The organism is Pseudomonas sp. NPDC087697 (assembly GCF_044743155.1).
In the GTDB taxonomy this organism is placed as follows: Bacteria; Pseudomonadota; Gammaproteobacteria; order Pseudomonadales; family Pseudomonadaceae; genus Aquipseudomonas.
This window is the reverse complement of the sequence record NZ_JBIUVW010000041.1, coordinates 1-57,159: the sequence shown is the minus strand read 5'-3', so window position 1 is coordinate 57,159 and position 57,159 is coordinate 1. Positions and strand designations below refer to the sequence as shown.

At 59.1% G+C, this 57,159-nt stretch carries 51 protein-coding genes (1 of these 51 only partly in view); 26 read left to right on the top strand and 25 right to left on the bottom strand.

Annotation, left to right across the window (positions count from 1 at the left end):
* Positions 1 to 560: the 3' end of a hypothetical protein gene (locus ACIPIN_RS23100; protein WP_401122572.1), read on the top strand. Its footprint begins 1,270 nt before the window's first position; the window shows 560 of its 1,830 coding nt (coding positions 1,271–1,830); its start codon lies off the left edge, out of view; it ends in the stop codon at positions 558 to 560.
* Positions 561 to 564: 4 nt separating this feature from the next.
* Here ACIPIN_RS23100 and ACIPIN_RS23095 read toward each other — a convergent pair whose 3' ends face one another.
* Together ACIPIN_RS23095 and ACIPIN_RS23090 are read right to left on the bottom strand one after the other, a co-directional pair.
* Positions 565 to 906, bottom strand: a complete 342-nt coding sequence (locus ACIPIN_RS23095; protein ID WP_401122569.1) for a hypothetical protein — start codon at positions 904 to 906, stop codon at positions 565 to 567.
* 267 nt (positions 907 to 1,173) lie between these two features.
* On the bottom strand, positions 1,174 to 3,624 hold the full coding sequence (locus ACIPIN_RS23090) for a Lon protease family protein (RefSeq protein WP_401122566.1): 2,451 nt from the start codon (positions 3,622 to 3,624) through the stop codon (positions 1,174 to 1,176).
* A 278-nt stretch (positions 3,625 to 3,902) separates the two neighbouring features.
* On the opposite strand from ACIPIN_RS23090, the gene ACIPIN_RS23085 reads away from it, so the two are divergent.
* The 4 genes from ACIPIN_RS23085 (at position 3,903) to ACIPIN_RS23070 (ending at position 7,331) form a co-directional block, all read left to right on the top strand.
* Positions 3,903 to 4,391, top strand: a complete 489-nt coding sequence (locus ACIPIN_RS23085) for a DUF3015 domain-containing protein (protein ID WP_401122563.1) — start codon at positions 3,903 to 3,905, stop codon at positions 4,389 to 4,391.
* An 89-nt stretch (positions 4,392 to 4,480) separates the two neighbouring features.
* On the top strand, positions 4,481 to 6,334 hold the full coding sequence (locus ACIPIN_RS23080; RefSeq protein WP_401122561.1) for a DUF4105 domain-containing protein: 1,854 nt from the start codon (positions 4,481 to 4,483) through the stop codon (positions 6,332 to 6,334).
* Positions 6,335 to 6,404: 70 nt separating this feature from the next.
* On the top strand, positions 6,405 to 6,710 hold the full coding sequence (locus ACIPIN_RS23075; RefSeq protein ID WP_401122558.1) for a chorismate mutase: 306 nt from the start codon (positions 6,405 to 6,407) through the stop codon (positions 6,708 to 6,710).
* Between the two features lie 117 nt (positions 6,711 to 6,827).
* Complete coding sequence (locus ACIPIN_RS23070) at positions 6,828 to 7,331, top strand: GreA/GreB family elongation factor (protein ID WP_401122555.1); 504 nt, start codon at positions 6,828 to 6,830, stop codon at positions 7,329 to 7,331.
* 66 nt (positions 7,332 to 7,397) lie between these two features.
* Here ACIPIN_RS23070 and ettA read toward each other — a convergent pair whose 3' ends face one another.
* Positions 7,398 to 9,062, bottom strand: a complete 1,665-nt coding sequence (gene ettA / locus ACIPIN_RS23065) for an energy-dependent translational throttle protein EttA (RefSeq protein ID WP_401122553.1) — start codon at positions 9,060 to 9,062, stop codon at positions 7,398 to 7,400.
* A 285-nt stretch (positions 9,063 to 9,347) separates the two neighbouring features.
* On the opposite strand from ettA, the gene ACIPIN_RS23060 reads away from it, so the two are divergent.
* The 5 genes from ACIPIN_RS23060 (at position 9,348) to ACIPIN_RS23040 (ending at position 17,788) form a co-directional block, all read left to right on the top strand.
* On the top strand, positions 9,348 to 13,196 hold the full coding sequence (locus tag ACIPIN_RS23060) for an EAL domain-containing protein (RefSeq protein WP_401122550.1): 3,849 nt from the start codon (positions 9,348 to 9,350) through the stop codon (positions 13,194 to 13,196).
* Between the two features lie 221 nt (positions 13,197 to 13,417).
* Positions 13,418 to 14,671, top strand: coding sequence for a serine hydroxymethyltransferase (glyA, locus tag ACIPIN_RS23055; RefSeq protein ID WP_401122547.1), 1,254 nt, complete (start codon positions 13,418 to 13,420; stop codon positions 14,669 to 14,671).
* A 257-nt stretch (positions 14,672 to 14,928) separates the two neighbouring features.
* Positions 14,929 to 16,242 (top strand): C4-dicarboxylate transporter DctA, encoded by a 1,314-nt coding sequence (locus ACIPIN_RS23050; protein ID WP_401122544.1) that lies wholly within the window; start codon positions 14,929 to 14,931, stop codon positions 16,240 to 16,242.
* 67 nt (positions 16,243 to 16,309) lie between these two features.
* Positions 16,310 to 17,014: a FadR/GntR family transcriptional regulator gene (locus ACIPIN_RS23045; RefSeq protein ID WP_401122541.1), complete on the top strand. Its 705-nt coding sequence runs from the start codon at positions 16,310 to 16,312 to the stop codon at positions 17,012 to 17,014.
* 45 nt (positions 17,015 to 17,059) lie between these two features.
* Positions 17,060 to 17,788: a GntR family transcriptional regulator gene (locus ACIPIN_RS23040; RefSeq protein ID WP_401122538.1), complete on the top strand. Its 729-nt coding sequence runs from the start codon at positions 17,060 to 17,062 to the stop codon at positions 17,786 to 17,788.
* A gap of 130 nt (positions 17,789 to 17,918) precedes the next feature.
* Here the strand turns inward: ACIPIN_RS23040 and yjiA are convergent, their stop codons facing one another.
* From yjiA to ACIPIN_RS23025, 3 genes are all read right to left on the bottom strand, one after another.
* A complete protein-coding gene (yjiA, locus tag ACIPIN_RS23035) occupies positions 17,919 to 18,890 on the bottom strand; it encodes a GTPase (protein ID WP_401122535.1) in 972 nt (323 codons plus the stop codon).
* Positions 18,891 to 19,075: 185 nt separating this feature from the next.
* Complete coding sequence (locus ACIPIN_RS23030) at positions 19,076 to 19,273, bottom strand: YbdD/YjiX family protein (RefSeq protein ID WP_010448516.1); 198 nt, start codon at positions 19,271 to 19,273, stop codon at positions 19,076 to 19,078.
* A 15-nt stretch (positions 19,274 to 19,288) separates the two neighbouring features.
* A complete protein-coding gene (locus ACIPIN_RS23025) occupies positions 19,289 to 21,355 on the bottom strand; it encodes a carbon starvation CstA family protein (protein WP_401122532.1) in 2,067 nt (688 codons plus the stop codon).
* A 159-nt stretch (positions 21,356 to 21,514) separates the two neighbouring features.
* On the opposite strand from ACIPIN_RS23025, the gene ACIPIN_RS23020 reads away from it, so the two are divergent.
* On the top strand, positions 21,515 to 21,883 hold the full coding sequence (locus ACIPIN_RS23020) for a PilZ domain-containing protein (RefSeq protein WP_401122529.1): 369 nt from the start codon (positions 21,515 to 21,517) through the stop codon (positions 21,881 to 21,883).
* Positions 21,884 to 21,893: 10 nt separating this feature from the next.
* Here the strand turns inward: ACIPIN_RS23020 and radA are convergent, their stop codons facing one another.
* From radA to katB, 3 genes are all read right to left on the bottom strand, one after another.
* Positions 21,894 to 23,261, bottom strand: coding sequence for a DNA repair protein RadA (gene radA / locus ACIPIN_RS23015; protein ID WP_095166434.1), 1,368 nt, complete (start codon positions 23,259 to 23,261; stop codon positions 21,894 to 21,896).
* A 45-nt stretch (positions 23,262 to 23,306) separates the two neighbouring features.
* Complete coding sequence (locus ACIPIN_RS23010; RefSeq protein ID WP_401122525.1) at positions 23,307 to 23,861, bottom strand: ankyrin repeat domain-containing protein; 555 nt, start codon at positions 23,859 to 23,861, stop codon at positions 23,307 to 23,309.
* 63 nt (positions 23,862 to 23,924) lie between these two features.
* Entirely contained in the window at positions 23,925 to 25,466 is a 1,542-nt protein-coding gene (gene katB / locus ACIPIN_RS23005) for a catalase KatB (protein WP_401122522.1), read from the bottom strand.
* Positions 25,467 to 25,749: 283 nt separating this feature from the next.
* On the opposite strand from katB, the gene mscL reads away from it, so the two are divergent.
* Positions 25,750 to 26,163, top strand: coding sequence for a large-conductance mechanosensitive channel protein MscL (gene mscL / locus ACIPIN_RS23000; protein ID WP_401122519.1), 414 nt, complete (start codon positions 25,750 to 25,752; stop codon positions 26,161 to 26,163).
* A 49-nt stretch (positions 26,164 to 26,212) separates the two neighbouring features.
* Here mscL and ACIPIN_RS22995 read toward each other — a convergent pair whose 3' ends face one another.
* Entirely contained in the window at positions 26,213 to 26,989 is a 777-nt protein-coding gene (locus tag ACIPIN_RS22995; RefSeq protein ID WP_401122516.1) for a ferredoxin--NADP reductase, read from the bottom strand.
* Positions 26,990 to 27,322: 333 nt separating this feature from the next.
* Between ACIPIN_RS22995 and ACIPIN_RS22990 the strand changes: the two genes are divergently transcribed.
* Both ACIPIN_RS22990 and ACIPIN_RS22985 read left to right on the top strand, forming a co-directional pair.
* Positions 27,323 to 28,039 (top strand): autoinducer binding domain-containing protein, encoded by a 717-nt coding sequence (locus ACIPIN_RS22990; protein ID WP_401122513.1) that lies wholly within the window; start codon positions 27,323 to 27,325, stop codon positions 28,037 to 28,039.
* A gap of 197 nt (positions 28,040 to 28,236) precedes the next feature.
* Complete coding sequence (locus ACIPIN_RS22985) at positions 28,237 to 29,361, top strand: methyltransferase (RefSeq protein WP_401122510.1); 1,125 nt, start codon at positions 28,237 to 28,239, stop codon at positions 29,359 to 29,361.
* 84 nt (positions 29,362 to 29,445) lie between these two features.
* Here ACIPIN_RS22985 and ACIPIN_RS22980 read toward each other — a convergent pair whose 3' ends face one another.
* From ACIPIN_RS22980 to ACIPIN_RS22970, 3 genes are all read right to left on the bottom strand, one after another.
* A complete protein-coding gene (locus tag ACIPIN_RS22980; RefSeq protein WP_123583190.1) occupies positions 29,446 to 29,613 on the bottom strand; it encodes a DUF2474 domain-containing protein in 168 nt (55 codons plus the stop codon).
* A gap of 68 nt (positions 29,614 to 29,681) precedes the next feature.
* Positions 29,682 to 30,689, bottom strand: a complete 1,008-nt coding sequence (gene cydB, locus ACIPIN_RS22975) for a cytochrome d ubiquinol oxidase subunit II (protein WP_123423562.1) — start codon at positions 30,687 to 30,689, stop codon at positions 29,682 to 29,684.
* Between the two features lie 3 nt (positions 30,690 to 30,692).
* Complete coding sequence (locus ACIPIN_RS22970) at positions 30,693 to 32,126, bottom strand: cytochrome ubiquinol oxidase subunit I (RefSeq protein WP_401122507.1); 1,434 nt, start codon at positions 32,124 to 32,126, stop codon at positions 30,693 to 30,695.
* Between the two features lie 397 nt (positions 32,127 to 32,523).
* Between ACIPIN_RS22970 and ACIPIN_RS22965 the strand changes: the two genes are divergently transcribed.
* The 3 genes from ACIPIN_RS22965 to ACIPIN_RS22955 all read left to right on the top strand — a co-directional run bounded on the left by ACIPIN_RS22965 (position 32,524) and on the right by ACIPIN_RS22955 (position 34,440).
* A complete protein-coding gene (locus tag ACIPIN_RS22965) occupies positions 32,524 to 33,798 on the top strand; it encodes an MFS transporter (RefSeq protein WP_401122504.1) in 1,275 nt (424 codons plus the stop codon).
* 61 nt (positions 33,799 to 33,859) lie between these two features.
* Positions 33,860 to 34,138, top strand: a complete 279-nt coding sequence (locus tag ACIPIN_RS22960) for a type II toxin-antitoxin system RelE/ParE family toxin (RefSeq protein ID WP_401122501.1) — start codon at positions 33,860 to 33,862, stop codon at positions 34,136 to 34,138.
* A gap of 14 nt (positions 34,139 to 34,152) precedes the next feature.
* On the top strand, positions 34,153 to 34,440 hold the full coding sequence (locus ACIPIN_RS22955; RefSeq protein WP_401122498.1) for a HigA family addiction module antitoxin: 288 nt from the start codon (positions 34,153 to 34,155) through the stop codon (positions 34,438 to 34,440).
* Between the two features lie 6 nt (positions 34,441 to 34,446).
* Here ACIPIN_RS22955 and ACIPIN_RS22950 read toward each other — a convergent pair whose 3' ends face one another.
* Both ACIPIN_RS22950 and ACIPIN_RS22945 read right to left on the bottom strand, forming a co-directional pair.
* Positions 34,447 to 34,998: a DJ-1 family glyoxalase III gene (locus ACIPIN_RS22950; protein ID WP_401122495.1), complete on the bottom strand. Its 552-nt coding sequence runs from the start codon at positions 34,996 to 34,998 to the stop codon at positions 34,447 to 34,449.
* Between the two features lie 81 nt (positions 34,999 to 35,079).
* Positions 35,080 to 35,538 carry a DUF4879 domain-containing protein gene (locus tag ACIPIN_RS22945; RefSeq protein ID WP_401122589.1) on the bottom strand — a complete coding sequence of 153 codons (459 nt, stop codon included), beginning with the start codon at positions 35,536 to 35,538 and terminating at the stop codon, positions 35,080 to 35,082.
* Between the two features lie 216 nt (positions 35,539 to 35,754).
* Between ACIPIN_RS22945 and ACIPIN_RS22940 the strand changes: the two genes are divergently transcribed.
* Positions 35,755 to 37,050: an NCS2 family permease gene (locus ACIPIN_RS22940; protein ID WP_401122492.1), complete on the top strand. Its 1,296-nt coding sequence runs from the start codon at positions 35,755 to 35,757 to the stop codon at positions 37,048 to 37,050.
* The gene (gene trmA, locus ACIPIN_RS22935; protein ID WP_401122489.1) at positions 37,047 to 38,126 is read left to right on the top strand and encodes a tRNA (uridine(54)-C5)-methyltransferase TrmA; all 1,080 of its coding nucleotides are present in this window, start codon (positions 37,047 to 37,049) and stop codon (positions 38,124 to 38,126) included. The genes ACIPIN_RS22940 and trmA overlap by 4 nt, the downstream gene beginning before the upstream one ends.
* A gap of 61 nt (positions 38,127 to 38,187) precedes the next feature.
* On the opposite strand, the gene ACIPIN_RS22930 is transcribed toward trmA, so the two are convergent.
* On the bottom strand, positions 38,188 to 38,391 hold the full coding sequence (locus ACIPIN_RS22930) for a 4-oxalocrotonate tautomerase family protein (protein WP_401122486.1): 204 nt from the start codon (positions 38,389 to 38,391) through the stop codon (positions 38,188 to 38,190).
* Between the two features lie 297 nt (positions 38,392 to 38,688).
* On the opposite strand from ACIPIN_RS22930, the gene aroQ reads away from it, so the two are divergent.
* On the top strand, positions 38,689 to 39,129 hold the full coding sequence (gene aroQ / locus ACIPIN_RS22925) for a type II 3-dehydroquinate dehydratase (RefSeq protein ID WP_401122484.1): 441 nt from the start codon (positions 38,689 to 38,691) through the stop codon (positions 39,127 to 39,129).
* A gap of 5 nt (positions 39,130 to 39,134) precedes the next feature.
* Positions 39,135 to 39,989 (top strand): shikimate dehydrogenase, encoded by an 855-nt coding sequence (locus ACIPIN_RS22920; RefSeq protein WP_401122481.1) that lies wholly within the window; start codon positions 39,135 to 39,137, stop codon positions 39,987 to 39,989.
* A 105-nt stretch (positions 39,990 to 40,094) separates the two neighbouring features.
* On the opposite strand, the gene ACIPIN_RS22915 is transcribed toward ACIPIN_RS22920, so the two are convergent.
* Positions 40,095 to 40,772 (bottom strand): TetR/AcrR family transcriptional regulator, encoded by a 678-nt coding sequence (locus ACIPIN_RS22915; RefSeq protein WP_401122479.1) that lies wholly within the window; start codon positions 40,770 to 40,772, stop codon positions 40,095 to 40,097.
* Positions 40,773 to 40,873: 101 nt separating this feature from the next.
* Complete coding sequence (gene quiC, locus ACIPIN_RS22910) at positions 40,874 to 42,778, bottom strand: 3-dehydroshikimate dehydratase QuiC (protein WP_401122476.1); 1,905 nt, start codon at positions 42,776 to 42,778, stop codon at positions 40,874 to 40,876.
* A gap of 639 nt (positions 42,779 to 43,417) precedes the next feature.
* Here quiC and ACIPIN_RS22905 point away from each other — a divergent pair.
* Together ACIPIN_RS22905 and ACIPIN_RS22900 are read left to right on the top strand one after the other, a co-directional pair.
* Positions 43,418 to 44,731: an MFS transporter gene (locus ACIPIN_RS22905; protein WP_401122473.1), complete on the top strand. Its 1,314-nt coding sequence runs from the start codon at positions 43,418 to 43,420 to the stop codon at positions 44,729 to 44,731.
* 97 nt (positions 44,732 to 44,828) lie between these two features.
* The gene (locus tag ACIPIN_RS22900) at positions 44,829 to 46,451 is read left to right on the top strand and encodes a methyl-accepting chemotaxis protein (RefSeq protein ID WP_401122470.1); all 1,623 of its coding nucleotides are present in this window, start codon (positions 44,829 to 44,831) and stop codon (positions 46,449 to 46,451) included.
* Between the two features lie 6 nt (positions 46,452 to 46,457).
* Here the strand turns inward: ACIPIN_RS22900 and ACIPIN_RS22895 are convergent, their stop codons facing one another.
* Together ACIPIN_RS22895 and ACIPIN_RS22890 are read right to left on the bottom strand one after the other, a co-directional pair.
* Positions 46,458 to 47,357, bottom strand: a complete 900-nt coding sequence (locus ACIPIN_RS22895; RefSeq protein ID WP_401122586.1) for a DMT family transporter — start codon at positions 47,355 to 47,357, stop codon at positions 46,458 to 46,460.
* Between the two features lie 254 nt (positions 47,358 to 47,611).
* Positions 47,612 to 48,388: an IclR family transcriptional regulator gene (locus ACIPIN_RS22890; RefSeq protein WP_401122467.1), complete on the bottom strand. Its 777-nt coding sequence runs from the start codon at positions 48,386 to 48,388 to the stop codon at positions 47,612 to 47,614.
* A gap of 333 nt (positions 48,389 to 48,721) precedes the next feature.
* Between ACIPIN_RS22890 and ACIPIN_RS22885 the strand changes: the two genes are divergently transcribed.
* Positions 48,722 to 49,687 (top strand): alpha/beta hydrolase, encoded by a 966-nt coding sequence (locus ACIPIN_RS22885; protein WP_401122464.1) that lies wholly within the window; start codon positions 48,722 to 48,724, stop codon positions 49,685 to 49,687.
* 81 nt (positions 49,688 to 49,768) lie between these two features.
* On the opposite strand, the gene ACIPIN_RS22880 is transcribed toward ACIPIN_RS22885, so the two are convergent.
* From ACIPIN_RS22880 to ACIPIN_RS22870, 3 genes are all read right to left on the bottom strand, one after another.
* Positions 49,769 to 50,362, bottom strand: a complete 594-nt coding sequence (locus ACIPIN_RS22880; protein WP_401122461.1) for an HAD family hydrolase — start codon at positions 50,360 to 50,362, stop codon at positions 49,769 to 49,771.
* The gene (gene tesB, locus ACIPIN_RS22875; protein WP_401122458.1) at positions 50,359 to 51,228 is read right to left on the bottom strand and encodes an acyl-CoA thioesterase II; all 870 of its coding nucleotides are present in this window, start codon (positions 51,226 to 51,228) and stop codon (positions 50,359 to 50,361) included. The genes ACIPIN_RS22880 and tesB overlap by 4 nt, the downstream gene beginning before the upstream one ends.
* Before the next feature lie 106 nt (positions 51,229 to 51,334).
* The gene (locus ACIPIN_RS22870) at positions 51,335 to 51,904 is read right to left on the bottom strand and encodes a GNAT family N-acetyltransferase (RefSeq protein WP_401122455.1); all 570 of its coding nucleotides are present in this window, start codon (positions 51,902 to 51,904) and stop codon (positions 51,335 to 51,337) included.
* A gap of 101 nt (positions 51,905 to 52,005) precedes the next feature.
* Here ACIPIN_RS22870 and ACIPIN_RS22865 point away from each other — a divergent pair, with 101 nt between their 5' ends.
* A complete protein-coding gene (locus ACIPIN_RS22865; RefSeq protein ID WP_401122452.1) occupies positions 52,006 to 52,926 on the top strand; it encodes a histone deacetylase in 921 nt (306 codons plus the stop codon).
* A 281-nt stretch (positions 52,927 to 53,207) separates the two neighbouring features.
* Positions 53,208 to 54,455: a TIGR03862 family flavoprotein gene (locus ACIPIN_RS22860; protein WP_401122449.1), complete on the top strand. Its 1,248-nt coding sequence runs from the start codon at positions 53,208 to 53,210 to the stop codon at positions 54,453 to 54,455.
* A 93-nt stretch (positions 54,456 to 54,548) separates the two neighbouring features.
* Here the strand turns inward: ACIPIN_RS22860 and ACIPIN_RS22855 are convergent, their stop codons facing one another.
* Both ACIPIN_RS22855 and yedA read right to left on the bottom strand, forming a co-directional pair.
* Positions 54,549 to 55,883, bottom strand: a complete 1,335-nt coding sequence (locus tag ACIPIN_RS22855) for a DEAD/DEAH box helicase (RefSeq protein WP_401122446.1) — start codon at positions 55,881 to 55,883, stop codon at positions 54,549 to 54,551.
* A 51-nt stretch (positions 55,884 to 55,934) separates the two neighbouring features.
* Positions 55,935 to 56,861 (bottom strand): drug/metabolite exporter YedA, encoded by a 927-nt coding sequence (yedA, locus tag ACIPIN_RS22850; RefSeq protein ID WP_401122444.1) that lies wholly within the window; start codon positions 56,859 to 56,861, stop codon positions 55,935 to 55,937.
* Between the last annotated feature and the right edge of the window lie 298 nt (positions 56,862 to 57,159).

Here is a 57,159-nt window from a genome sequence, read left to right as displayed (position 1 = left end):
GCATCGAATTCAATCACCCGAAAAGCTTTAACGACGAACTGCTCGGTTCCTCATTCAGCCCCGGTGACACCCCCGTGACCTTCTTCACCCAGGACAATAAGGGCAAACGCGGCGAGCCCATCGAGTTGCCGGCCGAGGCCTTCGAAATCGACCCGCTGCACGCCACTATCACGTACGACCTGACCTTGTTCCCCGAGACACCGGCGTATGCCGTCGGCTCGATGCCGCTGTTTCTGGCCAATATTGCAAAAAACACCTTCGACACCCAGAAGCTGCCCAAAGGCCTGGAGCTCAAGGGAAATGCCTTGGTAGTTGACCAGAAAATGTTCCCCGCCCAGGACTGGCGCTTCTTCGCCAAGGACGCGAGCGGTAACTACTTGAAGGAGATTCTTGCTGTCAGCCATGACGCCAGCACAGATGGCCCAGCGGTGTTTGAGGTGCATTATTTCTACGGCCAGCCGACCAGCCTGGAGACCTACCAGCGCACCGACCTCAATACCGTCGAATATGGATTCGAGGTCAAACTCGACAAGGCCGAAAACCCGAACCCTGTCGAATAGCTCGCTAATGCTCGGGGTTGAACTCGAAACCGCCCAGGTTGCGGCAGCGCCCACCGTTGATTTCCCGCAGTTGGGCTTGCAGGTGCAAACACCAGATTTGCGGGTCATCGGCCAACTCGTAGCCGTGCAGGGTCAGGCTTTCAACGATGGTTTCAAGTATCGATTCGGCCACGAAAGGACCATGAAACGGGCCCTGGGCTTTGATGGCGGAAGGTTGCTCGCCGGCCATTCCAGCGGCAAACAACAAGGTCCACATACCGGTGTCCCCCGCGAGCGGGCGAATACTGCATTCGATACGGGTAACCAGACCCAAGCATTGGCGGGTGAGGCAGAGGTTGCGCGGCATGGCGGCGACCCTCGGTATATCCGGTATTCAGCCTCCACGGGAAGGCTGTCTCTATCCAGTGATGACTGTCGATGTCCTTGACCTGAGCATAGAAGAAAAGTCGAGTCAGCAAGTTGACGGGGGGCTAGAAGGCGCCGAATGGTCGTTGCAGGATTTTTGACGTCACCCGGGCGGCAATGAGGTTGGCCTTAACGGGAGGATACCGTTGAAAAGATCGCAGCCTGCGGCAGCTCCTACAGGAGTGCGCAGGTTGCGATCATTTACCCATCAGGCGGGCTTGGCCGCAGCCAATGCTTCCAGGGCCTGCGCCTGGGCCTGCTCCTTCTCGGCCTCTTTCAGGTCATCCTCGCTGATCATTTCCGCGATCACCCGCAAACGCTCCACCACGCGCGCGTTGACGCTGCCCTCAGGGAACTGACCCTCTTCGTCCGGCTCGCCGGCAGGCTCGCCCACCAGCAGGCTCAATGCCTCATCAGCCTGACGCACCGCGTAGACATGGAACTGCCCGGCACGCACGGCCGCCAGCACCCGCTCATCGAGCATCAACGTGGCGACGTTGGCCTGAGGAATGATCGCGCCCTGCTCACCGGTCAAACCGCGCGCCTCGCAGAGACGGAAGAAGCCCTCGATCTTCTCGTTGACCCCACCCACCGCCTGCACTTCACCGAACTGGTTGATCGAGCCGGTAATCGCGAAGCACTGCTTGAGCGGGGTTTTCGACAACGCCGAAATCAACGTGCATGCCTCGCCCAACGATGCACTGTCGCCATCGACGTAACCGTAGGACTGCTCCAGCGCGATACTCGCCGAGATCGCCAACGGGAACTCCTGGGCGTAACGGCTGCCCAGATACCCGGTGAGGATCATCACGCCCTTGGAGTGGATCGGCTGCCCGAGGTTGACCTCACGCTCGATGTCGACGATGCCGCTGCCGCCGGGGTAGACCGTGGCAGAGATTCGCGCCGGTATACCGAAGGCCGAGTCACCGACCTCCAGTACCGTCAGCCCGTTGCATTTGCCGACCGCCGCGCCCGCGGTGTCGATCAGGATGATCCCCGCCAGCATGTCATCGAGAATCCGCGCCGACACGCGCCCGGTACGAGTGGCCTTGGCCTTGAGCGCACGCTCGATGTGCCCGGCATCGGTCATGTCATCGCCAGCCAGATCGCGAATGAAGTCCGCCTCGCTGACCAACTGGAACAGATCGCCAATGCGCGCCGACAAACGGCCCTGGTGCTCGGCCAGCCGCGCACTGTAAGTCGCAAGACGCGCCACCGCATCAGCGGTCAGTGGTGCCATGCCTTCTTCCGAGGTCCGGGTTTTAAGCAACTGAGCGAACTGTTCAAGGCTTTCGTCGACCATCGGGATGTCTTCATCGAAGTCCACCAGCACCCGGAACATTTCCTGGAAGTCCGGATCGAGGTCTTGCAGCGTGTAATACAGCTGGCGTGCGCCGATGATGATGACTTTGACTTGCAACGGAATATGTTGCGGTGTCAGGGTCACCGTCGCCAGTCGGCCCAGTTCGCCCAGCGGCGATTCCATTTTCAGTTTGCGTGACTGCAAGGCCCGCTTCAGCGCATCCCAGACAAAGGGTTCGCTAAGCATTTTTTCGGCTTCCAGAATCAGAAAACCACCGTTGGCGCGGTGCAGCGCACCCGGACGCAACTGCCGATAAGTGGTGTAGAGCGCGCCCTGATCGGTGCTGTATTCGATACGGCCGAACAGGTTGTCGTAAGTCGGATGCGGTTCGAACACCACTGGCGCACCGCCGCTGAACGGATGACCGACCACCAGGCTCGGGCCATATTGTTCTTCGAGCAATTTACGGGCGACCGCGTCGGTCTTGCTGTCATCGACCAGTTGCTCGACCACCGTCTTGAGCAGATACACCTGCATCGCTTGCAGGTAACCGCACACCGCAGCATTTTCTGCGTACTTTTCCGACAGCGGCGAAAGCAATGGCTGCAAGGCCAGGGTGATGGTTTCTTCGTTGAGATGACGCAGTTGGTTGCTCGACTCGCGCTTCCACTGTGGCAGGCTGGCCAACTCTTCGTTCAGGCGCTCTTCGAGCCATGAGATATCAGTGTGAAAACGCTCGCGGTCGGCTTCCGGCAACTGGGCGAATTCAGCCTCGTCCAGCGCCTTGCCTTCGCTCATCGGAGTGAAGGCGATGTTGGTGCTGTCGCGGTACAGCGCGACTTCTTTCTCCAGCGCCAGGCGCTCGATCACGTCCAGTGCGCGGTCGTAGCGCTGGTTGAAGGCACGGTCGATGGCGCTTTTCTTTTGCTGGTAGGACGGGTGTTCGAAGACTGCTGGAAACGTCGCCAGCAGGTTGTCGATCAGGCCATTGATGTCGGCGATGAACGCACCGGCTGTCCCGGACGGCAACTCCAGTGCGCGAGGTTCGCGCGGCTCATCGAAGTTGTTGACGTAGACCCAGTCCGCCGGGGTCTGCAGGCGTTTGCCTTCGGCTTTCAGGTAGCGTTTGACGAACGAAAACCGGCCAGTGCCGGGCTCCCCCATGACAAACACGTTGTAACCGGGGCGTGGCATGGCCACACCGAACTGCAAGGCTTCAACCGCACGTTCCTGGCCGAGCACACCGCGAAAAGGCTCCAGATCATTGGTGGTAGAGAAGCTGAACTGTTCAGCGGAAAACGGACGGGTCAGCGCTTCGGGCGCTAGACGCAAGCTGGCAGCAACAGGATCAGGCATCGGGCTTCCTTACATCAGGCGGGGCAGTTGAAGGCATTCTGGCGCTGCCCGTACCTGACTGGCAAGGCGCGCCTTGGGTAAAAGCATAGTCAAAGGGCAAACCCCAGGCGGACCGGGTGTGAATCAATGGTATTCGGGAATGTTTTGCAAAAAATCACGGAACCCCGGGATCGTGCCTAAACTCCAAACTGCGCGGCTGGACTAATAACCGGCCCAATGGCGTCAGAGCGGCGCCAGAACCCCTGTCTATTGGTACGCACATAAAAGAGAACACAACTATGAAACGGATTCTTCTTGGTACTCTCTTCACCGTCGCATCCCTCAACGCCATGGCGCAGGCGCCAGGCGGTCCGGATTGCGGTTGGGGCAACATGCTGTTCAAAGACCAGCGTGGCACCCCGGCGCACATCCTGGCATCCACCACCAACGGCACCTCTGGCAACGCCACCTTCGGCATGACGTCCGGCACCAACGGTTGTGCAACCAACTCCGCGCTGACCTATGGCGGCAAGTCCTGGATTGCCATGAACGGCATGATGAACGAACTTTCCGAAGACATGGCCAAAGGTCAAGGCGAAGCGCTGACTACCTATGCCGTGGTACTGGGCGTCGCACCGCAAGACCGTGCGTATTTCGCCACCGTCACCCACGAGCACTTCCAGCAGATTTTCAGCAAGGCTGACGTGACCGCTGAAGACGTACACACCAATACCCTGGCCGTGCTCAAAGGCGATGCTCGTCTGGCCAAATATGCGACCCCGGCTTAAGCTCGGCCCTACCCGCTCCGCTATCGGAGCGGGTTTTATTTTTAGGACCTAGCCCTCTTTGGGTCTTTTTTTGAATTAAGTAGCCCACCATGCTCAAACGCCTTGCCTGTCTGGCGCTGCTTGTCTGCGCCCCGCTGTCCGCCGCGCCTCGTATCGACAACCAACGTTTGCAGCAACTGGCCAACGACCCGTTCTGGATTTCCCTGGGCCATTACGAAAGCGCAAAACTCGGCGGCTGGCGCAGCTATGTCAGCGACAAGAAGTTCTTCCTGGCGGCCAATGGCGCCGAGCATCCCGACGCGGAGCTGGCGGCCACCGTACAAGCGCTCTACGTCCCGGCCAGCCAAGGCCAGCAGCATGCACAATGCGTTTACCCGGCTCGCACCCGCTGGCTGAAAGCGCAACTGAACCTGAACGATTTGCCGACGGTGGACTGCAGCGAATTCAAACAATGGTTCAAGGACGTGTCGCCTCACAGCGCGGTGATGATCTTTCCGGCGGCTTACCTGAACAGTCCGTCGTCAATGTTCGGCCACACCTTATTGCGCATCGATCAGGCTGACGTGCAAAGCGACCACACCGCCCTGCTCAGCTACGCGATCAATTTCGGCGCCTACATCGAAGGTTCGGACAACAGCATTCTGTATGCCTGGAAAGGCCTGATGGGCGGCTATCCGGGATTGTTCGCGCTGGTGCCCTATCAGGAAAAACTCTCGGAATACCGCAGCCTGGAAAACCGCGATCTGTGGGAATACCGGCTGAACCTGACGCAGGCAGAAACCGAGCGCATGGTCGAGCATATCTGGGAGCTCAAGCAGATTCAGTTCGATTACTTCTTCTTCGATGAGAACTGCTCATACCGCTTGCTGGAATTGCTGCAAGTGGCCCGGCCGAGCCTCAGGCTCACCGAACAATTCCCGCTGACCGCGATTCCCACCGACACCGTCAAAGCGGTGAAAGACGCAGGACTGGTGGAAAAAATCGATTACCGCCCATCCCGCGAACGTGAGCTGCTGAGCCGTGCAAAACTGCTCAACGACGATGAGCAACAATGGGTGCTGAAAGTCAGCGCCGATCAGCAGCAATTGCAGGAGCCGACCTTCAAGGCCCTGTCACGGGATCGTCAGGCGCTGATTATCGACGCGGCCTATCGTCTTGAACGCTACCGCGCCAACGGTCAGGAGCGCGACCCACAGCGCGCACAACGCAGTTTCGAACTGCTGCGGGCGATCAATCAGAACCCGGCGCCGGAGCTACAGATCCCTCAACCCGGCCTGCCGGAAAACGGTCACGAGTCGCGCACCTGGCAGGCAGGCAGGGGCACCCGTGGCGACAAGGCCTTTGGTGAATATGGCCTGCGCATGGCCTATCACGACCTCAACGACAACGCTGAAAGCTTCCCCCTCGGCGCGCAGATCGAAATCCTTCAGATGAAGCTGCGCCAGTACGAAGGCAATCACTGGCAGTTGCAGCAACTGGACCTGGCGACCATCCGCTCGCTGACCCCGCGCAATGAACTGCTGCAACCCTGGTCATGGCAAGTGACCGGCGGCCTGGAACGAGTGCCGGGCAAGCATGACGGCGAAACCCTGGTCAGCCACGTCAACGGTGGCGCCGGCGGCACCTGGCAACTGGGCGACGACGTGCTCGGCTTCGCCCTCGGCACGGTCCGCCTCGAACACAACAACGACTTTGCCGGTTTCATCGCCCCTGCCGCCGGGTTCAACGGCGGTGTACTGTGGAGGAACCCGCTGGGCAATCTGAGCCTGGAAACCAAAGGTGATTACTTCACCAACGGCGAAGTGCGACGCAGCCTGAGCCTGAACCAGCAGTGGGAATTGTCACGCAACCTCGGCCTACGCCTGAGCGCCCAGCGAGAGTTCAGCCATATCGCCTCGCCCGAGAATGAAGTCATGCTGGAGCTGAAGTGGTATCACTACTGACCCCCATCCCTTACAGGAACGTGAATACCCTGGCGCTGACGATTATATTTATAGAAGGAGCTAAAACTACATGGATGCCAACTGCTGTTCCCTGGAAGAAGTGCGCGACAACATTGACCGGCTGGATCGGCAAATCGTCAACCTGCTGGCCGAGCGCGGCGCCTATGTGTCGCAGGCTGCTCGCTTCAAGAAAGACAGCGACGCGGTGAAAGCACCGCAGCGTGTTGAACAGGTCATCGCCAAAGTCCGGGCGTTGTCTGAACAGGTCGGTGCCAACCCACGGGTCACCGAGCAGGTATATCGAGCCATGATCGCCGCGTTCATCGAACAGGAACTGGCTGAACATGCTCACCTTGCAACCACGGCAAAGGAATAATCACTACCCTTGCACGGATGCAGCACGGGCTTATCGCTCGCAGCAGGTCGTTTTCGGACAGCCACTGAACCCCAAAGCCTGCGACGATGACCTAAACCCCATTCAGGGAGAACCGCCATGAGCCGCGCTTTCGTCAATGAAGATAACGCCGCCGCGCAAGCCGACCAGCCGGTAGAACGCCAGGTCAGCACGCAGCCCAACTACGTCACGCCCGAAGGCCTCGCCCTGCTGCAGGCCAAAGTCGCCGAGCTGCAAACCCTGCACGGTGAACAATCGGCTCGCGAGGAGGCTGATCCACAGTGGCTGGCCGATCTGGAGCGCGATTTGCGTTACTTCACTCAACGCCTGCAAAGCGCACAAGTGGTCACGCCCGCGACCTCAACCAAAAAGGTTCAAATTGGCAGCTGGGTGACCTACGCCGATGAACTGGGTACCGAGCGTCGTGTGCAACTGGTCGGCGAAGATCAGGCCGCTGCCGCCAAAGGCCTGATCAACTGGAGCTCACCGCTGGGACGGGCGCTGCTCGGTGCACAACTGAACGACGAAGTGCTCTGGCAGCGACCGGCCGGTGATCAACTGATCGAAATCATCCGCATCGAACCGGGTAAAACCACACCCTGATACTGGGAACGATCACGCAAAAAAAAACGGAGCCCGAAGGCTCCGTTCTTTATGCAACCAGCCTGATCAGGCCAGCTTCTTGTGACGCACCCGGTGTGGCTGGGAAGCGGCATCGCCGAGACGCTTTTTGCGGTCGGCTTCGTACTCGGTGTAGTTACCTTCGAAGAACACTGCTTGCGAGTCGTCTTCGTACGCCAGGATGTGAGTCGCGACGCGGTCAAGGAACCACCGATCGTGGGAGATCACAATGGCGGCGCCCGGGAAGTCCAACAAGGCTTCTTCCAGGGAACGCAGGGTTTCAACGTCGAGGTCGTTGGACGGTTCGTCGAGCAGCAGGACGTTGCCGCCCTCTTTCAGGGTCAAGGCCAGGTGCAAGCGACCACGCTCACCACCGGACAGGTCCTTGACGAACTTCTGCTGATCGCCGCCCTTGAAGTTGAAACGGCCGACATAAGTGCGTGACGGGATCTCGTAGTTGCCGATGCGGATCTGATCGGAACCGTCGGAGATCTGCTGGAACACAGTCTTGCTGCCGTCCAGGTCTTCGCGGCTCTGGTCAACGCAGGCCAGTTGCACGGTTTCGCCGACTTCGATGCTGCCCGAATCCGGTTGTTCCTTGCCCATCAGCATGCGGAACAGGGTGGATTTACCCGCACCGTTCCCGCCAATCACGCCAACAATGGCGCCTTTCGGCATGGAGAACGACAGGTTGTCGATCAGTACGCGATCGCCATAGCCCTTGGAGACGTTCTTGAATTCGATGACCTTGTCGCCCAGGCGTGGACCGGCCGGGATGTAGATCTCGTTGGTTTCGCTGCGCTTCTGGAATTCCTGCGATTGCATTTCTTCGAAGCGTTGCAGACGAGCCTTGGATTTCGACTGACGAGCCTTGGCGCCTTGGCGCACCCACTCCAGTTCTTCCTTCATGGCTTTTTCGTGAGCCGACTGCTGCTTGGATTCGGCAGCCAGACGATCGGACTTGGCTTCCAGCCAACCCGAATAGTTGCCCTCGTACGGAATACCGGCGCCACGGTCGAGTTCCAGAATCCAGCCAGCGACGTTGTCCAGGAAGTAACGGTCGTGCGTGATCGCAACCACGGTACCCGGGAAGTCGTGGAGGAAATGCTCCAGCCAGGCCACGGAGTCGGCGTCCAGGTGGTTGGTGGGTTCGTCGAGCAGCAGCATGTCCGGGGCGGACAGCAGCAGACGGCACAGGGCCACACGACGTTTTTCACCACCGGACAGGTGTTCGATTTTCGCATCCCAGGCCGGCAGACGCAGCGCATCGGCGGCGACTTCCAGTTGGCGATCCAGGTTGTGACCGTCGCCCGCTTGCAGGATGGCTTCGAGTTTGGCCTGTTCAGCGGCCAGTTTGTCGAAGTCGGCATCCGGGTCAGCGTACTCGGCATAAACCTGATCCAGACGTGCCTGCGCGTCCTTGATCACGCTGACCGCTTCCTCGACCACGTCACGCACGGTCTTGGTCGGATCCAGCAGCGGCTCTTGCGGCAGGTAGCCGATGTTCAGTTCCGGCATCGGACGGGCTTCACCGTCGAACTCGGTGTCGACGCCAGCCATGATTTTCAGCAGAGTGGACTTACCCGAACCGTTGAGGCCGAGTACGCCGATCTTGGCGCCAGGGAAGAAGGACAGAGAAATGTTTTTCAGGATTTCCCGCTTCGGCGGAACAACTTTGCCCAGCCGATGCATGGTGAAGACGTATTGAGCCATGGAGAACCTAGGGTCAGTGACTGATGAATATAAGCACGGGCGAAGCCCGGGCCAGGCCATACGCGCCGCCAGCGATTGATCGTTATCAATACGTGCGCGCGAAAAAAGCCTGAGTCTAAGAGCTGGAACGCTCCCGCGTAACCGGCAAAGCTACCTTAATGATGAAAGGCAGTCCAGCCGAGAGGGGCTGGCACTTTGCCACAACTCAAGGCATGCTAGCCGCCCTCCGGGCGTCCGGCTTATAGTGCACGTCGCGCCAATCCAGCCAAACCGCAGGATCACAGTTTGTCCAATGTCACTCCGCCTTCGTCCGTGAGCGCACTGTCCCCTGCGACCGGATCGCCCCTGCGCGGCACCTTGAAAGGTGCGTTGGCGACGCTTGCCCTGCTGTTGCTCGGGTTGCTGTTCTGGCAGTTGTTTGATCAGTTGAGCGAAACCCAGAAAAACCAGCGTCAATACACCATCGACTACACCGCTGATCTGGCCGCGCAAGTCAGCCTGAACATGGCGCTCAATGCTCAGATCGCGCTGAATCTGCTACCGATCGTCGAACAACCGCAAACCGCTGATCAGCAACAGGCGTTGCTGCGCAAATTGCAGCAGTCGTTGCCTGATGTGCTCAGCCTGGCACTGCTCAGCCCCTCGGGGAAAATCCTCAGTGATAGCGCCAGTGACAGCCAGGATGCCGACTACCTCAGCGATCTGGTCCGGCGCAGTCGCGCCCAGGCGCATTACTTCAGCAACGCCAACGACGGTTCGGTGGTGCATCTATTGCTGCACCAGGCCAGCGGCAGTACTCGCGGCTACTGGGTCTTGCGCCTGCGACCGACATTTTTCTCTTCACTGACCAAACAGAGTGACGTGGGAATCCGTCCGCTGTGGGTGGTGGAAAACCGCATCAATCAACAGATCATCAGCCGCGACGACGGGTTGCCATCGAGCAAACCTGGGGGGGTAAACGCCGATGACCTGGCCAACAGCGTGCTGGTGGTTCCACTCAGTAGCAGCGACTGGCAGTTACGCGGATTGTTTGACCGGCAACGGGTGATCGAGCAACTGTTGCCGGCGCTTATCGGTAAATGCCTGCTGGGCTTGGCCTTCTCGCTGCTACCGTTCATCGCATTGTTGAATATGCGTCGACGCCAGCGTCAACTGCACGACGGGCGCCGGCGTTATCGGGATATCTTCGATGGCACCGGTGTTGCGCTCTGCGTACTTGACCTCTCCGGGCTCAAAGCCTGCTTCGACAAGGCGCAACTGCAAACCAGCGAACAATTGCGGCTGTGGCTGGAGAACGCCGAACAACGCCAGCAGTTGCTGCAAGAGTTGCGCATCACTGAAGTCAACCAGGTCGCCTTGCACCTGCTCAACGTCCAGTCCAGCGAGCAAGCCTGGAAGCTGTTGATCGAAGGCGGGCCACTGAATGGCAATGCCATCGGCAATCAGTTGCTCGACGCCGTGCTCAATCAGCAGAAACAGCTGGAACTGGAAATCAAGCTCAAGGACACGCAGGGCCGTGACCAACATCTGTGGCTGGTGCTGCGCTTGCCGGAAGAACAGCATGACGTCAAAGAGGTGATCCTCAGCATCACCGACATCACCAGCCGCAAAATTGTCGAGCTGTCGCTGCTGGAGCGTGAAGGTTTCTGGTCCGATGTCGTGCGCACCGTCCCGGATCACCTCTACGTGCAGGACGTGATCAGCCAGCGGATGATTTTCAGTAACCATCACCTGGGGCAGACCCTGGGTTACAGCAAAACCGAACTGCACCAGATGGGCGAGTACTTCTGGGAGATTCTGCTGCACCCCGAAGACGCCGATCACTACCACCGCCTGCGTCAGGAGCAGCGCCAGGCTGGTTATACCCAACTGATGCAGTGCCAGTTGCGCTTTCGCCACCGCGACGGCAAATGGCGGCGTTTCGAAATCCGCGAGCAGGCGCTGGCACGGGACAAACACGACCAGGTCACGCGCATCATTGGCGTGGCCAAAGACATCACCGATCAGATCGAAGCCAGCGAGTCCTTGCGCGACAGTGAACAGCGCTACCGGATGCTCGCCGAAAGCATCAGCGACGTGATTTTCTCCACTGACAGCAAACTCTCGCTCAATTACGTCAGCCCCTCGGTACACGCCGTGCTTGGCTATGACGCTGACTGGATCTTCCAGAACGGCTGGCAATCAACCATCGCCAACCCGCAACAATTGACCGGCATCTACAGCCTGATGGACCGGGTCAGCAAAGCTCTGGATAAACCCGAGCAACTGGCGCAACTGCGCAGTCAGGTGCAAACCCAGTTGTTCCTGTTCGACTGCTTGCGGGCCGACGGACGCAAGATCCCGATCGAACTGCGCCTGGTATTGGTCTGGGATGAACATGGCGCTTTCGAAGGCGTGCTCGGGGTCGGTCGCGATATCAGCCAGCAGCGCCGCGCCGAGAAAGACCTGCGCATGGCGGCCACGGTTTTCGAGCATTCGACGTCCGCAATTCTGATCACCGACCCGGCCGGCTACATTGTGCAGGCCAACGAAGCGTTCAGCCGCGTCAGCGGTTATGAAGTGGCGCAGGTCCTTGACCAGTTGCCGAACATGCTGACCGTCGATGATCAGCAGGAAGCTCACCTTCGCTATGTGCTCAAGCAACTGCATCAGCACAGCACCTGGGAAGGTGAAGTCTGGCTCAAGCGCCGCAACGGTGAACACTACCCTGCGTGGGTCGGCATTACGGCAGTACTCGATGACGAAGGCGATCTCGCCAGCTACGTGTGTTTCTTCAGTGATATCAGCGAGCGCAAGGCCAGTGAACAACGGATTCACCGCCTCGCCTACTACGATGCCCTGACACATCTGCCCAACCGCACCTTGTTCCAGGACCGGTTGCACACCGCGCTGCAATCGGCGGAGCGGCAAAAGTCATGGGTCGTGCTGATGTTCCTCGACCTCGACCGCTTCAAACCGATCAACGACTCCCTCGGCCACGCAGCCGGCGACCGCATGCTCAAGGAAATGGCCACCCGCCTGCTCGGTTGCGTCAATGATGACGACACAGTGGCGCGCATGGGCGGCGACGAGTTCACCTTGCTCCTGCAACCGCGTGCCAACCGTGAGATCGCGCTGAACCGGGCGATTCATGTGGCCGAGCAAATCCTTGCCAGCCTGGTGAAACCGTTTGTCCTCGAAGGCCGCGAGTTCTTTGTCACCGCCAGTATCGGCATCGCCTTGAGTCCACAGGACGGCAACGAGCTGAGCCAGCTGATGAAGAACGCCGACACTGCGATGTACCACGCCAAGGAGCGCGGCAAGAACAACTTCCAGTTCTATCAGGCAGACATGAACGCCAGCGCCCTGGAGCGTCTGGAACTGGAAAGCGACCTGCGCCACGCCCTTGAGCAAAATGAATTCGTTCTCTACTACCAGCCGCAATTCAGCGGCGACGGCAAACGCCTGACCGGCGCTGAAGCCCTGCTGCGCTGGCGTCATCCGCGTCGCGGACTGGTGCCGCCGGGAGACTTCATTCCGGTGCTCGAAGAACTCGGGTTGGTGGTGGATGTTGGCGACTGGGTGATCAGCGAGGCTTGCCGTCAGCTCAAAGCCTGGCACCAGGCCAAGGTCCGGGTGCCGAAAGTCTCGGTGAACATCTCCGCCCGGCAGTTCTCCGACGGCCAGCTTGGCACGCGCATCGCCACCATCCTCAAGGACACTGGCCTGCCGCCGGCCTGCCTGGAGCTGGAGCTGACCGAAAGTATCCTGATGCGTGAAGTCAGCGAAGCCATGCAGATTCTCGCCGGGCTGAAAAACCTCGGCCTGAGCATCGCAGTCGACGACTTCGGCACCGGTTACTCATCACTCAACTACCTCAAGCAGTTCCCGATCGACGTGCTGAAAATCGACCGGACTTTCGTCGACGGCCTGCCGTCCGGTGAACAGGACGCGCAGATTGCCCGAGCGATCATCGCCATGGCCCACAGCCTCAACCTGGCGGTCATCGCCGAGGGCGTGGAAACCCACGAACAGCTCGAGTTCCTGCGTGAACACGGCTGCGACGAGGTGCAGGGTTATCTGTTTGGGCGCCCGATGCCGGCCAATCGCTTCGAAGCGCAATTCAGCAATGATGCGTTGTTCATGTTCGACTGAGATTTGCGGTGCGGCGTATGACGCCATCGCGAGCAAGCTCGCTCCCACATTCGGAATGCGTTCCCCTGTGGGAGCGAGCTTGCTCGCGATGAGGCCTGAACTAACACCACCAATCCCGTCATGAAGGCCACTTGTCTGCGACATGATGTCCTTTCATATGCCATCTAAAACCCATTGGGTTAGAATGCTCCCCTTTTCTGCCCCGATCCTTGAGGACCGCCATGTTCAGCCGTGATTTGACTATTGCCAAGTACGACGCCGACCTTTTTGCCGCCATGGAGCAAGAAGCTCAGCGCCAGGAAGAACACATCGAGCTGATCGCTTCGGAAAACTACACCAGCCCAGCGGTGATGGAAGCTCAAGGCTCGGTTCTGACCAACAAGTACGCCGAAGGCTACCCAGGCAAGCGCTACTACGGCGGTTGCGAGTACGTCGACGTGGTTGAGCAGCTTGCCATCGACCGTGCCAAGGAGCTGTTCGGCGCCGATTACGCCAACGTTCAGCCACACGCCGGTTCGCAAGCCAACAGCGCCGTTTACCTGGCCTTGCTGCAAGCTGGCGACACCATCCTGGGCATGAGTCTGGCTCACGGTGGTCACCTGACCCACGGCGCCAGCGTTTCCTCCTCCGGCAAGCTGTACAACGCCGTTCAGTACGGTATCGACAGCAACGGCCTGATCGACTACGACGAAGTCGAGCGCCTGGCTGTAGAACACAAGCCAAAAATGATCGTGGCCGGTTTCTCTGCCTACTCGCAGATTCTGGACTTCCCGCGCTTCCGTGAAATCGCTGACAAGGTCGGCGCCTACCTGTTCGTCGACATGGCTCACGTAGCCGGTCTGGTCGCTGCTGGCGTCTACCCGAACCCGATTCCATTCGCTGACGTGGTCACCACCACCACCCACAAGACCCTGCGCGGTCCACGTGGCGGCCTGATCCTGGCTCGCGCCAACGCCGACATCGAGAAGAAGCTGAACTCCGCGGTATTCCCGGGCGCCCAGGGCGGCCCGCTGGAACACGTGATCGCCGCTAAAGCGATCTGCTTCAAGGAAGCACTGCAGCCCGAGTTCAAGACCTACCAGCAACAAGTGGTCAAGAACGCCCAGGCCATGGCCGGTGTGTTCATCGAGCGCGGTTTTGACGTGGTGTCCGGTGGTACTGAAAACCACCTGTTCCTGCTGTCGCTGATCAAGCAGGAAATCTCCGGTAAAGACGCTGACGCGGCTCTGGGCAAAGCGTTCATCACCGTGAACAAGAACTCGGTACCGAACGATCCACGCTCCCCGTTCGTCACCTCTGGTCTGCGTTTCGGTACTCCGGCTGTGACCACTCGTGGCTTCAAAGAAGCTGAGTGCAAAGAGCTGGCCGGCTGGATCTGCGACATCCTGGCAGACCTTTCCAACGAAGCGGTGATCGACGCCGTTCGTGAGAAGGTCAAGGCCATCTGCAAAAAGCTGCCGGTATACGGCGCTTAATCAGCCCGCTAAACCGCAGCAAAAGGAAACCGGCCAGTGATGGCCGGTTTTTTTTCGCCTGCAAAAACGCTCAAGCTCGGGCCTTGCCGTCCAACTGGTAAGACCGGTAAAGCCAATTCGTCATTTTCTGCTTGCGATTATCTGAAAACAGCGCCTAGACTGCGCCTGCACTGGACATACCGGTAAGACCACAATAATTAAGTCCTGAGTCTGATGCCGTGCGCACAGCAACCAGGACACTCACCAGGACTCCTCCCATGCTCAGATGGTGCTCGCGCTCAATCTTCCTTCAAGTTGTCCTTGGACTGGTGCTTGGCATCGTCTGCGGACTGACCCTTCCCGAATACTCCGCCCAGCTAAAACCTCTCGGCGACGGCTTCATCAAACTGATCAAAATGCTCATCGGCCTGATCGTGTTCTGCGTGGTTGTCAGCGGCATCTCCGGCGCCGGCGATCTGAAGAAGGTCGGGCGCATCGGCCTCAAGTCGGTGATCTACTTCGAAGTGCTGACCACCATCGCCCTGGTGATCGGTCTGGTGTTCGCGTTCAGCACCGGCATCGGCAGCGGTGCGAACATTCATCTGGAGCAGCTTTCCGCCGCCGACATGGGCGACATCGCCCAGCGCGGCAAACAGATGCACACCACCACGCAGTTCCTGATGGACCTGATACCGACCTCGGTGATTGGCGCATTTGCCGACAACAACATCCTGCAAGTGCTGCTGTTCTCGGTGTTGTTCGGCAGTGCACTGAATCTGGTGGGTGAAGCGGCGTCAGGCATCTCGCGGCTGATCAATGAACTCAGCCATGTGATCTTCCGCATCATGGGCATGATCGTGCGTCTGGCACCGATTGGTGTGTTCGGCGCGATTGCCTTCACCACCAGCAAATATGGCCTGGATTCGCTGCAACATCTGGGCAGCCTGATCGGTCTGTTCTACCTGACGTGTGCGGTGTTCGTGTCAGTGATCCTGGGCTTGGTGATGCGTCTATCCGGCCTGCGGATGCTGCCGTTTCTCAAGTACCTGCGCGAAGAATTGCTGATCGTTCTGGGCACCGCCTCCTCCGACGCTGTACTCCCGCAGATCATGCGCAAGCTGGAGCATCTGGGTATCGGCAGCTCGACGGTTGGCCTGGTGATTCCCACTGGATACTCGTTCAACCTCGACGGCTTTTCGATCTACCTGACCCTGGCCATCGTGTTCATCGCCAATGCCACCGGTACACCGCTGGCCATGACTGATTTACTGACGATCCTGCTGGTCTCGCTGATCACCTCCAAAGGTGCTCACGGTATTCCCGGCTCGGCACTGGTGATTCTGGCGGCGACCCTGACTGCGATCCCGGCGATTCCTGTGGTGGGCCTGGTGCTGGTCTTGGCGGTGGACTGGTTCATGGGCATCGGCCGGGCACTGACCAACCTGATCGGTAACTGCGTCGCCACTGTGGCCATCGCTCGCTGGGAAAAAGACATCGATGTTCAGCGTGCCAACAAAGTATTGGCCGGCGAACAGGGTTACACCTTCCAGACACGTAAAACCGTGCCACCGGCCCATCAGCAAGAATTTTGACCGAACCTTGTGCCTGTCACTGGCAGGCCCAACAATCAACGCTTTACCGTCTCTCATGGAGCGAACAGTGATCACCTCGTCGACAGTTGTAAATTCAGTGGTTGAAAAGCTCCGCGCTGCGTTGGCGCGCGGGCAGTGGCGCTCTGGCGATATGTTGCCGGGGCAACGCGAACTGGCTGAACAACTGGGCATCAGCCGGCCGAGCCTGCGTGAAGCGGTGATCGTGCTGGAGACCCACGGCCTGGTGCGTTCCATGCCCGGCAAAGGCGTGGTGGTGCTGGACGCCAACCTCAATGAGGCGCCAACCAGCGACAGTGGCGTGGCCGGCGCCAGTCTCGAGGATGTGCTGCAACTGCGTTACACCCTTGAACCGTTCATTGTCGGGTTGGTTGCCCAGTCCATCAGCAGCAAGGAAATCGGCCAACTGCGCCTGACGCTGATGGACATGCGCGAAGCCCTTGAAGCGAATGACAGCGAAGCCGGAATGAACGCGTACATCGCATTCCACGAAGAGCTGTTCACCCTGACCTCGAACCCGATCTTCCAGAACGTCGTGCAGCAAACCAGCAATGCGCTCAAACAGAGCGCCGAGGTGCTGCGTAACTCACCGGAACATTTGGCCGAGCGCCTGGAAGAAAACGAAGCCGTGGTACGCGCGATCCGCAACAAGAACAGCGCCCTGGCCAGCGCCGAAATGCGCAGGCACATCCTTCAGGAAGGGAAACGCATGGGCATTGAATTGAATATCCCGGACGACAATCTGGGCAAATAGCTGTTGTAGCAAAAACCCTATCGGCAACCGGACTGGAGACAGGCCATGAGTTCCTACGCCTTGAAGAATCCCGTTTTCTCGATTTCTGCCGCCCTGCCCTTGCGCCGCCAGAGCGAAAAAAAGCGTTGCGTCGACGATATCTATCCGCAGATTTTCGAGGCTATTCTCGAACAGCGCATTGCCCCGGCCAGCCGCTTCACCGAAGAAAGCCTTGGCCAGGCATTCGGTGTCAGCCGCAGTATCATCCGGCAGGTACTGGCGAGATTGTCTCATCAACAGGTGGTCATCCTGCGGCCCAATCATCGCCCGCAAGTCGCGGCCCCCGATGCCGAACAAACCCGCCAGATACTCCACGCCCGAAGGCTGACAGAAACCACCCTGGTGCGACTGGCCTGCCAACAGCCGACTTCACGGGACTTGCCGCAGTTACGCGAACTGATCGACCGAGAACGCCGCTGCATCGAACAAAACCAACGTGGGCCGGCCATTCGCCTGTCAGGGGAGTTCCACCTGCAACTGGCGCAAGTCGCAGGTAACGCGCCGCTGGCCCAGTTTCTCGGAAGCCTGGTGCCGCTGACTTCGCTGGCTATCGCCCGTTATGAAGAACAGTCGTGCAGTCATTGTGCGTGGCAGGAGCATGCGGCGATTGTCGAGGCGGTGGAGCGAGGAGATGCCAAGACGGCCGAAGGGTTGATGACCCGGCATCTGGATCATCTGGAGGAGAAACTGCTGAATCCGGAATCGGGATCGAATCGAAATTGTGTTGCCGGTTAGATCGCCTTCGCGAGCAAGCCCGCTCCCACATTTGACCTGTGTTGCCCACCAAATGTGGCTCGACGCAAATCCAATGTGGGAGCGGGCTTGCTCGCGAAAGCGGTCTTAAACACGCTGAATATGCCCGACCCTACTCAGCCGCCACCCGCGCAAACCCTGCGCGGATTTTCTCTTCCGGCAGATCATCGGCGATAAACACGATCACGCTCTCTCGCGCTTCGTCCTCGGCCCACTCGGTGTCCCAGTCGAAGCCGTACAACTTCAGCACACCCTGAAACACCATGCGCCGAGGTTCATCGACAATGTTCAGCACACCTTTGTAGCGCAACAGTTGCTTGCCATGGTCTTCCAGCAGCTCGTTCATAAACTCGCTGAGTTTGTCGATATCCAGCGCTTTGTCGGTACGCAGCACCAGGCTGGAGATGCGGTCAATGGAAGGCGCCTTGCTCACCGGGCGCAGGCTTACACCGCCGCCGAGGTCGGCGTTGAGGTTGAAACCACGCACGTCGAGCAACTCGGCCAGATCGATCTTGCCATGTTCGACCACGCGGATCGGCGCGCGACGATTGATCCGGGTCAGACGTTCGCTCAGCGCGGTGAAGGTCGCCTCGTCAACCAGATCGCGTTTGCTCACCAGCAAGCGGTCGGCAAAACCGATCTGCGCCTGAGCGATGGTCTGGGTCAGGTGCTGCTCGGCGTGAGCCGCATCGACCAAGGTGATGATGCCGTCGAGGATGTAGCGCTCGCGCAGCTCTTCATCGATGAAGAAGGTCTGCGCCACCGGTGCCGGATCGGCCAGGCCGGTGCATTCGATCACCAGGCGGTCGAAGGCGATTTCGCCGCTGTCCAGGCGTTCCAGCAACAGATACAGGGCCTTGGTCAGGTCGGTGTGAATGGTGCAGCAGACGCAGCCGTTGGACAGCGTCATGACTTGCACCGGCTCATCGCCCAATAGCTGGGTATCGATGCCGGCGTCGCTGAATTCGTTTTCGATCACGGCGATTTTCAGGCCGTGCTCGGCTTTGAGCAGGTGGCGCAGCAACGTGGTTTTGCCGGCGCCGAGAAAGCCACTGAGGACCGTTACCGGGATGGGTGTGGGCAAAGGCGATCTCCTTCGATTGCACAAATAAAAAAGTGGAAGCGGACCTGTGGGAGCGGGCTTGCTCGCGAAAGCGGTTCAACATTCAACATTCAACATTGCAGCTGACTGTCAGACCGCCTTCGCGAGCAAGCCCGCTCCCACATAGGCCTGCTTCCACCTCACATCACATGACCCGAATCAACGGGTCAACAGCACTTCGGCCCACCCTTGCCACCATAACGAGCCTCTTGGCGTTCCCGGAAGAACGCCTCATAGCTCATCACCGGTTTGTCCGGGTGTTTGGTTTGCATATGCTCGACGTAGGTGTCGTAGTCGGGCATGCCGACCATCAGGCGCGCGGCCTGACCGAGGTATTTACCGAGGCGACTCAGGTCATTGAACATGCTTGCAATCCTCGATTACGCATCCGGAATAGCCTGGAATGGCGATTCTTTATCCGTGCGTTCTTTACTGCCCCAGGCCGAAATACCGACCTTGATCGCATAGAACAGAATGCTGAAGACCACGAACAGGAACAGCGCCGTCAGCGTTGCGTTGGTGTAGGCGTTGTAGATCACGTGCTGCATCTGCGTGATGTCCTTGGCCGGAGCGAGGATCTGACCGTTGGCCAACGCATCGCTGTATTTCTTGGCCAGCGACAGGAATCCGATTGCCGGGTTGGCGTCGAACAGCTTGATGAAGCCTGCGGTGGTGGTGCAGATCAGCAGCCAGGCTGCTGGCAGCAAGGTCACCCAGATGTAGCGTTGGCGTTTCATTTTGATCAGCACAACGGTGCCGAGCATCAGCGCGATACCGGCCAGCATCTGGTTGGAGATACCGAACAGCGGCCACAAGGTGTTGATGCCACCCAGCGGGTCGATCACGCCTTGGTACAGCAGGTAACCCCACATCGCCACGCAACCGGCGGTCGCGATCAGGTTGGCAGTCCAGGATTCCGTGCGCTTGAGCGCCGGGACAAAGGAGCCGAGCAAATCCTGCAACATGAAACGCCCGGCACGCGTACCGGCGTCGACTGCGGTCAGGATGAACAGCGCTTCGAACAGGATCGCGAAGTGGTACCAGAACGCCATGGTGTTCTCACCCGGCAGAACGCTGTGCAGGATCTGCGCGATACCGACCGCCAGGGTCGGCGCGCCGCCGGCACGGGCCAGGACGGTGGTCTCACCAATATCCCTGGCCACTGCTTGCAGGGCTTCCGGAGTAATCGCAAAGCCCCAGCTGCTGACGGTTTGCGCGACTTGCATCACATCACCGCCGACGATTGCCGCCGGGCTGTTCATGGCAAAGTACACACCTGGTTCGATCACCGAAGCGGCAACCATCGCCATGATGGCCACGAAAGACTCCATCAGCATGCCGCCGTAACCGATGTAACGGGCATGGCCTTCACTGGCCAGCAGCTTGGGCGTAGTCCCCGAAGCAATCAGCGCGTGGAAACCCGAGACCGCACCACAGGCAATGGTGATGAACAGGAACGGGAACAGCCCGCCTTTCCACACCGGGCCGGTGCCATCGATGAACTGGGTGAGTGCCGGCATTTTCAGCTCGGGCATGGTGATCAGGATGCCAATCGCCAGGGCGATGATGGTACCGATCTTGAGGAAGGTCGACAGGTAGTCACGTGGCGCCAGGATCAGCCAGACCGGCAGCACTGCCGCGACGAAACCGTAACCGATCAGCATCCAGGTGATCTGGATCCCGGTGAAGCTGAAGGCCTTGGCCCAGACCGGATCAGCAGCAATCTGCCCACCAAGCCAGATCGAACCGAGCAGCAGCAGCACGCCGACGAGAGAGATTTCACCGATGCGGCCCGGGCGGATGTAGCGCATGTACACGCCCATGAACATCGCGATCGGGATCGTCGCCATCACCGTGAAAATGCCCCACGGGCTGTCGGCCAGCGCCTTGACCACGATCAGCGCCAGCACCGCAAGGATGATGATCATGATCAGGAAGCAGCCAAACAGCGCGATGGTCCCGGGGATGTGGCCCATTTCTTCACGGACCATGTCGCCCAGGGAACGGCCATTGCGACGGGTCGACATGAACAGGACCATGAAGTCCTGAACGGCACCGGCCAACACCACGCCGGCAATCAGCCAGAGCGTACCGGGCAAATAGCCCATCTGCGCCGCCAACACTGGACCGACTAACGGCCCCGCACCCGCAATGGCGGCGAAGTGGTGACCGAAAAGAATGTGTTTGTTGGTCGGGACGTAATCCAGACCGTCATTATTGAGGACTGCCGGGGTGGCTCGCAGTGGATCGAGCTGCATCACATTGTTAGTGATGAACAGACTGTAGTAACGGTACGCAACCAGATAAATGGCGATTGCCGCGACCACAATCCACAAGGCGTTGATCGCCTCGCCACGGCGCAAGGCCACTACGCCCAGGGCACACGCGCCTACGATTGCCAGCAACAGCCAGGGTATGTGGCGTAGCAGGCTATTATTATTTTTCATTTTTTTATTCCAGCCAGAGTGGACAAAAAAGACAGCCACCCCGAGTTTAGCGCTACTGGCGCCAAAGACCATACCCTGACATAGGTCTAGAACCCTGCCTTGAGTGGCAGCCTGTGCAGAAGCAGGTCTATAGTCAGCGAACTTTCCGAGGATTGCGCCATGAGCGACCACCCTGCCAATCGCCGCCGCTTCAAACGTATTGCCTTCGATGCCAGAACCGAGCTCAGCCAGGGCGGGCATCGCTGGCCGGTGAAACTGATCGACCTGTCACTCAAGGGGGTGCTGATCGAACGCCCCGAGCCTTGGCTCGGCGATAAGGAGAAGCTCTTTTCGGTCGACATTCACTTGAGTGAGGAAACCGAAATCCGCATGGACGTACAACTGACTCATGAAGAGCACGGTCAGCTTGGCTTCGTCTGTCGTTATATCAGCCTGGAGTCCGTCAGCAGACTCAGGCGACTGATCGAGCTCAACCTGGGCGATGAGGCCGAACTTGAACGGGAGCTGGGCGCGCTGATCAACATTTGACCGTTTGTGTTTATTCAAATAGCGCGTCGAGCGCCTGTTCCAGTCGGGTCACCGCGATGATCCGCAAACCGGCAGGCGCTTCCTTCGGCGCATTGCCCTTGGGCACGATGGCGCGTTTGAAGCCGTGCTTGGCGGCTTCCTTCAAGCGTTCCTGACCGCTCGGCACCGGCCGTACTTCACCGGACAAGCCAACCTCACCGAACACCAGCAGATCGTGGGGTAATGGCCGATTGCGCAGACTGGACATCACGGCCGCCATCAACGCCAGATCGGACGCCGTTTCCAGCACTTTGACCCCGCCGACCACGTTGAGGAACACGTCCTGGTCGTGAGTGGGTATACCGCCGTGGCGGTGCAGCACCGCCAGCAGCATGGCCAGGCGATTCTGATCCAGGCCGAGGGTGACACGGCGTGGGTTGGCCAGATGACTGTCGTCTACCAGTGCCTGAACTTCCACCAGCATCGGTCGCGTGCCTTCCCACGTCGCCATCACCACGCTGCCCGGTACTTCTTCCTGCGCGCGGGTGAGGAAAATCGCCGAAGGGTTGGAGACTTCCTTCAGGCCCTTGTCGGTCATACCGAACACGCCCAACTCATTGACGGCACCAAAACGGTTTTTCACTGCCCGCAACAGACGCAAGCGTCCATCCGACTCACCTTCGAAATACAGCACCGTGTCGACCATGTGCTCCAGCACTCTTGGCCCTGCCAATGCACCTTCTTTAGTCACGTGACCCACAAGGAAAATCGCCGTGCCGCTTTGTTTCGCGTAACGCACCAGCAACGCCGCGCTTTCGCGAACCTGGGACACGCCCCCCGGCGCCGATTGCAGTTGTTCGGTGAAAATCGTCTGGATCGAGTCGATCACCATGACCTTGGGCTTTTCCACCCGGGCCGTGGCAATGATGGTTTCGATGCAGGTTTCGGTCATGACCCGCAGTTGATCTTGTGGCAAACCCAGCCGACGGGCACGCATGGCCACTTGCTGCTGGGATTCTTCGCCGGTGACATAGAGCGCCGGCATGCGGGTCGCGAGGTTGCACAGGGTTTGCAGAAGGATGGTCGACTTGCCGATACCCGGGTCACCGCCGATCAGCACCACCGAGCCATCGACCAGACCGCCACCGAGCACGCGGTCCAGCTCACCGGACGCGGTGGAGAACCGTGGAATCTCTTCGACGCTGACTTCGGCCAGAGTCTTGATCTGCGCCTGCTGCCCGGCCCAGCCAGTGCGACCGCTGGGGGCTGCGGCACCGCCACTTTCCACCATGGTTTCGGTCAGGGTGTTCCAGGCCCCGCATTCGCCGCATTGGCCGGCCCACTTGGGGAAGGTCGAGCCGCACTCGGTGCAGCCGTACATGCGCTTTGCCTTGGCCATCTGAACTCCCGGAAAAAACCGCGATGATAGCTCAGCTGGACACGATCAGCGCGGCGCCGCGGTACGGATTTCGCCTGTGGCCAGACGCGCGGCGCTGTTGCCCAATGGATCCTCGGCATTGAGGTCGGCGCCCTTGGCTGCCAACGCGTCGAGCAACTCGACCCGATTGAACAGGCCCGCATACATCGCCGCTGTCTGGCCTACGCCATTACGTTGGTCCGGGCTGCAATCGGTCGCCAACAGACGTCGGGCGATTTGCACTTCGCCCTTGAAAATCGCCCCCATCAGCGCCGTGTTGCCACGCAGGTCCTGGGCACAGGCATTGGCCCCGGCGCCGAGCAAGCGCTCTACTGCCGCCGCCTGACCGTGGTAAGCCGCCAGAATCAACGCGGTGTAACCCTTGCTGTCTCGAACATCGAGGGAATAGCCTGCCTCGATGAAGGTGTCGAGCATCGGCACGTCGCCGCGACGAGCAGCGTCGAAGTAGTAATCCTGCAGTTGCGCCTTGAGCGCAGCAGGGTCCTTGGTGAGCTCGGCACCCGGCTCTGCGTAAACGCTGAACGCCAGGCTGGCCAGAAACAGGCAAAGATACATTCGCATGGCACAGCTCCTGGGTTCTCGCACAGCACTGAGTCGTGCGAGAACCGGTTGAGGCAATTACGATCAGTCGGCCAGTTTGTCCGCGAGCGCCTTGACGCGACTCAGATCCCCCTTGGCGACCGTGGTCACGCCGGTGCCGTATTCCGGGTCAGCCTTATAAAGGAAGGACAGAATGATGTGCTTGCTTTCGTCATCCGTGGTGGCCAGCGAGCCACCAAAGCTTTCGATCAGGTCGCTACGCTCCTTCTTGCCGAACGAACGATACAGATCGCCGGCCTGCTTGAAGTTTTGCTCGTGCTGTATCTTCGCCTGCTGGGTCGTACCCGACAGCGCCGACTGACTGTAGCGTGCTACTTGAGGTTCCTCACGCGACTCCAGACGACTCGGCTGATAGTTCACGCCGCCGCTGCTGTGACCGGCGTTCATCGCACCGTCCTGGTTACCGTTGTTCACCGTTACTTTTGGCGCATTGATCGGTAACTGCAAAGCATTGGCGCCCAGGCGATACAGTTGCGTATCGGCATAAGAGAACACTCGACCTTGTAACAAACGATCTTCGGAAGGTTCGATTCCCGGAACTAGATTGGCCGGCGCCATGGCAACTTGCTCGGTTTCCTGAAAGATATTCGCAGGATTACGATTGAGCACCATTTGTCCAACTTTCCGCTCAGGGATACCCGGCCAGATCTTGGTAGCGTCCAATGGATCGAAGTCAAACTTGTACAAGTCTTGCGGCTTTAGAACCTGAATGTACAAGTCCCACTTTGGAAAATCGCCTTTGTTAATATGAGCGACCAGATCATTGGTCATATGACTGTAGTTTTGACCCTGAACTTTGGTAACGGCTTTTGGGTCGAGATTATTAATGCCCTGCAAACTTTTCCAATGAAATTTTACATAACTGACTTCGCCTTTGGCATTCACCAGTTTATAGGCGTGAACGCCATTACCGTCCATTTCCCGGTAACTCGCCGGCGTACCGGAGTTGGAATACAACTCGGTCAGGGTGCGAGTGGCTTCCGGGACATGGGAAAAGAAGTCGAACCGGCGAGAGTCATCATCCAGATTCGTGCGCGGATCCGGCTTGAAGGCGTGGACCATGTCCGGGAACTTGATTGCATCGCGGATGAAAAAAGTCGGGAAATTATTGCCGACCAGGTCCCAATTACCGTCTGCAGTGTAGAACTTGGTGGCAAAGCCTCGTGGGTCGCGCAGGGTTTCCGGGGAGTGGTTGCCGTGCACCACCGCTGAAAAACGCACAAACACTGGCGTCGTCTGGCCAGCGGCAAAGACTTTGGCCTTGGTCAAGTCGCTGAGGTCATCGGTCACGGTGAAACTGCCGTGGGCACCCGTACCGCGGGCGTGTACGACACGCTCCGGGATGCGTTCGCGGTCGAAGCGCTGGAGTTTCTGGATCAGTTGCACGTCCTGCAACAGCACCGGGCCTGTGGCCCCCGCGGTCTGCGAGTTCTGGTTATCGCCCACGGCGGCGCCGTTATCGCGGGTCAAGGTCGTCGCGTGAACGGAGAACGACAGCAGGCTGGCGGTCAAGACGCCGAGTGTACGGCGATGGGGAAAAGCCTCTCGGACAATGGCGGTGGTCATGTCAATTCCTCTGATTTTGTGTAGCGCATCCAGGTGCGCTGAACAGAGGCTAGTGACCAGGCAGTCAAAACATAAATAGAAAGAACACAACGTGTCGATTGAGAGTTTCTTTTGGTCTATCAGTGGTTTGGCGCGTATTCGCGCGCGCCTGATGGCACTTTGTAAACTATTTGCCAGTAAGCGGGTCGATAGCAGCGAGCTCTGTAAGGAGTTGTGTCGAGCAAGACCCAACTTGCTGATTTACACTGCGTTCACCAACCTCATCTGTAACAAGGAATAACCTATGGGCGTGCTAAGTGAGTTCAAGGCCTTCGCGGTCAAAGGTAATGTGGTCGACATGGCCGTCGGTATTATCATCGGCGCCGCGTTCGGCAAGATCGTTTCGTCGTTTGTCGGTGACGTTGTCATGCCGCCAATCGGCCTGCTGATCGGTGGGGTGGACTTCGCGGACCTGGCGGTCACGCTGAAAGCGGCGCAGGGCACTGTCCCGGCCGTGATGCTGGCCTACGGCAAATTCATCCAAAGCATTATCGACTTCCTGATCGTCGCGTTCGCGATCTTCATGGGCGTGAAAGCCATCAACCGCCTGAAGCGTGAAGAGGCTGTGGCGCCAAGCCTGCCGCCGGTTCCGACCAAGGAAGAAGAGCTGCTGAGCGAGATTCGCGACCTGCTCAGAGCGCAGAACAACAAGCCCTGAAAGCTGTACTGCGATAAAAAACGGCGCCTTGATCAGGCGCCGTTTTTCATTACCAGTAGTTCTCGACGGCGACTTGGCCAGGTCGACGACTCAGGCTCAGTTGCATGTCGCGCTCTTTCAGCAGATTGCGCGTGTCATCGATCATCTGCGGGTTGCCGCAGAGCATTACCCGCGAATGTTCGGCTGTCATGGTGACGCCAGCCACCTGCTCCAGCTCGCCATTTTTGAGCAATTGGGTGATGCGCCCACTCAGCGCTTGTGGATGCTGCTCACGGGTAACCGTGGCGATGAATTGCAGTTTATGGTGGTGCTCCGCCAGATAGTCACGCGCTGCCAACTCGGCAATCAGCGCCTGATAAGCCAGCTCCCGCGCTTCGCGCACGCTATACACCAGAATGATTCGCTCGAATTTCTCCCAGACTTCGAAGTCCTGCAGGATCGACAGAAACGGCGCGATACCAGTCCCTGTGGACAACAACCAGAGATCACGCCCATCGACAAAGCGATCAAGGGTCAAAAAGCCGAAGGCCTGACGGTCGACCATCAAGGTATCACCCACCTCCAGACGACTCAGCTCGCTGGTAAATTCGCCACCCGGTACAACGATGGAAAAGAACTCAAGAAACTCGTCATGGGGTGAGGAGACCATGGAATAGGCACGCCATACCGTGCTGCCATCGGGCTTGGTAACCCCTAACCGCGCAAATTGCCCGGCCCGAAAACGAAAGCCCGAATCTCGCGTGGTGCGTAGCGTGAACAGGTTAGGCGTCAACGGCTGGACATCAAGCAGGGTTTGGCGGGTGAACTTCTCTGCGCTGGCGGTCATAGGGCGCTCCATAGGTCTGGTTGCTCCAGTGTCCCGCAAAGCCGCGCGAAGAAACACCGCCGGTTTGTAGTGGCATTAATGAATAGACCTTTTATTAACTAAAGAGTTAAACGCTGGAACCGCTGCCGAATATAAAAATAATTTAACACTATAAATAACAGTCGAACCCTCGTGTTCTTTACAGATACTGCCATTCTAAGAACCGGCTATTCACTTAACGGGCCGTTCAAGAACAAAAAGATCCCTTCATGCGAGTGAGATTTATCCTACAATCGTGACGCGTAAGATTGGATCCAATCAGCATCCACCAAGCAACATGAAGGAGAGGGTTCTATGGATATCTGGAAGGAGGCCCAGCTCAAACAGCTGATTTATGAGTCAAGCATTGAAAATGCTTACAAAATCGCACTCAATTTCTTTAACAACCTTGGTTATGAATACTGCGCATTTTCGATGATTTCTCATGCGACAAACCATTGTTTTAATGACGTAAATCATAATAATTACGCACTTGGCTGGAACACGCACTATGAACAAGAAAACTACTGTACGATAGATCCAATAGTAGCTCATTGCAATCACTCAATGCTGCCCATCCTCTGGGACAGAGATACCTTCGCCAAGGTGCCCGAGCTCTGGCGCACGCTCGCGGAGCAAGGCTTACAGTACGGTTGGTCACAGCCGGTACATGACCTTAACCACCACAACAGCAGCATGCTCAGCGTCGCCCGAAGCCATTGCCGGATCAGCGCTTATGAACTCTATGAAAACCTCGGTTACGCGACGTTCATCAGCCATAAGCTGCACGCACTCGCCACGCAAAAGCTGACCAGCAAGACTCCGGGGGGCGTGAGCGCGATTCATTTATCGCCTCGAGAAACGGAGGTGCTGAAGTGGTCTGCGGAAGGCAAGACCGCCTTGGACATCGGGATCATCCTCAATCTCAGCCCGCGTACGGTGAATTTCCACATTGGGAGCGCGATCAGGAAACTGGGCGTCACCAACAAGATATCTGCCGTGGTGCATGCTGCAAAGAGTCATTTGATCTAAACCTCAACCACCGCAGCGTGTCAGCGCTGAGCACGACGGAAAACCTGCAAGTAATCCGACGGAAAAAAACGTACCATTTACATCCCTCTGAGTGATGACGCGAGAGACATCGCGACGAAGTTCCCTCAGACGGTCCCGCCAGCATTCAATACGTGCGAAACCGCGGGGCACCCGTTGATTATCCAGAGTCCCGCCTCATGCCCCTGCTCGAAAGCCCCTTCGCCCAACTCGACCTGATTCGCCAACCTGAACAGCAAAACGAACCACTGCAAGCTTTCGATGCGGCCGACGAGTACCTGCTCAACCATCTGGCCGAACAGCAGCCCAACGCCGATACCCGTGTGCTGGTGCTCAATGACAGTTTTGGTGCATTGGCGGCGAGCCTTGTCGGCAAGGTTCAGGTCACCAGTAGCGGTGATTCGTTTCTCGCAGCCCAGGCATTGGAAAAGAACCTGATACGTAACGGGCTTCCCTTTGATGCCGTGTCGGTGCTTCCCGCCAGTGCGCCACTGGTCGGACCGTTCGATCGGGTATTGATCCGGGTTCCCAAAACCCTGGCGTTGCTGGAAGAGCAGTTGATCCGCCTGCGGGATCAACTGGCACCCGATGCGCAGGTGGTTGCTGCGGCCATGGTCAAACACCTGCCGCGGGCAGCGGGGGATCTGCTGGAGCGCTACATCGGCCCGGTGCAAGCTTCGCTTGCGGTCAAGAAAGCCCGCTTGCTGATTGCCACACTCGACGCCAGACAACCTGCACAGTCGCCCTACCCGACTCGTTACAAACTCGACGAACCGGCGATCGAGCTTCTCAACCACGCCAACGTGTTCTGTCGCGAAGGTCTGGACATCGGCACCCGGGCATTCCTCCCTCACCTGCCGAAAAACCTCGGTAACGCGCGGGTCGCCGACCTGGGTTGCGGCAACGGTGTGTTGGCAATCGCCAGCGCCCTGCAAAACCCTCAAGCCCACTACACGCTGGTGGACGAGTCGTTCATGGCCGTGCAGTCCGCTACCGAAAACTGGCAGGCCGCCCTCGGTGAGCGCGAAGTCATCGTGCGCGCGGGCGATGGTCTGGCCGGGCAGGAACCGCAGTCGCTGGACGTGGTGCTGTGCAATCCACCCTTCCATCAACAACAAGTGGTCGGTGACTTCCTCGCCTGGCGGATGTTCCAGCAGGCTCGCGAAGCGCTGGTGGTGGGGGGCGCGCTGTACATCGTCGGTAACCGTCACCTGGGTTATCACAGCAAACTGGCGCGCCTGTTCCGGGGTGTCGAGCAGGTCGCGGCAACGCCCAAATTCGTGATCCTCAAGGCCCGTAAATAACGGCCAGCGCCCAGGCAAAAAAAACCCTCCAGCGGAGGGTTATAAATCCGTGCCGCAAGGCACGGGATGGGATGTTCGGGTCGTTCAGTGAGTGGTCAGGCCAGCAGCATTCATGAACATGCGCATCAGGCTGGCCACAACAAACAACGCCAGTACGCTGCCGGTCCAGATCATTGCCAGCCAACCGAGCCGCTGCCAGAGCGGTTTCTTTTCAGCCTGCTCGATTTCCTGCAAAGAATGTTTATCAGCCATTGCCCGGGTCCTCGGTCTGGGTTTGATGGCGCCTGTCTGGACGCCATCGCGAGCAAGCTCTACGCCTGCTAGTGGTAACCGTCTTCGTGGGTCACCTTGCCGCGGAACACGTAGTAGCTCCAGAAGGTGTAGCCCAGAATGAACGGGATGATGAACAAGGTGCCGACCAACATGAAGCCCTGGCTTTGCGGCGGTGCGGCGGCGTCCCAGATCGAGATCGACGGCGGCACGATGTTCGGCCACAGGCTGATACCCAGACCGCTGTAGCCGAGGAAGATCAGCACCAGGGTCAACAGGAACGGTGTGTAGTGAGCGTTACGGGCCACAGCGCGCAGTAAACCGTACATCGTCACCAGCACCAGGATTGGCACCGGCAGGAACCAGAACAGGTTTGGCAGGGTGAACCAGCGCGCAGCAATCTCGGCATGCGCCAGCGGGGTCCAGATGCTGACGATACCGGTCACCGCCAACACCACAAACGCCAGTGGTCGCGCCAGATTGTGCATCTGCTCCTGCAACTTGCCTTCGGTTTTCATGATCAGCCAAGTGCAGCCGAGCAACGCATAAGCGACGATCAGCGCCACGCCACAGAACAGCGAGAACGGTGTCAGCCAGTCCAGCGTGCCGCCCGCGAACTGCCGATTGACCACCGGTATACCGTCGATGAACGCCCCCAGTGCCACGCCCTGAAAGAACGTCGCCGTCAGCGAGCCGCCGATGAAGCACTTGTCCCAGATGTGCCGTTTGTCGTCCTTGGCCTTGAAGCGGAACTCGAACGCCACACCACGGAAGATCAACCCGATCAGCATCAGGATCAGCGGCAGGTACAACGCCGACAGCACCACCGAATACGCCAGCGGGAAGGCGCCAAACAACGCCGCGCCACCCAATACCAGCCAGGTTTCATTACCGTCCCAGACCGGCGCGACGGTGTTCATCATCACGTCGCGGTCACGGTCTCCCTTGATAAAGGGAAAGAGAATGCCAATTCCCAGGTCAAAGCCATCCATGACCACGTACATCATGATGCCGAAGATGATGATCACGGCCCAGATCAGCGGAAGATCAATACCCATGACTCAATTCCCCTTGTTCAGGCTGTGGCTGTGATCACCGTTATCGTCGGCCGCGGAAAGCGGACGGGCCGGCGTGCGTTGTTGACCAGGGCCACCGTGGCTCGTTTCAGCACCTTCGTTGATTTTCGGACCTTTGCGCACCAGTCGCATCATGTAGCCCAGTCCAACACCAAACAGCGAGAAATAGACCACGACGAACAGCGCCAGCGTAATGCTCATCTGCAAGAAACTGTGCATGGATGAAGCGTCGGCAGTGCGCATCAGCCCGTACACCACCCATGGCTGACGACCGATTTCAGTGGTGAACCAACCGGCGAGAATCGCGATCAGGCCCGATGGCCCCATCCACAAGGCCAGGTAGAGGAACGCACGGTTCGAATACAGCCTGTCACGCTTGCGCAGCCACAGACTCCACAAGCCGGTGAAGATCATCAGGAAGCCCAACCCGACCATGATCCGGAATGACCAGAACACTATGGTCGAATTCGGCCGGTCTTCAGGCGCGAACTCCTTGAGCGCCGGGACCTGTTTATCCAGCGAGTGAGTCAGGATCAGGCTGCCCAGGTACGGAATCTCTACCGCGAACTTGGTCTTCTCGGCTTTCATGTCCGGCCAGCCGAACAGGATCAGCGGGGTCGGTTCATTGCCGACGTTTTCCCAGTGACCTTCGATCGCGGCGATTTTTGCCGGCTGATGCTCGAGCGTGTTAAGGCCGTGGAAGTCACCAATCACCGCCTGAATGGGCGCGACGATCAAGGCCATCCACATCGCCATCGACAGCATGGTGCGGATCGCCGGGTTATCACGGCCCCGCAACAGATGCCAGGCGGCTGACGAACCAACGAAGAATGCCGTGGCCACAAAGGCTGCCGTGGCCATGTGCATCAAGCGGTACGGGAACGACGGGTTGAAAATCACCGCGATCCAGTCCACCGGGATGACTTGGCCGTTAACGATTTCGTAGCCCTGCGGGGTTTGCATCCAGCTGTTGGAGGCGAGAATCCAGAACGTCGAGATCAACGTACCGATGGCCACCATGACCGTGGCGAAAAAGTGCAGCTTGCGCCCGACCTTGTTCCAGCCAAACAGCATGACGCCGAGGAAACCGGCTTCGAGGAAGAACGCCGTGAGCACTTCATAGGTCAGCAGCGGTCCGGTGACGGAGCCGGCGAAGTCAGAGAAACGGCTCCAGTTGGTGCCGAATTGATAGGCCATGACCAATCCAGACACCACGCCCATGCCGAAGTTGACGGCAAAGATCTTCGACCAGAAGTGGTACAGATCACGGTAAGTGTCGTTGTGGGTCTTCAGCCACAAGCCTTCGAGCACCGCCAGGTAACTCGCCAGGCCGATGGTGATCGCCGGGAACAGGATGTGAAATGAGATGGTGAACGCGAACTGAATTCGGGCGAGATCAAGTGCCTCCAAACCGAACATAAGTCTTCCTCTGTCAGGTAATACGGCTGCTGGCTGGAAGCCTGCACCCACCGCCCCCACGGTTATGGAGTGTGGCGAATTCAAATTCGTTGTTTTTTTACAACCATCGCAACGCAGGGAGTCTGGCCATCTGGCCGTCAGAGCAAATCCACCAAGGGTTTTGATCTGGATCAAGTAACGATGAAAGAGTAGTCCCATTTTCAGCGCCCGACTGTGTGGTCTTTTGCCGCGTGACAGGTTGCCTCACCGCTGTGTTCAGGGTCGCGGTATTTGCTGTGGCGAAGGTACGACGCGGGCTCCAGGATAGGTGTCTAGCTAACTGAATTCCCCGCACATGCAACTTCAGGTTACAACTTGGTGATAATCTCGATTTTCCCCCGCCCAGACCTGCCTGCCGATGCCAACCCAAGCTCCGTTGTTATTGCGCCATCACCGCCCGTTCATTGCGTTCTGGTTGGCACGAGTATTCACAGCCAGTGGTTTCCAGATGCTCACCGTGGCGATCGGCTGGAACCTCTACCAACTGACCGGTAATGTGCTGGACCTGGGGCTGGTCGGGCTGGTGGAGTTCGCGCCACGAGTGTTGTTCATGCTCCACACCGGGCATGTGGCGGACCGCTATGACCGGCGCAAGGTCGCGGCCATCTGCCAGTCGTTGCAGGCGATGATCGCCCTCGCCCTGGCCATCGGCAGTGCTACCGACCATGTCACCCGCGAGATGATCTTCATCCTCGCGTTCCTGCTCGGCGGCGCCCGGTCGTTCGAAATGCCGACCACTCAGGCGCTGCTGCCGACCATCGTCCCCAGCGCACTGTTTCCGCGTGCAGTGGCGGCGTCCCAGTCGGCTCAGCAATCGGCGACCATTGTCGCGCCTGCGCTAGGCGGTTTGCTGTATGCCTTCGGCAGCGTCTGGGTGTATGGCCCGACGGTGATTCTGTACCTCATCGCCTGCATCCTGATGCTCAACCTGCCCGCACGGCAAACCCCACTGAACAAGGGCAAGGCGACCCTGGATTCGTTGCTTGCCGGGATTCGCTTCATTCGCAGTCGCCCGGACATCCTTGGCGCAATCTCACTGGACTTGTTCGCGGTATTGCTCGGTGGCGCCACGGCGCTGCTGCCGGTATTTGCCAAGGACATCCTGTTGACCGGCCCCTGGGGGCTGGGTCTGCTGCGCTCGGCGCCAGCGGTCGGTGCCTTGCTGATGTCACTATGGCTGGCACGATTTGCTGTGGAACGTAATGTCGGACGGGTCATGTTCACGGCCGTCGGGGTATTCGGCGTCGCGACCATCGCCTTCGGCCTGTCGACCTCGTTCTGGTTCTCGCTGGCGGTGCTGGTGGTGCTCGGCGCGGCAGACATGATCAGCATGGTGATCCGCGCGTCCTTCGTGCAACTGGAAACTCCGGACGAAATGCGCGGACGGGTCAGCGCGGTGAACGGTTTGTTCATCGGCGCCTCGAACCAATTAGGCGAGTTCGAATCCGGCCTCACCGCCCATTGGTTCGGCACCGTACCGGCGGTGGTCATGGGCGGGATCGGTACGCTGCTGGTCACCGGGACGTGGATCAAACTGTTCCCGACCCTGGCCCAACGCGATCGCATGCATGTACCGGTGGATGAGCCGAAAGCCTGCACTGAAAGCTTGCCAGGTAAACAAAGCAGCATTTAGGCGACGTAGGGCGGTACATAGTTAGTGCATAAGGTGTAATGTATCGCCTTACACTGACGCCATGATCAAATCCTTTCAGCACAAAGGCCTTCGTGGCTTCTATGAAACCGGTTCGACTCGCGGGATCCGCGCCGATCATGCGAAACGCCTGGCTCGTATGCTGCCATTCATGGATCGCGCCATGAGTCCGAGCGACCTGGATCTTCCCGGTTGGCGATTGCACCCGCTCAAGGGTGATCTTCAGACCTACTGGTCACTGAGCGTTTCCGGGAACTGGCGGCTGATTTTTCGCTTTATCGGTTCGGACATCGAACTGGTCGATTATCTGGACTATCACTGAACAGGAGGCAGGACATGCCCATGCACAACCCGCCACACCCTGGCGAAACACTTCTGCTGGATGTGTTGCCGGAGCTTGGCATCAGCGTCACCGAGCTGGCCAGGCGGCTGGGCTACGCCCGCCCACATTTTTCGCGAGTGCTGCATGGTCATGCTCCCATCAGTCCGGACCTCGCGGTACGGCTGGAGCGCGCCGGTATCGGCAAGGCGAGAACCTGGCTAGGCGTTCAGACTGACTACGATCTCTGGCAAGCCGAGCACCGCGAACAACCGCCCATCGAGCGTTTCGCCACTCATGCGTGAAAGCCGCTACACCAGCAACTCCCCCGCCACTGCAGCCCTGACGGCCTTGCCACACAATCGTTCAACCAGCATCAACGCAAACGCCAGGGCAGCGCTCGAACCTTGGGCGGTGATGCAGTTGCCGTCGACGACCACGGGTTGATCGACGAATGTGCAGCCGAGCAAATGATGGCTGGCGGCGGGAAGACAGGTCATGCGTCGCTGACGCAATACGCCAAAGTCTTGCAGCGCCAGCGCCGGTGACTCGGCGATAGCGGCAAACAGGCGCCCGGCGGCGGATTGATCCTTGACCAGCTGTAACAAGGGTTGATGAGCTGCCAGGCGCTGAGCGCCCACGGCACCGCCGGGCAAAACGACCAGATCGAACGGTTGTGCCAGCACATCGACCAACATCGCATCGGCGGTCAGACGGGTGCCACGGGCGCAGGTGAGCATGCGCCGCGATTCGATGCTCGCCACCACCACTTCGACTTTCGCACGGCGTAACACGTCGATCAGTGTCACGCCTTGCAGGTCGTCGATACCTTCGGCAAGGGTAATCAGGGCTCTAAAGGTCATGGTCTGCGTCCACAGGGTGATCTTTAAAGCGTAGTCAGCTTTGCTGACAGATGTTCGAGCGGTGCTGTTACCCAATGAAAGCTACTTGATGTACAGCTGCGTCGACATCGTATTGCCGGGAGCATTGATCGAGGTATTGCTGAAGGTGAACGTCCCTTCCTGCTTACCCGCCAGATCAAAGATGTAGAGATTGCCGACGATCTTGCTGGCCATGCCGGAGCACTCTGCCAGATTGCCGTTGCCGTACGCGCAGACAGGGGTCCGCACACCATTGACTTCAAAGCCGTCCAGCGTTGCATTCGGCAGGCGGCCGTAGCCGATCTCCAGCACATAGATCTTGATGTTGGGGCCTGAGTGATCGCACTGCGTCTTCTCCTGCCCTTCAGCAATATTTTCAATGCCGCAGGAGGTCGACTGGACCTTGAGGACCTTGACCTCACTCAGCGGCGGTGCGGACGCCGCCATTGCGGTTTGTGCGCCGACCAACAAGGTGCCAAACAGGCCAAATACCAGAATCATCCTGCTCTTTATAGAAGACATAGCCACTCCTGAAACCAGCGCGCAGTATGCCCCCACTCCCCCGGACGGTAAAACATCGCCGACGATCAACGCCATTAGGCAGCCATAGCCGCACGCTGCTGGTATGATGCGCGGCTTTTTCCGACCGACAGAAAATACTCAGGCGCCTGGCACGGCCTGTGCTTTGCTGTTGAAGTCGATACATTCACGGCGCCGGGCGCGCCACGGGGAGCAGACATGCTGGAAAGGCTGTTTCAACTCAAGGCACACAACACTAACGTGCGTACCGAGATTCTTGCCGGTATCACGACCTTTTTGGCCATGGCCTACATTCTGTTCGTCAACCCGAGCATCCTCGGCGAGACCGGCATGGACAAGGGCGCGGTGTTTGTCGCAACGTGCCTGGCTGCGGCCATCGGCTCGACGACCATGGGCCTGATCGCCAACTACCCGATCGCGCTGGCACCGGGCATGGGTCTGAACGCCTTCTTTACCTACACCGTGGTTCTGCACATGGGCCACACCTGGCAAGTGGCGCTGGGTGCGGTGTTCATCTCGGCGGTCATGTTTTTCCTGTTGTCGATCTTTCGCATCCGCGAATGGATCATCAACAGCATCCCGCTGGCGTTGCGCTCGGCGATTGCCGCCGGTATCGGCCTGTTCCTGGCGCTGATCGCCCTGCACAACGCCGGTATCGTGGTCAGCAACCCGGCGACCATGGTTGGCCTCGGCGACCTGAAACAACCGGCACCGATCCTCGCGACTCTGGGTTTTGCACTGATCGTTGCCCTTGAAGCCCTGAAAGTGCGCGGTGCGGTACTGATCGGCATCCTGGCCGTGACCATCGTTTCCATCGCCTTGGGCTTCACACCGTTCGGCGGCGTGATGGCGATGCCACCTTCGCTGGCGCCGACCTTCCTGCAACTGGACATCAAGGGCGCGTTGGACATCGGTCTGGTCAGCGTGATTTTCGCTTTCCTGTTCGTCGATCTGTTCGACAACTCCGGCACCCTGATCGGCGTCGCCAAGCGCGCCGGCCTGATGGGCAAGGACGGCCACATGCCAAAAATGGGTCGTGCGCTGATCGCCGACAGCACCGCGGCCATGGCCGGTTCCCTGCTGGGCACCTCGACGACTACCAGTTACATCGAGTCGGCAGCGGGCGTCAGCGCCGGCGGCCGTACCGGTCTGACGGCGGTAGTCGTGGCGGTCCTGTTCCTGCTGGCGCTGTTCTTCGCACCGCTGGCCAGCAGCGTACCGGCGTTCGCCACCGCACCCGCCCTGCTGTTCGTCGCGGTACTGATGACCTCGGGACTGGCGGAAATAGACTGGGACGACATCACCGTCGCCGCGCCTGTGGTGGTTACCGCGCTGGCCATGCCGTTCACTTACTCCATCGCCAACGGTATCGCGTTCGGTTTCATTTCCTGGACCGCGATCAAGTTGCTGTCCGGCCGTGGCCGTGAACTGAACTCGGCGTTGGTGATTCTGTCGATTCTGTTCGTGATCAAGTTGGGTTGGTTCAACGCATGACTTTCGATTCCCAGGCTTACACTGCTCAGCTCGAAGAAAAGGCCACGCGCTTGCGTGACCTGCTGGCGCCGTTCGATGCACCTGAACCTGCGGTGTTCGACTCGCCATTGAAGAACTTTCGCCTGCGCGCCGAATTCCGCCTGTGGCGCGAAGCCGGCGAGCGTCACTACGCGATGTTCTCCCAGGAAGACAAACGCACGCCGATCCTGATCGAAGAATTCCCGATTGCAAGCCTGCGCATCAACCAGTTGATGCCGCAGCTCAAAGCCGCCTGGCAAGCCAGCGCCGCCCTGAGCCACAAGCTGTTTCAGGTGGAGTTCCTGACCACCCTGGCCGGCGATGCGATGATCACCTTGTGTTATCACCGCCCGCTGGACGAGCACTGGCACACGGCGGCTTCGAAACTGGCCGCTGACCTGAATGTCAGCGTGATCGGTCGTTCCAAGGGCAAACGCGAAGTGATTGGCCATGATTACGTGGTCGAAAAACTGCAAGTCGGCGGTCGCACCTTCAGCTATCGCCAACCGGAAGGCGCGTTCACCCAGCCAAACGGCACGGTGAATCAGAAGATGCTCAACTGGGCTTACGACGCCCTGGGCGATCGTTCCGACGATTTGCTGGAGTTGTATTGCGGTAACGGCAACTTCACCCTGCCGCTGGCGACCCGCGTGCGTAAAGTGCTGGCCACCGAAATCAGCAAGACCTCGGTGAATGCGGCGCTGAGCAACCTCAGTGAAAACGCTGTGGATAACGTCACCTTGGTACGTCTGTCTGCCGAAGAGCTGACCGAAGCGCTGAATGAAGTTCGCCCGTTCCGCCGTTTGTACGGCATCGACCTGAAGAGCTACGAGTTCGGTAGCGTGTTCGTCGACCCACCGCGCGCCGGCATGGACCCGGACACGTGCGAGCTGACCCGACGCTTCGAGAACATTCTGTACGTCTCGTGCAACCCGGAAACGCTGGCAGCCAACATCGCCCAATTGCACGACACCCACCGCATCACCCGCTGCGCGATGTTCGATCAGTTCCCGTGGACGCACCACATGGAGTCCGGGGTCTTGCTGACCCGGCGTTGATTGCAGTCGTTCAATACAAATCAGCCGTCTTGAAGACGGCTTTTTTGTGGGTGGCACCCACTCATCCCTGCTGCTGTCGATACTCGGTGGTGGTCATGCCGGCATAGCCCCAGTTATCGGTGTCGATTTCTTCGATCACGATGTGGGTCAGGTCTGGCCGTTTACCGAGGACCCGTTGCAAGGTATCGGTGATTTCGGCGATGACCTGGGCTTTCTGTTCCTTGGTGACACCGTCGCGGGTAATACGCACGCTTACGAAAGGCATGATGTTTCTCCATTCATGTGATCAGAAAAAGGCAGTCTATGTTTACCACTTGCCAGTGCTCATTCCTCCATCAACAGCCAATACCTGACCGGTGGTGAATTCGGCGCTGGTCAAGTAAAGCACCGCGTCGCACTGAGCACGCAGATGACAGCGACTGTCCGATCATCGAACACTTATTGCAGTCCTTTGAGCCTTGCCGCTCAGCTTCAATTGACCAAATTAACCGGCTAGTACAATTTATCTCCACAGGCGGGCTCCCCTCGACCCACGCCAACAATAACAATGGAGATATCCCCGATGCCCCCTATCGTTCTGGTGCTCAACGGCCCGAACCTGAACCTGCTCGGCACCCGTGAGCCAGCGACTTATGGCCACGAAACCCTGGCCGACATTTCGGCCTTGTGCGGTCGAGCCGCCAAAGAGTTCGGTCTGGCGGTGGAGTTTCGCCAGACCAACCACGAGGGTGAATTGCTCGACTGGATTCACTCGGCACGCGGTCGTTGTGCCGGGATCGTGATCAACCCGGCAGCCTGGACGCACACCTCGGTGGCGATCCGTGATGCGCTGATCGCCAGCGAGTTACCGGTAATCGAAGTACACCTGTCCAACGTGCATGCACGTGAACCGTTCCGTCAGCACTCGTTCGTTTCGGCCATCGCCACCGCAGTCCTGTGCGGTTTTGGCAGCCACGGCTATCGCCTGGCGCTGGAGCATTTCAGCCATCGCTTGAAGGGGTGAGCCTCATGTCGCATAACAACACTGTACTCGCAGGACTCATCGGCGCCGGCATCCAGGCCTCCCGAACACCTGCGCTTCATGAGCGTGAGGGCGATGCCCAAGGCTTGCGCTACCTCTATCGGTTGATCGACCTCGATCAGTTGGAGCTCGACAGCGGCGCCCTCCCCGACCTGCTGATAGCGGCCGAACGAATGAACTTCACCGGCCTGAACGTCACCTTCCCGTGCAAGCAGGCGATCATCCCGTTGCTCGACGAACTCTCGCCAGAAGCCCGAGGCATTGGCGCAGTGAACACCGTAGTGCTCAAAGACGGAAAACGCATCGGGCACAACACCGATTGCCTGGGCTTTGCCGAGGGTTTTCGGCGTGGCTTGAACGGTACTGCCCGCGAGCGCGTCGTCCAAATGGGCGCTGGCGGTGCAGGGGCAGCAGTCGCCCACGCGCTGTTGAGTGAAGGCGTGCAGCAGCTGAGTATTTTCGACGTGGACAGCAGCCGCGCACAAAGCCTGGCGAACAACCTCAACCAGCATTTTGGCAGCGGTCGTGCTTGTGCCGGCAGTGATCTGCCGAGTGCGCTGGCTCAGGCCGACGGTCTGGTAAACACCACGCCGATGGGCATGGCCAAACTGCCCGGCATGCCGGTGCCAGTGGAGTTGCTGCGGGCCGAGCTGTGGGTCGCGGAGATTGTTTACTTTCCACTGGAAACCGAACTGCTGCGCAACGCCAAAGCATTGGGTTGCCGTACCCTGGATGGCGGCAACATGGCGGTGTTTCAGGCGGTAAAGGCCTTTGAATTGTTCAGCGGCGTGGTGCCGGATGCGCAGCGGATGCTTGCGCATTTTCAAAACATGAATGGTTGAAGATCAAAAGATCGCAGCCTGCGGCAGCTCCTACAGGCGGCGGGGTGTCATGCCGTTCCGCAGCCCGTAGGAGCTGCCGCAGGCTGCGATCTTTTAACGACTGAATTACGCCTGTAAATAACGCAGCACTGACTCGCAGATCATCTGGCGATGACGTTGCTTGATCGTTTCGTCCGGCAAGTCGATCTGAAAAATCTCACCGAAGGTATGACGGTTCGACACCCGGTAAAAACAGAACGAACTGATCAGCAAATGCACGTCCAGCGGATCCAGCCCGCTGCGGAACACCCCCTCCTCGGCACCGCGACGCAGAATCACGCCCAGCGAATCGAGGATCGTATTGTTCATCGCCTTGATCGCTTCGGAGTGCTTCACGTACTCGGCATTGTGGATGTTCTCGATACTGACGATGCGCACAAAATCGACGTTGCGGTCATGGTGATCGAAGGTGAACTCCACCAACCGCCGGATCGCCTCACGCGGTTCCAGCTCAGCCAGGTGCAAGCGACTTTCAGTGCTGCGGATGTCGCCGTAAAGCTTCTCCAGCACCTCGACGTAGAGCTGTTCCTTACTACCGAAGTAGTAATAGATCATCCGTTTCGAGGTGTGGATGCGTTCGGCGATAGCATCGACACGAGCGCCGGACAGGCCCTGCTGAACGAACTCGACAATGGCTTCTTGAAGAATGTTCTCGCGGGTCTTTTCCGGGTTGTTCTTACGACTCTTGCGCGGCTCGATCAAGGGTTCGTCGGGCGCGACGGTGAGTTCTGTGGTCATTCTCATTCCGGGCTCATGGCCTTCACTGCACAGCTGGCGATTATGGGCCGCACGATGCAGTGAAGGAAGCTTCGCCACGGCCGTTTGCCCCTGCGTTTACGATTCTCCTACAACTTGGCGTGACGCAAGCCGCCGCTACGTGATTTCGCCATCGCCGCCAGACGCACCGCAACGTTGGCCGCGCCATAACCCATGTAACCATTTTTGCGCTGGATGATTTCGAAGAAGAAACGCCCTTCAAAGGGTTCGGTGTACACATGAAACAGCTCACCACCCTGGGCATCGCGGTCATACAGCACGTTGTAATAGGCGAGCTCGCTGAGGAACTCGTCATCGAAATCAAAGCGCGCGGCAAGGTCATCGTAATAGTTGAGCGGGATGTCCAGCAGCGGTACGCCGGCCTCTTTGGCGCGACTGACTTCAGCGAAAATATCGTCACAGTCGAAGGCTATATGATGCACACCGGAGCCGCGATAACTGGACAAGGCGTGTGAGATGGCGGTGTTGCGGTTCTCGGAAATGTTCAGAGGCAAACGGATCGAGCTGCAACGGCTGCGCAGCGCGCGACTTTTCACCAGGCCGTAAGGATCAGGCAACACCACTTCATCGTCGGCCTCGAAATCCAGCAGGCTTTTGTAGAACAGCACCCAACTGTCGAGGCTGTCCGCCGGCAGCGCCATTGCCATGTGGTCGATCCTTTTGAGTCCACCACCGTTGGCTGCCGTCGGTTGCAACCTGAAGTCGGTGCCGTAGACATCGGCGTGTTCATCCACCAGATAAATCAGGCTGCCATCCGGCGCACGGACCGCCGCCAGTTCCAGCTCATTGGGGCCGACCAGCCCGCGATAGGGTTGTCCTTTGTACGCCACCGCTCGGGCCAGCGCACTGGCGCTGTCCTTGACCCGCACCGCAGTCGCGCACAATGACGGCCCGTGCGCTTCAAAAAAGCTGTGGGCAAACGAATAGGGTTCAGAGTTGAGAATCAGGTTGATATCGCCCTGACGCAGCAACGTGACGTTCTTGGAGCGGTGCTCACCGGCCTTGACGAAACCCAGTCGCTCCAGCCAATGGGACAGCTTGGCGCCGAGGCTTTCGTCCACCGCGAACTCAAGAAACTCGATGCCGTCGTACTCACTGGCCGGCGGCGTGGCGAACAGAATATCGAGATTCGGCGTGGGCATAGCTTGTTGCTGCAGCAAACGCGCTCGGGTCTTCTCTTCCAGATACAGCAAGGAGCGCAAGCCATCGGCGGCATTGGCCCGTGGTGGCGCGGCGCGGAATCCGTCGTTGAAAATTTCCAGCGACAGCGGCCCGGTGTAACCGCTCTGGATGATCGGTGCGAGAAAACCCGGCAAGTCGAACTCGCCCTGCCCGGGGAAGCAACGAAAATGTCGGCTCCACTCCAGCACATCCATCGCCAGGATCGGCGCATCGGCCATTTGCACAAAGAAAATCTTCTCGCCGGGAATGTCCGCGATAGCCCGTGGATCGCCCTTGAGCGACAAGGTATGAAAGCTGTCCAGCAACACCCCCAGACTTGGATGATCTGCCTGACGGACGATGTTCCAGACCTGTTGATAAGTATTCACATGCCGACCCCAGGCCAGCGCTTCATAACCGATCCGCAGGCCACGAGCCCCGGCGCGCTCGGCCAGCAGTCGCAAGTCCTCGACCAGAATCTGCTCATCGCCAACGCTGTCGGCCGAGGCGTTGCTGCACACCAGCACCAGGTCGGTGCCCAGCTCCTGCATCAGGTCGAACTTGCGTTCGGCGCGTTCCAGATTGCGCGGCAGACGCTCGCGGCGACAGCCTTCGAAATCACGAAAGGGTTGAAACAGGGTGATGGCGATGCCCAGGTCAGCGCACATCTGTTTAATTTCACGCGGGCTACCGTCGTAGTACAGAAGGTCGTTCTCGAAAATCTCCACCCCATCAAAACCCGCGGCGGCGATGGCTTCGAGTTTTTCCGGCAAGGTACCGCTCAAGGAAACGGTGGCAATGGAACGCTGCATGTTTCGACTCCCGGTGGGATGGGCTGATCTTGTTAGAGGCACAACACGGCTTTTCGTAGCAGCTGGCGTAGCCTGCTGCTACGAGGGATCGCGTTTAGCTTGAGGCAAATTATTGGCTGCATGAATGATCAGAGCAATTCAAAGTGTACCAACCGGTTAGTTTACCGTGCGATTATCGAACACAATGGTTGTTGGCGAATTGACGATTTTTCGCTCACTGCGCACCATCGACAGCACATTGAGTCCGGTCATGAATCACCGGTCTAAGTGACCAAAGACCCAGAACACACCATAAAAATTTCAAAAATCGGGTACACGCTCATGCTTGCATTCAACGCCTTGCTCCGTTGCTCTCTCCTTCACTCTCCGTGCCTGGCGCCCGACCGCCAACCGCCTTCGAACCTTTCTGGCGCCTGCGACCGAACCCGGCCCGCACGCTGAACAAGCGCTTTGGTTGCCTCAGCCAACACTGAGCCAACACAAACACTCAGCCGATCGATCATTGTTTTCACCCTGCGCATTGGCGCATCGCGACGATTGATCACGCGCCCATGAAGTCCCGACGAGCCTTGCTTGTCAGTCATTGAACGGATGGCACACATGTTTCCTTCTCAGAGTTCTCACACGGAAAGCGCCCGCATGGCTCCGGCCACGGGTGTCGCGACCGGCGGCATCGGCGACAAAATCCGCGGTGCCATGGCGGTCGGCAAAACCCGCTGGGGCATGCTGGCGCTGGTGTTTTTCGCCACCACCCTGAACTACATCGACCGCGCCGCACTGGGCGTGATGCAGCCAATCCTGGCCAAGGAAATGAGCTGGACGGCGATGGACTACGCCAACATCAACTTCTGGTTTCAGGTCGGTTACGCCGTCGGCTTCGTGCTGCAAGGCCGGCTGATCGACCGGGTCGGCGTGAAGCGCGTATTCTTCTGCGCGGTCTTGCTCTGGAGCCTGGCGACCGGTGCCCATGGTTTGGCAACCTCGGCCGTCGGTTTTATGGTCTGTCGTTTTATCCTCGGGCTGACCGAAGCCGCCAACTACCCGGCCTGCGTGAAAACCACCCGGCTGTGGTTCCCCGCCGGTGAGCGCGCCGTGGCCACTGGCATCTTCAACGCCGGGACCAACGTCGGCGCGATGTTCACGCCGATGCTGTTGCCGCTGATCCTGCACGTCTGGGGCTGGCAAGCCGCGTTCCTGTGCATGTCGGCGCTGGGCGGGATCTGGTTGCTGTTCTGGGGCCTGAAGTACTTCAACCCGGAAGATCACCCGTCGGTGAAACAATCGGAACTGGACTACATCCAGAAGGAAGTCGAACCGGAACAAACCCGCGTACCGTTCTCACGGATCCTGCGGATGCGTGGCACCTGGGCCTTCGCCCTCGCCTACTCGATAACCGCGCCGGTGTTCTGGTTCTATCTGTATTGGCTGCCGCCGTTCCTCAACCAGCAATACAACCTGGGGATCAACGTCACGCAGATGGGTATCCCGCTGATCATCATCTACCTGACCGCCGATTTCGGCAGCGTTGGCGGCGGCATTCTGTCTTCGTTCCTGATCGGTCGCGGGATCAACCCGATCAAGGCGCGACTGATGTCGATGCTGCTGTTCGCCTGCTGCATCATCGGCGTGATCATGGCCGCCGGCTCCAGTCAGCTATGGGTTGCAGTGTTTGCCATCTCTCTGGCTATCGGCGCGCACCAGGCCTGGACCGCAAACATCTGGAGCCTGGTGATGGACTACACGCCCAAGCACATGATGAGCACGGTGTTCGGTTTCGGCGGCATGTGCGCAGCCATTGGCGGCATGTTCATGACCCAACTGGTCGGGCACATTCTGACGATCACCAATAACAACTACACCGTGCTGTTCACCATGATTCCGGCGATGTACTTCATCGCGCTGATCTGGCTGTACTTCATGGCACCGCGCAAGATTCCGAAAATCGACAACTGACGCTTCCTCTTTCGCAGGCCTGGTTTCAGGCCTGCGTTTTTTTGTTTGCACGGTTGCCGATTTCGTCCCTCTTTCTTCCGTCCACGGAGGTCACACCATGTCTCTGGGTAACCTGAGCATCGCCAAACGTGCGCTGATCAGCTTCGGCCTAATCGCCCTGCTGGTGTTGTTGCAAGGGCTGTTTGCCCTCAAGCAGGTGGCCGAAGTGCGCAACACCGGCCAGCACACCGAAAACGTCTCCCTGCCCAGCACGCGCTACCTGGGGGAAATCCGCGACTACATTCTGAGCATTCGCGTGCTCAGCCTGCGCATGGCGCTCAACCGCGAGCCCAAAGTACTCGATGCCACTATCGCCCGCCTGCATCAGGTGGAAGGCTGGCTTGAGCAAACGCTGACCAAGTTCGCGCCCCTGGTCGACGACTACAACCGCGTGCAGTACGAAACCTTCGTCAGCACTGTAAATAGCTACCGACAGGCGCTGGATCAATACGAAGAACTGTCCCGGCAAAACCGCAGCGAGCAAATGAGCGCGCTGCTCAACGGAAAAATCCAGGATTACTCGACCCAGACCGGCGATCAATTCACCGAGCTGATGAACCTCACCGCCAACGAAGTCAGCCAATCGGCCAGCCATGCCGATTGGCTTTACGCCCAGGTAAAAATGACCGTAATCGGCGCACTGATCGCTGTTGCCCTGCTGACCTTATGCCTGGCCTGGCTGCTGATCCGCAGCATCGTCATGCCCATCCGTCAGGCTGCGCGTGTGGCCGAGCAGATCGCTGACGGTGACCTGAGTGCGCCGATACAGAGCCAGGGGCCCGATGAAACCGCCCGTCTGCTCAGGGCCCTGGCCAGCATGCAGAGCAGCCTGCGCGACACCCTGCAACTGATCAGCGGTACGTCGAACCAACTGAACGGTGCGGCGCAGCAGATGAGCCAGAACACCGGGCAGGACTCCAATCGCTTGCAACAGCAGCACAACGAAATCGAGCAGGCCGCCACGGCGGTCAACGAAATGACCGTCGCCGTCGAAGAAGTGGCGCGCAACGCGGTCTCGACCTCAGACACCACGCGCCAGTCGACTCTAGAGGCCACTCAGGGCCAGGCGCGAGTGATCGAGACCCTCGATTCGATCCAGGCCATGAGTGCCGATGTCGGCACCGCGCTGCAACAGGTTCAGACCCTGGCCGAACAATCTCGGGAAATCGGCAAAGTACTGGACGTAATCCGCGCCATTGCCGAACAGACCAACCTGCTGGCCCTCAACGCCGCCATCGAGGCCGCAAGAGCCGGGGAAGCCGGACGCGGTTTTGCCGTGGTCGCCGATGAAGTGCGAGCCCTGGCCCACCGTACCCAGCAGTCGACCCAGGAAATCGAGCAGATGATCGCCCGGGTTCAGGGCGACACCGACAGTGTGGTGCTGTCGATGCACGGCAACAGCCAGCGCGTGGCCCAGACCTTGTCGATCGCCGAACAGGCCGGCGTGGCCCTGGCGCAAATCACCCGCGCCATGGAGCAGATCCACGAGCGCAATCTGGTGATCGCCAGTGCCTCGGAAGAGCAGGCTCAAGTGGCCCGAGAGGTAGATCGCAACCTGCTGAACATCCGCGACCTGTCGCTGGCAAGCGCCGACGCGTCGACCCGGACCAGCGCCACCAGTCGGGAGTTGTCGCAACTGGCGGCCGGTTTGCAGAACCTGGTGGTGCGTTTCAGGTTTTGAGCGCAATCAGCCTCTGCGCTGTTGCCAGGCAGCCGCCAGGCCACTGAGGCAAATGATCGCGATGCCAATCACCGTGGTCAGGCTCGGCGCGTGGGAAAACAACAGCCAGCCGAGCAGTCCGGCAAACACAATCTGACAATAACCAAAAGGCGCCAGCAGTGCCGGTGCGGCATGACGAAACGCCTGAGTCAGCAACAGATGCGCCGTCATCCCGCAGCTACCCAGCGCTAGCATCAGCAGACCGTGGGTAAAGCTCGGCACTTGCCAGAACATCGGCACCAGCGCACTCATGACCAGGGTGTTGCACAAACCAGCAAAGAAGTTACTAGTGGTCGGGCTGTCGATCTCGCTGAGTTTGCGCGTCAGCAGTTGGTAAAAGCAGAAAAATAACGCCGAGCAGAACGGCAGCAACACCGCCGGGGTGAACAAATCGCCGCCCGGATGGACGATGATCAGCACCCCGATAAACCCGCACATCACCGCCAGCCATTGCCCACGCGTCACCCGTTCACCGAGCAATGGCACCGACAACGCAGTCACCAACACCGGTGCAAGAAAGTTGACCGCCGTGGCTTCCGCCAAGGGGATGAACAGCAGCCCCGTAGTGAACAACAGGCTGGTACCGAGCAAGCACAACGCCCGTAGCAACTGCAGCAACGGGCGTTTCGTGCGCAGGACACGCAAGCCGGATTGCGGCAGAAAAATCCCGGCCATCAGTAGCGTGTGAACCAGATAACGCGCCCACACCACCATGATCACCGGATAGAAGCCCGACAGGTATTTCGACAAGGCGTCGTGAGTGGAAAACAGGAAGGTCGCGACAACGATCAACAGGATGCCTTTGAAGGGCTGATTGATACCGGAAAGCGGGGTGCTCGATGCAGCCTGGGAATGCGGCTGGCCCATAGTCCCGGCACTGCTCAACCCGATGCGAAGTGGCGAACTCACAGTGCAATCCTCTGGTGATGATTATCAGGACATCGAATTTCAATAATTTAGAACTTGATTCCAATTTCTCACACAAGGAAACGTCAATAGTGTTCGAACAGCGCACAATTTTTGTAGGAGCAAAGCTTGCTCGCGATGCAGACACTGCAGTGTTTCAGGCCGACCACGTCATCGTTCATCGCGAGCAAGCTTTGCTCTTACAGGGATGACGATCAGTTGAACAGCTCCGACGCCTGACTCGCCGCCGACAGCTCCTGAGCAAACTGCAGCAACAACGGCGCCAGTTCATGCAGTCGAGACTCGGGCAGCCGCGCACTTGGCCCGGCGACACTGAGCACGCCGACCACCCGCCCATCCACCGGATGGCGCACCACGGCGGCGATTGCCGAGGTGCCGACCGCCGAGCTCTCCTGAACCCAGGCATAACCGTGTTCGCGGGCCAGGCGCAGGCGTTCGAGCAGTTCGATGTTGGAGCGCGGTGCATTCGGTCCCAGCTCCAGCGGCACGTCCGCCGCTTGCCGCTCCACCAGTGACAAGGCCTCGACATCACTGAGGCAGGCCAGCCACGCATGCCCGGACGCGGTGTAGAACAACGGCGCATCGCGGCCCATGTCCGGGTCATAACGCAAACCAGAACGCGCGCCCTGAGACTTGGCGATCCAGGTCTGACGCTCGCCCTCGATCACGCCCAATCGCACCAGCTCGCCGGTTTCCTGAGCCAACCGATCAAGCACCGGCTGGACGATATCCGCACCGCTGCTCGACAGGTAACGAAAGCCCATGGCAACCAGTTTGGTCGACAGGTGATAACGCAGGTTGTCCGGATTCTGCCGCACGTAACCCAGCCGAATCAGCTCGGCGAGCAAGCGGTGCGTCGCACTTTTCGGGATCTCCAGTTGCTCTGCCAGAACCTGCATCGGCAGGCCTCGCGGGTCGCTGGTAAGACTCTCCAGAACACTGAAGACGCGTTCGATTTGACTGCCGGCCATGGTGGGATTCCAGACGAAATTTGGCCGATTCTAGAAGACAACTGGATGAATGCAAAATGTGGAACTGCGGCGTTCAACAACTGCCAGCGAGGGAGCCAAACAGCCAGTGTGATACCTGAGACGTTCGCCGAAGCTCGTCTGCAGCCATCGGCTTCGCAGGTGAATGCCATACTGCCTTTCGTCCGTCATAGTCTGACGATCGGACTGGCGACTATCTCTCTCACCAGCAACACTCATCACCATGCTCAAACAGAGGACTCCCACATGCTATGGAAAAAAGGCCGCCGCAGTCAGGTCAGTCAATGCGACACCTTCGCGACGAAGAGTCTGTAAATGCACACGCGCTGTCTGCTGGTATTCGGCCTGTTACTCATCTGCGCCAACCTCCAGGCTGCCGAGAATGGGGTCAAGGTCATCAGCCCCGGTCGCCTGAACCTGGGCGACTCCGAGCTGGCGGTTGGCGTGAGCCAGTCATCACCGCAAATTCAGCGTGTACTGATCGTGATACATGGGCGCATGCGCAACGCTGAAAGCTACCGCCAGAGCGCGGAAAAAGCCGCCGAGCAAGCCGGGCAAAGCACTACCACTTTGGTGATCGCGCCACAGTTTCTTAATGAGAGCGACATCGCTCGCCATCAACTGCCCGACAGCCTGCTGCGCTGGCGCGGCAATGACTGGATGGCCGGCGACCCGTCCACCGGACCGAATCCGCTGAGTTCCTTTGCGGTGCTCGACAAGATTCTGGAACGCCTGAGCGATCGCCAGCAGTTTCCAACCCTGAAAGAGATCGTCATCGCCGGCCACTCCGGTGGCGCGCAAGTGGTGCAACGTTATGCACTGCTCGGCCACGACCAGCCGGCACTGCAAACTGCGGGCGTCAGCGTGCGCTACGTGATCGCCAACCCGTCTTCGTATGCGTATTTCGATGAGCAGCGACCGGTGCCGTTCGATGCCGCGCGTTGCCCCGGCTTCAATGACTGGAAGTACGGACTGCTGAAACTGCCGGACTACGCCAGTGGACAAACAGCGCAGCAACTGGAGCAAGGCTATGTACAGCGCAACATCACCTATTTGCTGGGCCAGCGAGACACCAACCCACATCATCCGGCACTGGATAGAAGTTGCGCCGCCGAGACGCAGGGTGCGTATCGGCTGATTCGTGGGCACAATTATTTCGACTATTTACAGCAGCGCCATCCCGAAGGGCTGAATCAGCGGCTGATCGAAGTGCCCCATGTGGGGCATAACGCAGACAAAATGTTCACCTCGCCCGAGGGGCAGAAGGCGTTGTTTCAATAACGTCAAAAGATCGCAGCCTGCGGCAGCTCCGGATGTACACGATTCACGGTAGGAGCTGCCGCAGGCTGCGATCTTCTGGTTTTAAGCCGACAACATCTGCCGCAACTCCACACAATCCTGCGCATGCCAGTCGGCCAACTCGGGCCACGGGTTATCCGGCAGATTCACCAGTACAGTCCGTGCTCCCGCCGCACGCCCGCAATCCAGGTCAAAGCGATAATCGCCAACCATCACCAACTCGCTCGGCGCTACGTCCCAGGCCTCGGCCAGTTTCAGCAGACCACCCGGATGCGGTTTGGGCGGCGCTTCATCACGGCCCAGCACATCCTCTACCGCAAAGCAGTCAGCCAGGCCAATCGCCTCAAGCGTGACATGGGCCAGCTCGCGAGCATTGCGCGTGAGAATGCCGAGGCGATAGCCGCGCCCGGCCAGCTCTCGCACCAGTTCCACGGCACCGGGGGCCGGTTTGGAGCCCAAGGCCAGGTCCCGCTCATGTTCCAGCAACCAGGCGTGTTTCGCCGCGGCTTCAGCGGCCGGCAGAGCCGCGAGGTGGGTGAGGATGTCGTGTTCAGCGGGAATCGCCAGCGCCTCGCGAATTGCCACGAAATCGTGCACGGCAATGGTCAGCGTGCCGTCCATGTCGAACACCCAATGCCGCACCTCGGACAGACTCATACCCAATCCTTGCGATGACGAATCAGGCCTTCCTGAGTGACCGACGCCACCAGTTTGCCTGCGCGGTTGAACACACTGCCGCGTGAGAAGCCACGAGAATTGCCGGCCCATGGGCTGTCCATGGCGTACAGCAACCAGTCATCAGCGCGCAGATCGGCGTGAAACCACAACGCGTGATCGAGGCTGGCGACTTGCATGTCTTTCTGCCAGACCGACTTGCCGTGCGGCAACATCGAGGTGGTCAGCAAACCGAAATCGGAGGCATAGGCCAGCAGGTATTTGTGCAGCGCTGGCGAGTCGGCCAACGCACCGTCGGCGCGAAACCAGACGTACTTGATCGGGTCGGCCGGTTGCGGGTTGTACGGGTCTTTCTCAGTGACCGGGCGGACTTCGATCGGCTTGGGGCACAGCAGCTTTTCGCGCATGTGCTCGGGAATCAAATGCGCGCGTTGCTGGGTGATCTCCAGCTCCGACGGCAAGTTTTCCGGACCGACCACTTGCGGCATCGCGGTCTGGTGTTCGAAGCCTTCTTCGTCGTACTGGAACGAAGCGCTGCAAGTGAAGATCGGGTTGCCCTTCTGGATCGCCGTCACGCGGCGGGTGCTGAAGCTACCACCATCGCGCACCCGATCCACCTGATAGACCACCGGCAAACCCGCGTCGCCCGGACGCAGGAAATAACCGTGCATCGAATGCACATGGCGCGCTTCTTCGACCGTCTGGCTGGCTGCGGAAAGGGACTGGCCCAGCACCTGGCCGCCGAACAGTTGACGAAAACCCAGGTCCTGGCTGCGACCGCGAAAGAGGTTTTCTTCGATCGGTTCCAGGGTCAGCAAGTCGACCAGATCATCCAACACATGGCTCATTCAGACTCTCCTCACACAGAGCAATGCCGCGCAGTCTTGGCTGCGGCGGTCGATTCAGATATTGGCCCGGGCCAACCATGAGCCCATTGTAAACATCCCGGTCAGCTTATCCATGCAAGGTTTCCAACCATTGTTCACGGGTGATGCGGTACAGCACATGGTGACGCAACGGATCCTCATGCCCGACCTTTGGGTGTTCGAAATCCGCCAATGGGTCGTAATGCATGCCGATGGCTTGCATGACTTTCTGCGAAGGCATGTTGGCCTCGGTGGTAAACGCCACGACTTCGTCCAGCGCCAAACGGTCAAAGCCGCAACGCAGAGCGGTCCAGGCCGCTTCACTGGCGTACCCCAGCCCCCAGTGCTCACGAGCCAGGCGCCAGCCGATTTCGGTGGCGGGAGTGAAAGAAGCCTCGAACCCGACCACCGCCAATCCGGTAAAACCGATAAACGCGCCGGTGTCCTTGCGCTCCAGCGCCCAGAAGCCGAAACCATGCTCAGCGAAATGACCACGGATTCGCCCGATCAATGCAGCGCTTTCCAGACGGCTCAAGGCTGCCGGGAAATAGCGCATGACCTGCGGGTCGGCGCACATCGCCGCAAACGCCGGCAAATCCTCATCGCGCCATTGGCGCATCAGCAGCCGCGCGCTCTCGAGTTGCAGTATCGGCTCCATCGTTCCCCCTCCGTTTCCATGCAAACAAGTCTACATCGCTGGTAGGATCCTTCACTCATTCACTCATTCACTCATTCACTCATTCACTCCATGAAATCGCCATGTCGCTGCCGCTGATTTACCACGAAGACTACAGCCCCGAGTTCCCGGCGGAACATCGCTTTCCCATGGACAAGTTCCGTCTGCTGCGCGATCACCTGGTCGACAGTGGTCTGACCTTTGATCACCAATTGCTGCGCCCGGAAATCTGCCCGAACGAGATTCTCGCCCTCGCCCATGACCCTGCGTACATCGAACGCTATATGGGTGGCGAATTGTCCCGCGAAGACCAACGGCGTCTCGGTCTGCCGTGGAACGAAGCGCTGGCCCGACGCACGGTACGCGCGGTCGGCGGCTCATTGCTGGCCGCCGAGCAGGCACTGGAACACGGCATGGCCTGTCATCTGGCCGGCGGCACCCATCACGCCCATTACGATCACCCAGCGGGTTTCTGCATCTTCAATGACCTGGCGGTGATCAGCCATTACCTGCTGGAAAGCGGCCGGGTCGGTCGGGTACTGATCTTCGATTGCGACGTGCACCAAGGCGATGGGACGGCACGAATACTGGAACATACCCCGGACGCGGTGACGGTTTCCCTGCACTGCGAAAAGAACTTTCCCGCACGCAAGGCCAAAAGCGATTGGGACATTCCGCTGCCCATGGGCATGGGCGACAATGATTACCTGAAGGTGGTCGATGACGCGCTGAATTACCTGCTGCCGCTCTATCAGCCCGACCTGGTGCTGTATGACGCCGGTGTCGATGTGCATAAAGACGACGCGTTGGGCTACCTGAAACTGACCGATGAAGGCGTCGCCGCCCGCGATGAAAGCGTGCTCCGGCATTGCCTGGGACGCGACATTCCAGTGGTTGGGGTGATCGGCGGCGGCTATAGCAAGGACCGCCAGGCCCTGGCGCGACGTCATGGCATCCTCCATCACAGCGCACAACGGGTCTGGCAGTCATCAGGTTGTCACTGAGTTGTGGATGCTTTACCCACAATGCCTGTGGAACGGCCTGTGGATAACCTGAGTGAAAGGACCTACAGACCCGAGTGCGTATAGCCTGCAAGCCATTGAGCATTTTTTGACCAGTATTTTCAACACACCCCAATCGAATGTGGGAGCGGGCTTGCTCGCGAAAGCAGTTTGCCAGTCACATTGATGTTGAATGTGCCATCGCCTTCGCGAGCAAGCCCGCTCCCACATTGGGTTGTGCTGATAGAATGCCCGCCCTCTTCCGTCGAACCGCAGCTCACGCCATGACCCAGCCCTCCGCCAACCGCCCTCACCACGTCGCCATCATCGGCGGCGGCCCCGCTGGCCTGATGGCCGCCGAGGTGCTGAGCCAGGCCGGGGTCAAGGTCGATCTGTACGACGGCATGCCCTCGGTGGGTCGCAAATTCCTGCTGGCCGGTGTCGGCGGCATGAACATTACCCATTCCGAAGCCTACCCGGCATTTCTGGCACGTTATGCCGAGCGTGCCGCGCAAATCGCCCCGTTGCTGCGCGAATTCGGCGCCGAAGTCCTGTGTCAGTGGATTCATGACTTGGGGATCGAAACCTTCATCGGCAGCTCTGGCCGCGTGTTTCCTACCGACATGAAGGCCGCCCCGCTACTGCGCGCCTGGCTCAAACGCCTGCGCGATGCCGGTGTAGTTATCCACACCCGCCACCGTTGGCTGGGTTGGAACGCTGATGGCAGCCTGCGTATCGACAGCCCTGACGGTGAGAAGGCGATCAGCGCCGATGCCCTGTTGTTGGCGCTGGGTGGCGGCAGTTGGTCGCGGTTGGGTTCGGATGGCGCCTGGATGCTGCCGCTTGCGCAACGAGAGGTTGCCCTGGCGCCGCTGCAACCGAGCAATTGTGGTTTCGAGGTGAAGGCCTGGAGCGAGCTGATGGTCAGCAAATTCGCCGGGGCCCCGCTGAAAAATATCGCCATCGGTTTGAACGACGATGTGCCGCGACTCGGTGAATGCGTGATCACTGCCACCGGCATCGAAGGCAGTTTGATTTACGCGTTGTCGGCGCCGATCCGTGAAGCCATCAATCAAACCGGCTCGGCAACCATTCACCTCGACCTGCTGCCCGGCAGGCCTGTGGATAAAATTCAGGCGGCGCTGAGCAAACCCCGTGGTTCACGCTCCATGGCCAAACACCTGCACAGCCAACTCGGCCTCGACGGTGTCAAAGCGGCATTGCTGCGCGAACTGACACCGGCCGAATGCTTTGCTGACCCGTTTTCACTGGCCAGGGCCATCAAGGCCTTGCCGCTGACACTGGTCAACACCCGCCCATTGGACGAAGCTATCAGCAGCGCCGGTGGCGTGACGTTCGAAGCGATGAATGAAAACCTGATGCTCAAGCAACTGCCTGGCGTGTTCTGCGCAGGGGAAATGCTCGACTGGGAAGCGCCCACGGGCGGCTATCTGCTGACCGCGTGTTTCGCCAGTGGGCGAGCGGCAGGGTTGGGGATGGTGGAGTGGCTTAGAGGCAGCCGCAAGTTTTAAGCTACAAGCTGCAAGCTAAAGCCGGCGCACGACCCGCTCTTCGCTTGCAGCTTGCAGCTTGCAGCTTGCAGCTTGCCGCTTGAAGCTGCCCCTCTACGGCTTACGCTTACGCGGCCCGGTATTGAACACCGGCACTTTTCGCACAGGCTTGATCGAAGGCTCCGGCGCCGAAGCATCACCGCTCTCCACCCACTTGCCCAGGTTGCGTTTGCCGCCACCGGAGACTTTTGGCTTCTTCGGCTTTTTCGGTTTCTTGACCACCTGACCGCTGGCATCAGTGTCCGGTACGCGGTGCTCAGGTTCGAAATCCTGTTCCATGTGACGGGTCAAGGTCTGACGCGTCAGCATCTCGATGGCCGACAGCTGATTCACCTCATCGGCACACACCAACGAAATCGCCTCGCCGGTCGCGCCTGCACGGCCGGTACGACCGATACGGTGAATGTAGTCCTCGGCGACGATCGGCAGGTCGAAGTTCACCACCAGCGGCAAGTCTTCGATATCCAGACCACGGGCCGCAACGTCGGTGGCGACCAGAATCTGCACTTCACTGGCCTTGAAACGGTCCAGTGCGCGCTGGCGCGTGGCTTGTGGTTTATCGCCGTGGATGCCGTCGGCATTCACGCTCAGGCCCTGGAGTTTTTCCACCAGTTGGTCAACGCCGTTGCGGGTCTTGGCGAACACCAGCACCTGCTTCCAGCGATTTTTGCGCAGCAAGTGAATGAACAGCTCGGCCTTGCGCTTCTTGTCGACCGTGACCACCCACTGCTTGACGGTGTTGGCCGCAACGTTACGCGGGCTGACTTCGATGCTCAGCGGATCGTTGAGCATTTGCCCGGCCAACTCGCGAATCGCATCAGAGAAGGTCGCAGAGAACAGCAGCGTCTGACGTTTTTTCGGCAGCGCCTTGTAAATGTTCGCCAGCTCTTCGGAGAAACCCAGATCGAGCATGCGGTCGGCTTCGTCCAGCACCAGGGTTTGCAACTGGTTGAACTTCAGCGCGTTCTGGCGGAACAGGTCTAGCAGACGACCGGGCGTGGCCACTAGCAGGTCGACGCCTTTGCGCAGCTTCATCATTTGCGGGTTGATGCTGACGCCGCCGTACACTGCGTACGTACTCAGCGGCAGGTTTTCAGCGTACTGACGCACGCTTTCATGAACCTGCTCGGCCAGCTCGCGGGTCGGCACCAGGATCAGCGCACGCACCGAGTTACTGGTGACTTTCGGCCCTTCCATGGCCAGCAACTGCAACAGCGGCACGGCGAAACCGGCGGTCTTGCCGGTGCCGGTCTGGGCCGCAGCCATCAGGTCGCGACCGGCCAGCACCGCCGGAATGGCTTGCGTCTGCACCGGGGTCGGGGTCTGGTAACCGAGCGTCTCAAGGGCGCGCAGCAAGGGTTCGATCAGGCCAAGAGTGGCGAAAGTCATGGGAATACCGTAGGAAAATCAGCGCGAGTGTGCAATGGCGCGCAGTTTACCCTAATTCACACGAGATTCTGTCGGCACCAAAGCGGTAGGCCGCTCAGGAGCACGTCGCCACTGCGGCAAGCCGATCAGTACCACGGCGCTGATGATCACCGCCATCGCCAAGGCCTCTTCGATGCCGATGCTTTCGCCCGCAAAAACGATCCCCAGCAACACCGCCACCGCCGGGTTGACGTAGGCATAACTGGTGGCCGCCGCCGGGCGCACGTGCTTGAGCAGGTACATGTAGGCGTTGAAAGCAATGATCGACCCGAAGACGATCAGGTACACCAGTGCTGCCCAGCCTTCCAGCGGCGGCAGACTGTCCACGTGTTCCCCCTTAAGCGCGCTGCCGATCAACAACACCACGCCCCCCACCAGCATTTGCGCCGCGCTGGACATCGCGCCCTGAGGCAATGGCAAATGTTTGCTCCACACCGAACCAAACGCCCAGGCTGCCGCCGCACCAATCAGCAGGGCAGCCCCCAAAGGGCTCGATTGCAGATTGGAGCCCAGATTGAGCATGGCGATACCGATCAGTCCCAGCACAATCCCCGCCCATTCCAGACGGGTATTGCGCGCCCCCCAGAAATACCCGCAGAGCAAGGTAAACAACGGCACCGTCGCCACCGCCAATGCCGCAACGCCAGAGGCCACGCCTGTGTGCTCAGCCATGCTGACCGCGCCGTTGCCAAAACTGAGCAACAAAATCCCGATTATCCCCGCCGCCTTCCACTGCGGCCAGGTCGGCGCGGGCACACCGCGCCAGCGCAGGAACGCGTACATCAGCGTTCCGCCGACAATAAACCGAATGCCGCCGAGCATCAGCGGCGGCCAGTACTGCACACCGATGCGAATCACCAGGTAGGTCGACCCCCAGATCACGTACAGCGCGAAAAAGGCGCCAATCAGCGGTAATGGGAAACGGCGTAGGCCTGGCATGGGACGCTCGAAGGCAGGACAAGGAGAGCGTTATTTTAGAAAGCCGACGGACGGAATTTAAGTTACAAAACCTGTTTATAAGGCCAGTACACTTTTTCAAAACACCATTGAAAAACGCGTGCCGTTGGGGCAGTTGGAGAGCAATGGCAAAAATGCTGGGTGAATTGTCTGGGTGTCTGTTCCGCCGCCATCGCGGGCAAGCCTGTTGTGGTTCAGTTTTTTTGAACCGCTCTGTAGGAGCATTAGGCCGCTTGCTGCTCAAACAGCGCAGGCGGCAGGTGGTTCGAGGCGGAGTGGC

Coding starts and splice junctions, on each gene's coding strand:
- ACIPIN_RS23095 (WP_401122569.1), bottom strand. CDS start 906: ATGCCGCGCAACCTCTGCCTCACCCGCCAATGCTTGGGTCTGGTTACC.
- ACIPIN_RS23090 (WP_401122566.1), bottom strand. CDS start 3,624: ATGCCTGATCCTGTTGCTGCCAGCTTGCGTCTAGCGCCCGAAGCGCTG.
- ACIPIN_RS23085 (WP_401122563.1), top strand. CDS start 3,903: ATGAAACGGATTCTTCTTGGTACTCTCTTCACCGTCGCATCCCTCAAC.
- ACIPIN_RS23080 (WP_401122561.1), top strand. CDS start 4,481: ATGCTCAAACGCCTTGCCTGTCTGGCGCTGCTTGTCTGCGCCCCGCTG.
- ACIPIN_RS23075 (WP_401122558.1), top strand. CDS start 6,405: ATGGATGCCAACTGCTGTTCCCTGGAAGAAGTGCGCGACAACATTGAC.
- ACIPIN_RS23070 (WP_401122555.1), top strand. CDS start 6,828: ATGAGCCGCGCTTTCGTCAATGAAGATAACGCCGCCGCGCAAGCCGAC.
- ettA (WP_401122553.1), bottom strand. CDS start 9,062: ATGGCTCAATACGTCTTCACCATGCATCGGCTGGGCAAAGTTGTTCCG.
- glyA (WP_401122547.1), top strand. CDS start 13,418: ATGTTCAGCCGTGATTTGACTATTGCCAAGTACGACGCCGACCTTTTT.
- ACIPIN_RS23050 (WP_401122544.1), top strand. CDS start 14,929: ATGCTCAGATGGTGCTCGCGCTCAATCTTCCTTCAAGTTGTCCTTGGA.
- ACIPIN_RS23040 (WP_401122538.1), top strand. CDS start 17,060: ATGAGTTCCTACGCCTTGAAGAATCCCGTTTTCTCGATTTCTGCCGCC.
- ACIPIN_RS23030 (WP_010448516.1), bottom strand. CDS start 19,273: ATGTTCAATGACCTGAGTCGCCTCGGTAAATACCTCGGTCAGGCCGCG.
- ACIPIN_RS23025 (WP_401122532.1), bottom strand. CDS start 21,355: ATGAAAAATAATAATAGCCTGCTACGCCACATACCCTGGCTGTTGCTG.
- ACIPIN_RS23020 (WP_401122529.1), top strand. CDS start 21,515: ATGAGCGACCACCCTGCCAATCGCCGCCGCTTCAAACGTATTGCCTTC.
- radA (WP_095166434.1), bottom strand. CDS start 23,261: ATGGCCAAGGCAAAGCGCATGTACGGCTGCACCGAGTGCGGCTCGACC.
- ACIPIN_RS23010 (WP_401122525.1), bottom strand. CDS start 23,861: ATGCGAATGTATCTTTGCCTGTTTCTGGCCAGCCTGGCGTTCAGCGTT.
- katB (WP_401122522.1), bottom strand. CDS start 25,466: ATGACCACCGCCATTGTCCGAGAGGCTTTTCCCCATCGCCGTACACTC.
- mscL (WP_401122519.1), top strand. CDS start 25,750: ATGGGCGTGCTAAGTGAGTTCAAGGCCTTCGCGGTCAAAGGTAATGTG.
- ACIPIN_RS22995 (WP_401122516.1), bottom strand. CDS start 26,989: ATGACCGCCAGCGCAGAGAAGTTCACCCGCCAAACCCTGCTTGATGTC.
- ACIPIN_RS22990 (WP_401122513.1), top strand. CDS start 27,323: ATGGATATCTGGAAGGAGGCCCAGCTCAAACAGCTGATTTATGAGTCA.
- ACIPIN_RS22985 (WP_401122510.1), top strand. CDS start 28,237: ATGCCCCTGCTCGAAAGCCCCTTCGCCCAACTCGACCTGATTCGCCAA.
- ACIPIN_RS22980 (WP_123583190.1), bottom strand. CDS start 29,613: ATGGCTGATAAACATTCTTTGCAGGAAATCGAGCAGGCTGAAAAGAAA.
- cydB (WP_123423562.1), bottom strand. CDS start 30,689: ATGGGTATTGATCTTCCGCTGATCTGGGCCGTGATCATCATCTTCGGC.
- ACIPIN_RS22970 (WP_401122507.1), bottom strand. CDS start 32,126: ATGTTCGGTTTGGAGGCACTTGATCTCGCCCGAATTCAGTTCGCGTTC.
- ACIPIN_RS22965 (WP_401122504.1), top strand. CDS start 32,524: ATGCCAACCCAAGCTCCGTTGTTATTGCGCCATCACCGCCCGTTCATT.
- ACIPIN_RS22960 (WP_401122501.1), top strand. CDS start 33,860: ATGATCAAATCCTTTCAGCACAAAGGCCTTCGTGGCTTCTATGAAACC.
- ACIPIN_RS22955 (WP_401122498.1), top strand. CDS start 34,153: ATGCCCATGCACAACCCGCCACACCCTGGCGAAACACTTCTGCTGGAT.
- ACIPIN_RS22950 (WP_401122495.1), bottom strand. CDS start 34,998: ATGACCTTTAGAGCCCTGATTACCCTTGCCGAAGGTATCGACGACCTG.
- ACIPIN_RS22945 (WP_401122589.1), bottom strand. CDS start 35,538: ATGTCTTCTATAAAGAGCAGGATGATTCTGGTATTTGGCCTGTTTGGC.
- ACIPIN_RS22940 (WP_401122492.1), top strand. CDS start 35,755: ATGCTGGAAAGGCTGTTTCAACTCAAGGCACACAACACTAACGTGCGT.
- trmA (WP_401122489.1), top strand. CDS start 37,047: ATGACTTTCGATTCCCAGGCTTACACTGCTCAGCTCGAAGAAAAGGCC.
- ACIPIN_RS22930 (WP_401122486.1), bottom strand. CDS start 38,391: ATGCCTTTCGTAAGCGTGCGTATTACCCGCGACGGTGTCACCAAGGAA.
- aroQ (WP_401122484.1), top strand. CDS start 38,689: ATGCCCCCTATCGTTCTGGTGCTCAACGGCCCGAACCTGAACCTGCTC.
- ACIPIN_RS22920 (WP_401122481.1), top strand. CDS start 39,135: ATGTCGCATAACAACACTGTACTCGCAGGACTCATCGGCGCCGGCATC.
- ACIPIN_RS22915 (WP_401122479.1), bottom strand. CDS start 40,772: ATGAGAATGACCACAGAACTCACCGTCGCGCCCGACGAACCCTTGATC.
- quiC (WP_401122476.1), bottom strand. CDS start 42,778: ATGCAGCGTTCCATTGCCACCGTTTCCTTGAGCGGTACCTTGCCGGAA.
- ACIPIN_RS22905 (WP_401122473.1), top strand. CDS start 43,418: ATGGCTCCGGCCACGGGTGTCGCGACCGGCGGCATCGGCGACAAAATC.
- ACIPIN_RS22900 (WP_401122470.1), top strand. CDS start 44,829: ATGTCTCTGGGTAACCTGAGCATCGCCAAACGTGCGCTGATCAGCTTC.
- ACIPIN_RS22895 (WP_401122586.1), bottom strand. CDS start 47,357: ATGGGCCAGCCGCATTCCCAGGCTGCATCGAGCACCCCGCTTTCCGGT.
- ACIPIN_RS22890 (WP_401122467.1), bottom strand. CDS start 48,388: ATGGCCGGCAGTCAAATCGAACGCGTCTTCAGTGTTCTGGAGAGTCTT.
- ACIPIN_RS22885 (WP_401122464.1), top strand. CDS start 48,722: ATGCACACGCGCTGTCTGCTGGTATTCGGCCTGTTACTCATCTGCGCC.
- ACIPIN_RS22880 (WP_401122461.1), bottom strand. CDS start 50,362: ATGAGTCTGTCCGAGGTGCGGCATTGGGTGTTCGACATGGACGGCACG.
- tesB (WP_401122458.1), bottom strand. CDS start 51,228: ATGAGCCATGTGTTGGATGATCTGGTCGACTTGCTGACCCTGGAACCG.
- ACIPIN_RS22870 (WP_401122455.1), bottom strand. CDS start 51,904: ATGGAGCCGATACTGCAACTCGAGAGCGCGCGGCTGCTGATGCGCCAA.
- ACIPIN_RS22865 (WP_401122452.1), top strand. CDS start 52,006: ATGTCGCTGCCGCTGATTTACCACGAAGACTACAGCCCCGAGTTCCCG.
- ACIPIN_RS22860 (WP_401122449.1), top strand. CDS start 53,208: ATGACCCAGCCCTCCGCCAACCGCCCTCACCACGTCGCCATCATCGGC.
- ACIPIN_RS22855 (WP_401122446.1), bottom strand. CDS start 55,883: ATGACTTTCGCCACTCTTGGCCTGATCGAACCCTTGCTGCGCGCCCTT.
- yedA (WP_401122444.1), bottom strand. CDS start 56,861: ATGCCAGGCCTACGCCGTTTCCCATTACCGCTGATTGGCGCCTTTTTC.